The following is a 56,105-nucleotide window of genomic DNA, read 5'->3' on the forward strand; positions in this document are numbered from 1 at the left end:
CGGATCGGGCAAATCCAGCCTGATCCAGGGGTGCCTGCCCAAGGCCTATCCCGAAACCATCATTATCGACCAGAACCTGGCGCGCGGCTCGCGCCGGTCCAACACCGCCACCTATACCGGCATTCTCGATGGCGTGCGCAAGGCCTTCGCCAAGGAGAATGGGGTGGAGGCCGCGCTGTTTTCCGCCAATTCCAAGGGCGCCTGTCCGGACTGCAACGGCCTCGGCGTCATCTATACCGATCTCGCCCATCTCGATCCGATGGTGACCACCTGCGAAACCTGCGAAGGCAAGCGCTTCCTGCCCGAAGTGCTGGAACATAAGCTGCGCGGCAAGTCGATCAGCGATGTCTACGAGATGAGCATCGAGGAGGCCGCCACCTATTTCACCGAGGCGCCGCTCAAGAAGATCGTCCAGGGCCTGGTCGATGTCGGCCTCGGCTATCTCACCCTCGGTCAGCCGCTCTCGACCCTCTCGGGTGGTGAAAGGCAGCGCCTGAAACTCGCGGCGGAGCTGGGCAGACAGGGCAATATCTACGTGCTCGACGAACCGACAACGGGCCTGCACATGAATGACGTGGATACGCTGATCGGCCTTTTCGACCGGCTGGTGGACGCCGGCTCGACCGTCATCGTCATCGAGCACAATCTCGATGTCATTTCGCGGGCGGATTGGGTGATCGATATGGGACCGGGCGCCGGACACGACGGCGGCACGGTGCAGTTCGAAGGCGTGCCCGGGGAGTTGGTCAAAGCCAAAGGGTCGTTGACAGGGCAGTATTTGGCGCGACGCACCTGAACCCTGCACCCCTGTTCATCGTCACCACCGAGCTTGTCCCGCTGGTCCATCTTCTGTCGCCGCATGGATTGCCCGGTCAAGCCGGGCAATGACGAAGTGTGGGAGGGGCGGAGAGGAATTACGGCCTCCCAACCCACCGCACCGCCCTCGGGCTTGACCCGAGGGCCGCTCGTCACACCCGCAAGGTTCCTGTTCTGAGTGGTCCTCGGGTCAAGCCCGAGGACGGCACGGTGGATGGGAATGTCGCGGCGCACCTGAACCGTGCAACCCTTGTTCATCGTCACCACCGGGCTTGTCCCGGTGGTCCATCTTGCTTTGCGGCATGGATTGCCCGGTCAAGCCGGGCAATGACGAAGGATGGGAGGGGCCGGTGTGAATGAAGCCCTTCCAAACTCACCGTCCCGCCCTCGGGCTCGACCCGAGTACAGCACGGTGGATGGGCTTATTTTGGAGAATTGGCTCCTTCCCACCCTCCGCCTTGAGGGGAGGGTAGCGGCGCTAGACCGGTACGGTCGTAGCAAAGCTGGGGAGGGGGTGTCGAAGCCTGGACGGCTCGCAGCCTCTCGGATGAACTCACCACCCCACCCTAGTTGCGCTAGGCTGCTCCGCAGCCAGCTTCACTACCCTCCTCTCAAGGGGGAGGGTGGATGGAGCCGCGATAGCAATATCAACCTAGGGCCAGGCCGCATACGATCCCCCATCCCGCACCTGGTTGATCGCCGCATCGAGCCGGTACTGTCGCGGCGATTTTCCGCTGAGGCGCTTGAAAAAACGGGAAAAATAGGCGGGGTCGTCGAAGCCGAGATGGGCCGAGACTTCCGAAATCTGCAGGCCGGAATTTTCCATCATCTGCCGCGCTTCGGCAAAGAGGCGGGCATGGATCAGCGCCAGGGGCGTCTGCCCGGTGGCGCGCTGCACGGCGCTGGTCAGCCGGTCGACACTGACGCCCAGATAGCGCGCATAGCTGGCCACCGTCCAATGGCTGCGCATCTGCAGGTCGACGGTGGACAGGAAGTTGCTGACAATAGTCCGCGGCGCGGGGCGGGCCTGTGCCGGCGCCAGGTCGGAACTGCGCCAGAGGAGGATTGCGACGATGGCGAGCTGGTGCCGCACCATGTCCTCCGAGCCCGAGGCGCTGGCACGCAATTCCTCGGTCATGAGGGCAAAGAGCGTGGCGAGGCGCGCCGCCACGTCGCGCTCGATGCGGGTGCCCAGTTGCGGGCGAAGCGCGAAGCGGCGCATGTCTTCGGCCATGTGGCCGGGAAGGGCAATCTGCCCGAGGGCCGCGTCCGATATGGTGAGCCAGGCGCCGCGCGACCCGGCCAGCAGCATCAGCTCGGCCCGCTGCCCGGCGGGAATCCAGATGAGGTTGGGAGCCTGCAACGGCGTCGCCTCCGCGCCGGTCATCACTGTGCCCGAGCCGGCAATAAGCACAAAGACGCAGTTCTGGCCGCCCGGCAGGGTCCAGCGGGCGGTATCGAGCGTAGTGGAAATGACCTGCCCATCAAGCTCGCGCGCCAGCTCCACGATCGGCCGAAGGCTGCTGTTATTCATTTAGCGCATTTCCCTCCATCACTGCGGTAAAAGTACAAGTTTCTCCGCAAAAAGTCTATTCGTGATTGGCCGTTTCCGCATGTAGCGTTGGTCCAGTAGCCGGAGAACAGTCGAAGACGTCCCGGCTTGGCTGGCCCGCTTGGAGGGCCCAGAGGAGGAACCCAATGACTGTGTTTTCCCGCAGGTCCGTCCTGCGCGCCATCGGCCTTGCCGCGACCCTGCTGGCCGGCGTCGGCACTGCCGCCGTTTCCGCTCAGGACCGCACCTCGGTCAAGATCGGCTATGCCATTTCCAAGACCGGTGCCAATGCCGGCGGCGCCGGCATCACCACGCTGCCCAATTATCAGCTCTGGGTGCACGAGGTGAACGAAGCCGGCGGCCTCGAAATGCCCGATGGCAGCCGCCTCCCCATCGAAGTGCTCGAATATGACGACCGCTCTTCCTCCGAGGAAGTGGTGCGCGCCGTCGAGCGCCTCGCAACCCAGGACCAGGTCGATTTCATCCTCGTGCCCTGGGGCACGGGCTTCAACCTGGCGGTGGCACCGCTGTTCGATCGCTTCGGCTATCCCCAGCTCGCGGTGTCGGCCGTGACCGACAAGGCCCCCGAATTCGTCCAGCGCTGGAAGAAGAGTTTCTGGCTGCTCGGCGGCGGCCATGACTATACCGAGGCGCTCTCGAAAATCCTGCTCGACCAGCAGGCCGCCGGCACCATCAACGGCGATGTCGCGGTGATCTCGGTGGCCGACGGTTTTGGTATCGACCTCATCACCGCGGCCCGCCAGTCCTTTGCCGATGCCGGGCTCAATATGGTCTACGATGTGACCTATCCGGTCGGCACCACCGACTTCACGCCCATGCTCAACGAAGCCGCCGCTTCGGGCGCCGACACCTTCGTCGCCTTCTCCTATCCGCCCGACACTTTCGCCCTGACCCAGCAGGCCCAGGTCGCGGCCTTCAATCCCAAGGTGCTCTACCTCGGCGTCGGCACCGGCTTCCCGGTCTACCAAGCCAATAATGGCGACAAGATCGAAGGCATCATGAGCCTCGGCGGCATCGACGTGAACAATGAAGCGGTTATGGACTACCGCGCCCGCCACGAGGAATTCATCGGCCAGGCGCCGGACTGGTGGGGTTCGGTGATCACCTATGCGAGCCTGCAGATGCTCGAAGAGGCGATCAAGCGCCATGGTCTCGACCGCGAGGCAGTCTCCGCGGAATTGTCCACCGGCACGTTCGACACGGTGCTGGGCGAAACCAAGCTCGAGGACAACCAGCTCCGCCAGCTCTGGTTCGGCGGCCAGTGGCAGAACGGCAATTTCGTCGCCGTGGCCCCGTCCGACCGCGAAGGCGCCTCGGCCCCGATCCTGCCCAAGGCCCCCTGGCCGGCGCAGTAATATACCTTATACCCCCACCCCACCCCTCCCCCTGATAGGGGGAGGGAGCCAAGCCGGTGCATCTCTTCTCCTCATCCACCTTCTTCAGGGGGAGGTCGGGTGGGGGTGATCCTGGCCGACGGCAGCGGAGAAGGACAAAATGCTCTCGACACTGATAACCGGGCTGGTGCTGGGCGGCACCTATGCGCTGGTTGCCATGGGGCTGACGCTTCAATACGGCATCTCGCGCATCATGAACCTCGCCTATGGCGAGACGCTGATTTTCGCCGCCTTTGCCGCCTTCCTGCTGTTCACCACCTTCGGCATCAACCCGATCCTCGGGCTGGTCATCATTCTGCCCGTGGCCTTTGCAGTGGGCTATGTGATCTACGGCGTGATGATGCAGCCGCTGGTCACCCGCTCGAAAAAGAGCGGCACGCTGGAAGTGGATTCGATCCTCGCCACCTTTGGCCTCTTATTCGTCATCCAGGGCGTCATGCTGGTCGCCTTCGGCTCGAACTATACGAGTTACAATTATCTCAATGTCGGCATCAACGTGCTGGGAGCCAATATCGCCGCCAACAGGCTCCTGGCCTTTGCCCTTGCCGTTATCATCGGCGCGACCCTGTTCTATGTGCTGACCCGCACCCGCTGGGGCACGACGATCCGCGCCATTGCGGTCAATCCCAATGCCGCGCCGCTGGTGGGCATCGACGTCAACCGGACGGCCCGCTTCGCCTTCGCTTTGGGCACCATGCTGGCCGCCTCGGGCGGCGTGATGATCTCGATGTACCAGACCTTCAACGCCTCGATGGGCGTGGTCTTCACCATGAAGGCGCTGGTCATCGTCATCATGGGGGGCCTCGGCAACCTCATGGGCGCGCTGGTGGCGGGGCTGCTGCTGGGCGTCGTCGAAACACTGGTGGCCACCTATGTCGATCCGGGCCTGACGCTCGCCGCCACCTATCTCATCTTCCTCGCCGTGCTCCTCTGGAAGCCTGCGGGTCTCTTCGGAAAGGCTGCCGGACGATGACCCGCACCATTCTTGGTTTCGCTCTGGTGGCCCTCGGCCTTGCCGCTCTCGCCTGGCTGCCGACCCAGGTCGGCGCCTATGGCGTGGGGCTGCTGCTCGGCATGACCGGCTATGTCGTCCTCGCCAGCGCATGGGCGCTGTTCTCCGGTCCCACGCGCTATGTGTCGCTGGCGACGGTCGCCTTCTTCGGCATCGGCGCCTATACGGTCGCGGTATTGAGCGAGACGCTGCCCTATTGGGCGGTGCTGCTGGTGGCCGCCGGCATCGGCCTCGCCGTGGCGCTGGTCGTCGGGCTCGCGACGCTTCGTCTCGCCGGGGTCTATTTCGTGATCTTCACCTTCGGCTTGGCTGAACTCATCCGCCAGCTCGTCACCTGGTACGAGGTCAATGTCACCGGCACGCTGGGCCGCTACATTTTTCTGCCCATCAGCCCCGAACAGATCTACTGGCAATTGCTGGCACTGGCCGCCCTGACCATCGGCATCGGCTGGCTGATTGCCCGATCGCGGCTCGGGCTGGCGCTCAAGGTCATCGGCGATGACGAAACTGTCGCCGCCCATACCGGCATCGATATATCAGGCGTAAAACTGGCGCTTTTCGCGGTCAGCGCCACCATCATCACCCTGGTGGGCGCCATCCAGGCGCCACGTTGGACCTATGTCGAGCCGTCCATCGTCTTCAACCCGACGATCTCCTTCCTGACGCTGATCATGGCCCTCCTGGGCGGCGCCAACCGGCTCTGGGGTCCGGCGCTCGGGGCGATCCCGCTGTTCCTCCTGTTCGAATGGCTCAGCGCCAATTTCCCCTCCCACTATTCGATCATCCTGGGGCTCATGTTCATCGCCATCGTCTTCGTGGTACCGCGCGGCGTCCTGGCCGGGGTCGAGGACCTCTGGAAACGCCTCAGGCGCAAGGGGGAGGCCGCCTGATGACCACGCTTCTCAAAATCCAGAACCTCAAAAAGCAGTTCGGTGGTTTGACCGCCGTCAACGATGTCAGCTTTTCGGTGGCCGAAGGCGAAACGGTTGCCCTCCTGGGCCCCAATGGCTCGGGCAAGACCACCGTCATCAACATGATCTCGGGTGCCTTTGCGCCGACCTCGGGGCGCATCGTGCTGGCGGGCGAGAACATTGCCGGGCTCGCACCCAATCGCATTGCCCACAAGGGCATCGCCCGGACCTTCCAGCTGGTTCGCATCCTGCCTTCGCTTTCGGTGGCCGAGAACGTCATGGCGGCTTTGGCATTCCGGCCGAACCATCTGTGGGGCACCGAGGCCCGCGACCGGGCGGAACACCTGCTGCTCGAGGTTGGGCTGGGCGGTCGTGGCCACGAACATGCCAACGACCTCACCTATATCGACCAGAAGCGCATGGAGCTGGCCCGGGCGCTGGCCGCCGAGCCGCGGCTCTTGCTTCTCGACGAGTGGCTCTCCGGCCTCAACCCGACCGAGCTGGGGGTCGGCATCGACCTCATCACCTCGCTGGGGCAACGTGGCATGACCATCCTCCTGGTCGAGCACATCATGGAAGCGGTGCGCGCGCTCTGCAGCCGCGCCGTGGTCATGAATGTCGGCACCAAGATCGCCGATGGGCCGACGGCGGATGTGCTGGCCGACCCGGCCGTGATCGTCGCTTACCTGGGAGACGGCCATGCTTGAAATCGGCAACCTCTCGCTGCGCTATGGACGGCACCTGGCACTCAACCAGGTCTCGCTGCGCATCGCCGAAGGCGAAACCGTGGTCATCCTCGGGGCCAATGGCGCCGGAAAATCCTCGCTGCTCAAGGCCATTGCCGGCCTTGCGCGGACGGAAGCGGGGTCTGTCGTGACCCTGGACGGACAATCGATCCTGGGCACCAAGGCTCATCTCATCCCCGAGGCCGGCATTGCGCTGGTGCCGGAGGGACGAGGCGTCTTTGGTGACCTGACAGTCGAGGAAAACCTCACCCTTGGCGCCAATCCCAAGCGGGCCCGTGCCGGCGAGAGCAGCCGTCACGCCCTGATCTACGATCTGTTCCCCCGGCTCGCCGAACGCAAGAGCCAGCTCGTGCGCACCATGTCGGGCGGCGAGCAGCAGATGGTGGCCATCGGGCGGGCGCTGATGAGCAATCCGCGCTTCCTGATGCTGGACGAGCCCAGCCTCGGGCTGGCGCCAATCGTCGTCACCGAATTGTTCGGCGCCTTGCGGCGCGTCAAGCAAACCGGCGTCGGCCTCTTGCTTGTCGAACAGAATGTGTCGATCTCCCTCTCGATTTCCGATCGCGGCTACCTCATGGAGGCCGGGCGCATCACCGGCGAGAATTCGGCCGAGGCGCTCCGCACCGACAAGGCCGTGCAACAGGCATTTCTGGGCGGCTCAGCCGCCTGATCAAGGACAATAAAGGAGAAGAGCCATGGACCAGTTGGGCCTGCTCATTGCCAACCAAGACCAGAAGGCAACCGGCGGCGGGGTGTTCGAGCGCCTCAACCCGATCTCGGGCGAAGTGGCCACGCGCGCCGCTGCGGCCACGGTGGACGATGCACAACGCGCGGCTGACGCCGCAGCGGCCGCCTTCCCTGCCTGGTCGAAGACCACGCCCAAGGAGCGCCGCAAAATCCTGCTCAAGGCGGCCGACCTGCTGGAGGAAAAGGGGCCACTCTTCGTGGCTGCCATGGGTGCCGAAATCGGTGCCACGGCCGGCTGGGCCATGTTCAACGTGATGCTGGCCGCCGACATGCTGCGCGAGGCGGCCAGCCTCGTCACCCAGATCAAGGGCGAGATCGTGCCCTCCAACCGCCCCGGCTCCACCGCCATGGCCGTGCGCCAGCCGGCCGGCGTGGTGCTGGCCATGGCGCCCTGGAATGCCCCCGTCATTCTCGGCGTGCGCTCGCTGGCGACGCCCCTGGCATGCGGCAATACGGTGGTGATGAAGACGTCCGAGCTTTGCCCGCGCACCCATCGGCTGATTGTCGAAACATTGCTCGAAGCGGGCCTGCCCACCGGCGCGCTGAATGCCGTTTCCAATGCCCCGCAGGACGCCAGCGAAATCGTCGAGGCACTGATCGCCCATCCGGCGGTGCGCCGCGTCAACTTCACCGGCTCCACCCGCGTCGGCCGCATCATCGCCGAAAAGGCCGGGCGGCATCTCAAACCCGCTTTGCTCGAACTCGGCGGCAAGGCCCCCTTCATCGTGCTGGATGACGCCGACCTCGACGAGGCCGTCGCGGCGGCGGCTTTCGGCGCCTACATGAACCAGGGCCAGATCTGCATGTCGACCGAGCGCATCGTCGTCGACAATACGGTTGCCGATGCCTTTGTCGAAAAGCTCGCCGCCAAAGCCGCGACACTGGTCGCCGGCGACCCGGTGAAGGGCCAGACCCCGCTTGGTTCGGTGGTGGACCAGACGGCCGCCACTCGCCTCGAACAACTGGTCAAGGATGCCGTCGCCAAGGGCGCGGTCCTGGCCGCCGGCGGCAAGATCGAGGGCACGCTGGTCGACGCCACCCTGCTCGACAAGGTGGCCCCCTCGATGCGCATCTATGCCGAGGAATCCTTCGGCCCCGTGGTGACCGTGGTCCGCGTCGGCTCGGTGGACGAGGCGGTGCGGGTGGCCAATGACACCGAATATGGCCTCTCCTCGGCCGTCTTCGGCAAGGACGTCAACCGTGCACTGGCCGTGGCCCGCCGCATCGAAAGCGGCATCTGCCACGTCAACGGCCCCACCGTCCATGACGAGGCGCAGATGCCGTTCGGCGGCGTCAAAGCCTCGGGCTATGGACGCTTTGGCGGCAATTGGGGCATTGCCGAATTCACCGAACTGCGCTGGGTCACGGTGCAGGACGGCCACATCCACTATCCGATCTGACCATGGGTCTGCTCGACGGAAAGGTCTGCGTCGTCACTGGCGGCGCAGGCTCGATTGGCAGCGCTGCGGCAAAACTGATGCTGGCGGAGGGGGCGAAACTCGTCCTTTCCGATCTCGATCTGGTGGCGCTGGAAAAGGCGCGGGATAGTCTGCCCGACGGAGCAGTTGAACTGGTCGCTGCTGATGTCTCGCGTCCCGAGGATGTCGCGGCTTTGGCGGCCCGCACCCTCGAGCGCTTCGGCGCCGTCGACGTGGTGTTTTCCAATGCCGGCAATTTCGGCACCGTCGCGCCCATTGCCGACTATCCGCTCGACACATTCGAGGCGGTCCATGCCGTGCATGTGCGCGGGGCTTTTCTCATGGCGCAGTCGTTTACCCCACACATGCGCGCGGGCGGCAGCTTCGTCATCACCTCGAGCGTCGCCGCGACGCGTGGCGATCCGGGCGTCTATGCCTATATATCAGCCAAGCACGCCCAGGTGGGGCTGATGCGGTGCCTCGCCAAGGAACTGGCGCCGCGCAATATCCGCGTCAACACCGTCCATCCCGGCCCCATCGACAATGATTTCCAGTTGCGGGTCGAGCAGGGTCTCGGCGCCGAGATCGGCCGCGACGGGACCGAATTTTTCAATGACATGATCCCCATGGGCCGGCATGGCAGCGCCGAGGAGGTGGCCAAGGCCGTGCTGTTCCTCGCCTCGGACATGTCGAGTTTTACGACCGGGTCGATGCTCATGGCCGATGGCGGCATGAGCGCCTGAAACTCCGCCGACAAGAGCGTATACGAGAGGCCCTGCAGGCGTCCACCTGTGCGGCCTTTTTCTTAGAAAAGAACCCCCACCCTTGATCCTTCTCACCTCAAGGCTCTCCACCGGAGAGCCTTGCCCTGTGGGACGGATCGAAGCCCACAAGGGGGAGGGAGACGATGAACACAGGCGCTGCGGCCCTGCGCCTCCCTCCCCTTGATGGGGAGGGAATGAGGGTGGGGTGACAGCACCCCCACCTAACCTCCCCCTGAAACAGGGGGAGGGACCGATCGTGCATGGAGACCCCTTTCTGCTCCTCCCCTGAAACAGGGGGAGGCCGGGTGGGGGTGCTGTATGCCTACCGGAACAGCGAATTCACATAGTCCGCCCCAATCCCCACCTTGTCATAGTGTTCGCGGCACATGGCGATGTAGTTATGGACGTCGAAAAAGCCGTTGGGTTCGCCGTTCTCGTCGAGCCAGATCAAGGGGCCGGTGACGGTGAAGAACACACGCATCGGCTCCTCGTGCTCATAGGCCACCAGCGTATGACCTTCGCCCGGCGTCTCGTAGACGAAGTCGCCTTTGGTGGCGGTCCAGTCGTGTTCCAGATAGCCCCACTTGCCTGAAAGCGTCAGTGCAAAGACTTCGTGCGGATGGTAGTGGCGGTTCACCAGCCCCGCCTTCTTGGCCATGAGGATATCGCACCACTTGTTCTGCGTCGGTGAAATCCACAAGGGTCGCGACGAGACGGTCTCGGTGAAGGGCACGTAATAGCGCTCGTCCTCGGTAGGCGCATTGGCGAGATACACTTCGGGCAAGGCGTCGGGCTGGAACACCTTGGTGATGGGCTTCAGATCCTTCCAGAATTCATTTGTCGCAATTTCGGGCATGGGGCCTCCTCTTATAAAAATCTGCGCTTCAGTTGCGCATGGTGACGTCAAGCAGCGCGAGCGTGCGCTTCTCGGCGATATGGGCGAGGGCTGCGGGCAGCGCCTTGGCGAGTTCGATTGCTGTCTCGACCTTGCGCGCAAAGGCGCGGCTGGCGCGGGCCACCTGCACGAAGTCCGGGCCGGGACTGAGGGCCGTCAGCGGCATCTGGTTGGCCTTGGCGGCATAACCATCGGGATAGATGTCGGTCACTGAATGGCGCACGGCAGCCCATTCATTGTTGTTCATGACGATCAGCAGCAGGGGCAGTTCCAGCGCCTCTGATATCTGGTGGCAGGCGACCGGATTGGCGAACATGTAGGAGCCGTCGCCCATGGTGGCGACGACCAGGCGGTCGCGGTCGGCCAGTTGCATGCCGAGCGCCGCCGGAAACGACCAGCCGAGGCCCCCGGCATGCGGCTCCTGATACCAGGCCTGATGATGGGTGAGGGTCATGGCGCCCATCGGGCAGCCGCGCTCGGAGAGCAGAATGGCATCCCGCCCGGCAATCGCTTCGGATACCGCCTTGGCCACATAGTCGGCGCTCATCACCCCGTCGCGGCCGGTTTCGGCGCGGGCCAGGGCCGCCTGACGCATCTGCGCATTACGCGCGGTGATGTCGCCGCGCCGTGCCTCGATGGCTGGGCCGGGCTGCAGCCTGGCAAGCGCCTCGCTGAGCGCCAGAATGGCTTCAGGCAGTTCGCTGGCGATGGAGAGGTCCGAACGAAAGTTGCGGATCGGCGTCCGGGCCTTCAGCGGATCGGGGCCTATATGGATGATCATGGCGTCGTCGCGCGCCGCATGCGCCTGCTGCGACCAGGGCGCCAGGCTATCGAGCACGATGACCAGATCGGCTCGCTCCAATAGGTCCTTGGGATTGGCCCCGGCATGCATGGCGTGGTCGGTGGGCAGAGCGAGTTGCACGGCCCAATATTGGCAGACCGGAATGGCCCAGCTTGTGACGAGGTCGGACAGCGCCGCAAAGGCTTCCGCCGACCCGGCGCCGTGCTGGGCGAAGATCACGGGGAATTGGGCGGCGGCGATGCGCTGGGCCAGGGACTCGATCTGCGCCGCCGAGGCGGAAATCCCGGCCGGCTGCATGGCGAGCGGCCGGCCGATATCGGCCCCATCATAGGGCTCGCACAAGACCTCGCGCGGCAGGCTGACATAGACCGGGCCCTTGGGCGTCGAATTGGCGATCGCAAAGGCGCGGTCGGCAAGCTCCCCCACCTGTTCGGGAAAACGCAATTCGTAATCCCATTTGCTGGCCTCGCGCACCAGGGCGGTCTGGTCGCGCATTTCCTGGCCCCAGCCGATGGGCACGGTGCGGGCGCCGAAGCGGCCGGCCTCGGTGACCGGCGTGCGGCCGGAAAACAGCAGCACAGGCACATTCTCGACCGCCGCATTGATGGCGCCGATAGCACAATTGGCGAGGCCGACATTGGTATGGGCCATCACCACCTGCGCCCGGCCGGTAGCGAGATAATAGCCGTGTGCCATGCCCATGGCCGCACCCTCATGCGGCATGACCAGGGCCTGCGGCAGCGGCACGCTTTTCGCGGCGGCCTCGGCAAGACCCTCGATGATCGGCGGAAAATCGGTGCCGGAATTGGCGAAGATATAATCGATGCCGATGGTCTTGAGCCGGGCCAGCAATGCGCCGCCGGCCGTGAGGGTTGGGCTGTCGTGCTTCATTTTATCTATTATAGTTCAATAAATTCCGCTAAAAGCGTGTATGCGGTGACCGCGCCTGTCAAGCGAGGGTGGAAAGCCCGGTTTTTCGCGGATTTCGCGATGCCCGATCCAGAGGGGCGGCGACGAAGCAGGATGTGTGGCTGAGGGCGCCTATCTATATTTGAGAAGTGGAGGGCGCGTTGGCGCAGCAGCTCAACAATTCGGTGGCGCGGGCTTTTGATATTCTCCGCCTGCTCGGGCGCGGGCGGCCGCGCATCGGGGTGGCCGATGTGACGCGGGAACTAGGGCTCAATGCCATCACCGCCCACCGGTTTTTGAAGACGCTGGAGGCAGAGGGGGCGCTGGTGCAGGTCGCCAAGGGCAGCTATCGGCTCGGCTATGCGCTGGTTGATCTGGGCGATCGGGCGCGCGACGAGGACCGGCTGGGCCAGTGGTTGCAGCCGATGCTCGACGACCTGACGGCCGATCTCGGCGAAGCCAGCATGGCCACGATTTATCAGGCGGGCATGGTGGTCTGCATCGCCCGTGCCATGCCGCCGCGCAGCCTGTCGGTGGATATCCGCGTGGGCGATCGGCTGGAGGCCTATTGCACGGCGCATGGCAAGCTCTGGCTGGCCCATGTCAGCCCCAGCGAACGCAGCCGCTATCTCAAATCCACGCCGCTCGATGCCCTGACCGGGCGCACCATTACCCACCGTGCCCAGCTTGAGGACGAGATCGCGGCGATAGGCGCGCGGGGCCATTCCTATAATCTGGGCGAGCGCGAGGACGGCATCACGGCGGTGGCCGTGCCGGTGAAAACCGATGGCGGGCGCATGGTCGCGGGCCTTTCCATGTTCGGACCCTCGTCGCGCATCGACCGCGCGGCGCTGGACCGGGCCTTGGTGCGGCTTGACGCTGCGGCGCGGGAGGCTGCGCTGCTGCTCTATGGGCGGCGGCTGGTCTGACCCCGCTTGCTCTCGATATAGTTATAGCGCATAACTAAGTTCGTGAGGGAGGAAACTCATGAATATGACGCCACCGATCCGTCCGGTGCGGCTGGGCAGCATGGCGGCCAAAGCCGAACATCGCGGCGACGGCACGACCATCATCCGGCCCGAGGAAGCGCTGGGCGTCTATCCGCGCTCCATCGTCGATGGGCTGGAGGCCTGGGCCGAAAAGACGCCGGATGCGCTGCTGATCGCCGATCGCGATGGCGAGGAGTGGCGCAGGCTGAGCTATGCCGACGTCCTGGCGCGGATCCCGCCGCTCGCGCAGGCCCTGCTCGATGCCGGTCTCAGCCCGGAGCGGCCGCTGCTGATCCTGTCGGGCAACGAGATCGAGCATTTCCTGCTCGGCATGGCCGCCATCTGGGTCGGTATTCCCTACGCGCCGGTTTCGCCAAGCTATTCGCTGCTGTCGAGCGATTTCGGCAAGCTCCGGCACATTGCCGGGCTGCTCACACCGGGCATGATCTATGCCAGCGATGGCGAAAAGTTCGCGCCGGCGATCGATGCCGTCTTTGGCGACGACGTTCCGCTCATCGTGCGGGCGAGGCCGATCGCGGGCAGGGCGGTCAGCCTATTCGATGACCTGCTCGCGACGCCGGTCACCGCTGATGTGGCCAGGGCGCATCAAGCGATCACGCCGGATACGGTTGCAAAAGTGCTGTTCACCTCGGGCTCCACGGGCCTGCCCAAGGGCGTCATCACCACCAACCGCATGATGGCCTGCAACCAGCAGATGATCCGCCAGGCGCTGGCATTCCTCGAAGACGAGCCGCCGGTGCTGCTCGACTGGATGCCGTGGAACCACGTGGCCGGCGGCAGCCACAATATCGGCATCGCCCTCTATAATGGCGGCAGCTTCTATATCGACGATGGCGTGCCGACGCCCGCGGGCATCGGCCGGACCCTGCGCAACCTGCGTGACGTGCAGCCGACCATTTCCACCAATGTGCCCAAGGCCTACGAGTTTCTGGTTGCCGCCTTCGACACCGACCCCGAAGTGCGGCGCAACTTCTTCGCCAGGCTCAAAATCCTGCAATATGCCGGCGCCAGCCTCTCCCAGCATGTGTTCGACGGGCTCGACCGGTCTGCCCGGGCGGAGCTGGGGCAAAGGGTGATGATCATCACCGGCTATGGCTCGACCGAAACCGCGCCCTTTGCCTTCACCACCACCTGGCCGGTGACCGAGGCGGGGCATATCGGCCTGCCGGCAGCGGGCATGGAAGTCAAACTCGTGCCCAATGGCGAAAAGACCGAGATCCGTTTGAAGGGGCCCAATGTCACGCCGGGCTACTGGCGCGACGCCGAAAAGACTGCCGAAGCTTTCGACGAAGACGGGTTTTATCGGATCGGTGATGCAGTGCGCCGAGCCGACCCGGATGATCTGGGCAAGGGCCTGGTATTCGATGGCCGGGTGGCCGAGGATTTCAAGCTTTCGACCGGCACCTGGGTCAATTTCGCCGCGGTGCGCGCGTCGGTGATCCGGATCTGCGCTCCGCTGATCCGCGATGTGGTGCTGACCGGTGCCGACGACAATTTCATCGGCGTGCTGATTTTTCCCGATCTTGGCGCCTGCGCCCGCCATGCCGGGCTATCGGCGGAGACGGGCAGCGAAACCGTTCTGGCGCATCCCGCCGTGCGCGAGAAGTTCGCCGCGAGCCTCGATGCACTGGCAGCCCAATCGACCGGCAGCTCGACCCATGTAGCACGGGCGCTGGTCATGGCCGACCTGCCCGATATCGACAAGGGCGAGGTCACGGACAAGGGTTCGATCAACCAGCGCGCAGTGCGCACGCATCGCGCGCATCTGGTGGCGCGGCTCCATGCCGAAACGCCCGATGCCGACATTCTCATTCTCTCCCGGAAAGGCGGCTGACATGAGCCAGGGCCTGCGCCTCACCTTCGACGACGCCTACCTGCTCGGCGGGGCGCGTACCCCATTCGTGGATTATCGCGGTGCCTTTGCCGAGATTTCGCCCATCGATCTCGGTATTGCAGCGGCGCGCGCTGCCATCGCCAGGACTGACGTTAAAGCCGCCGATATCGGCCACACCATTGCCGGGTCGATGGCGCAGGCCTCGTTCGACGCCTTCATGACGCCGCGCCATATCGGGCTTTATGCCGGCGCGCCCACCGAGGCGCCGGCGCATCTGGTGCAGCGCATCTGCGGCACCGGGCTCGAGGTCATCGCCCAGGCGGCGGATTCGGTGGCGCTCGGCCGTGTCGAACTGGCGCTGGCCGTCGGCACCGAGTCGATGAGCCGCAATCCCATCGCCGCCTATACCCACCGCAATGGCTTTGCCATGGGCAAGGTCGAGTTCAAGGACTTCCTCTGGGAGGCGCTCTACGATCCGGCCGGCTGCGTCACTATGGGCGATACGGCGGAGAACTTGGCGAAGAAGTACGGTATTTCGCGCGAGCGGGTGGACCGCTATGCCGAGCGCAGTTTTGCGCGCGCCATCGCCGCGCGCGATGCCGGGTTTCTCGCTGAAGAGATCGTGCCGGTGACCAGCGAAGTCTTCGAAATGGACGGCATCGACAAGCGCGGCATTCGCCTGCCGCGCGGCGTGGACAGTGTCGAGGCCGACAGCCATATCCGCCCTTCGCCCTATGAGGTGCTGGCCAAGCTGCGCCCCGCTTTTGGCGGGGTGCAGACCGGGGGCAATTCCTCGGCCATCGTCGATGGTGCCGGGGCGGTGCTTGTCGCATCGTCGGCCTATGCCAGGGGCAATGGGCACAAGCCACTCGCCCGCATTCTTGCGTCCGCCGCCGTGGGCGTTCCGCCGCAGATCATGGGCATCGGTCCGGCGCCGGCCATCCGCGCGGTGCTGGAGACGGCAGGCATGACGCTGCACCAGATCGACCGCGTGGAAATCAACGAGGCCTTCGGCGCGCAGGTGCTTGCTTGCGTCGAGGAACTGGGGCTCGACGAGACAAAACTCAACGTCAATGGCGGAGCCATCGCGATAGGCCACCCGTTGGGCGCGACGGGCATTCGCCTCGGCCTCACCCTGGCCCTGGAACTCAAGCGCTCCGGCACCCGCTACGGCATTGCCTCGGCCTGTATCGGCGGGGGCCAGGGCATTGCCCTTCTCATCGAAAATCCGGAGGCGGCGTGATGGAGATCGCGGGGAAAACGGCCTTCATCACCGGCGGTGCATCCGGCCTCGGTGCGGCAACCGCGCGTACCCTCGCGGAGTCAGGCGCCAGGGTCGGCATCTTTGACCGCGACGCTGCCAGAGGGGAGGCCATCGCCGCCGAACTCGGCGGCAAGTTCTTTGCCGTCGATGTCTCCGACGCCATCAGCGCCGAGGCGGCAGTCGCAACAGCCATCGACGCGCTGGGGCCACCCTCGGTTCTCGTCTGCTGCGCCGGCATCGGCACGGCTGGACGCATTGTCGGGCGCGACGGGCCGATGGACCTTGCGGCCTTCCAAAAGGTCATCAACGTCAACCTGGTCGGCAGCTTTAACATGATGCGGCTCTGCGCCCATGCCATGTCGCTGGCCGAACCCGATGCAGCCGGCCAGCGCGGCGTCATTATCTCCACCGCCTCGGTCGCCGCCTATGAAGGCCAGATCGGGCAGGCGGCCTATGCCGCTTCCAAAGGTGGGATCGTGTCGCTGACCTTGCCGGCGGCGCGCGAATTTTCCCGCCTCGGCATTCGCGTCCTCGCCATTGCGCCTGGCCTCTTCCTGACGCCTCTGCTCGAAGGCCTGCCCGAGGAAGCCAGGGAGGGCCTTGCCGCCGCCATTCCCAATCCGCCGCGGCTCGGCCGGCCGGACGAGTTCGCGGCTTTGGTCAAGGCCATGGTCGAGAACGATTACCTCAATGGCGAAGTGGTGCGGCTCGACGGCGCCCTGCGCATGCAGCCCAGATAGGAGACGCCATGTATTCGCGCACGACCGCGGTAGAGATCCAGTTCGGCGACTGCGACCCGGCAGGCATCGTCTATTACCCTAATTATTTCCGCTTCTTCGACAATGCCACGGCCGGCCTGCTCTCGGCGGTCTTTGCCATGCACAAGCGCAACTGGCTCGAGCATTACGGGATCCTGGGCATCCCCATGGTCGATACCGGCGCCCGCTTCATCCGTCCGTCCAGCTTTGGCGACGTGGTGGAGATCAGGAGCGAGATTGCCGAGCTCGGCCGCTCGAGCTTCGGGGTGAAACACAGCCTGTTGCGCGACGGCGAGCTGGCCATAGAGGCGCATGAAAAGCGCGTCTGGGTGGTCAAGGGCGAGGATGGCGGCATTCGTTCGGCGCCGCTGCCGGACGAGGTGAGACGACTTCTGGGACAGGACGCATGATGGACAAGGACAATGTGCTGCTGGTCGAGCAGAAGGGGGCAATCACCCACCTCACGCTCAACCGCCCGGACAAGCGCAACGCGCTCAATGACGATCTCGTCGCGGCGCTCGACCGGTTCTTCGCCAATGTGCCGTCGGCGACGCGGGCCATCGTTATCTCGGGCGCGGGTGGACACTTTTCGTCCGGGCTCGATCTCTCCCAGCATGTGGCGCGCGAGCCGCTGGAAGTCATGGCCCATTCGCGCAACTGGCACCGGGCGGTGGCGCAGATTGCCCATTCGCCGGTCCCGGTCATCGCTGCAATGAGCGGCGCGGTGATGGGTGGAGGCCTTGAAGTCGCCGCCACCTGCCATGTGCGCGTGGCTGAGGAGAGCGTGCGCTTCCAGATGCCCGAGGGCCTGCGCGGCATCTTTGTCGGTGGCGGCGGTTCGGTGCGGATTTCCCGCCTGATCGGACCGGACCGGCTGACCGAAATGATGCTGACCGGGCGCACCTATTCGGGCGCGGAAGGCGAGCGGCTGGGCCTTGCCCATCACGTCGTGTCCGAAGGACAGGCACTGGCAAGAGCCTTCGAACTGGCGGAGCGCATCGCCAGGAACTCGCCCACCATCAACGGTTTCATCATCCAGGCGATCGCCCAGATCGGCACCATGTCGCCCGAAGCCGGACTTTATGCCGAAAGCCTCACGGCGGCACTGAGCCAGACCGGTCCCGATGCCGAGGAGGGGCTGCGGGCGTTCCTCGAAAAGCGGCCGCCCAACTTCGGGTAGGGCGCCATTTCCCCACGCCCGCTGTTCCGTCCTCGGGCTTGACCCTCAGATCAACTGGTCCAGCAGGGCCAGCAGCTGGTCGCGGGCCGCCGGGCCGCCCAGCCGGGCAGCGATCTCGTCTTCGAGCTCGGCGTGACGGGACTGGGCCGTGCCGAGAAATGCCGTGCCGGCCGGCGTCAGGTGCAGGGCATTGGCTCTTCTGTCATGGTCCGAGGGGACCCGCTCGACGAGGCCCCGCTGTTCCAGCCCATGCACCAGGGTGACGAAATTGGCGCGCTTGATGCCCAGCACCTGCGCGATTTCGGTCTGTTTGCGGCCGGGATTGTCGGAGATGAGCACGAGCACCGAAAATTCCGCCGGCCGGAGCTTGAACTCGTCGAAAAAGGCGAGGAATTTCTGGAAGACGCTGAGCTGGGCGCGCCGCAGCCGATAACCCACGGCACCCGTCGTCGTTTCGGTGCGCAGGCCGGCTTCGGATTCCGGCAATGTGTCGGCGGGACGTGTCATGATGGCGAACCTAACGGGGCCGGTGCGGAAGGCAAGGGCAACGGACCGATGGGATAGCCCGTATCGCGTCCGTCGGACAGGTTTTATTCGTTACGGTTATAGGATTGGCGCCAAGTGGCGGTAAATTGAGCCTGGCGGCGGCCGGTAACATGTCGTCCAGGTTATATCACGGCGTCCAATTGTCATTTTACATGGCTCAGGGCAGCGCCTTTAATCGGTGCCCAAGTGGGGGAGGACCTACGTGTTCAGAGATGAGTCCCGGTTGGGGCGCTTCGTCGTGGGACTGGCCATGTGGCTGGCCATTGCGGGCGGCCTCGTGCTCATGGCCATGGTCGCCATGATCTGCATATCCATCGTCGGCCGGGCCTTGCTGGCCTTCGGCCTCAAGCCGATCACGGGCGATTATGAACTCGTGTCGATCGGCATGGGTTTTGCCGTCTTTGCCTTCATGCCCTGGGCGCACCTGACCCGCGCCCATGCTCTGGTGTCGCTGATCACCGACAGTTTCGGCCCGGCTATCAACAACTGGATCCTCGTCGTCACCGATCTGATGATGCTGGCGACCTCGGCCTTCATCGCCTGGCGGCTCTATTTCGGCATGATGGACAAGTTCGCCTACAAGGAAACAACCCTGCTGCTCCGCTTTCCGCTGAGCTGGGCTTATGCGATGGGCTTTGTCGGCGCTGTCATCTGGGTGATCGTGTCGCTCTACGTTCTGGGCCGGTCGATCGGCTATGCGACGCGCGGCGAAAGCGAACCCAAGCGCATGGGAGCCGAAGTATGACCCCCCTGATGCTGGGCTTTCTCGGCCTGCCGACCGTCTTGATCCTGATCTTCCTGCGCGTGCCGATCGGCATTGCCATGTTCGCCGTGGGCATTTTTGGCACCTGGATGATCACGGGCAATTTCAACCCGGTCGCCGCGCAGTTCAAGAACCTCACCTATTCGACCTTTGCCTCCTATTCGCTCTCGGTGGTGCCGCTGTTCCTGCTGATGGGCCAGTTCGCCACGGTGAGCGGCCTCTCGGCGAGCCTCTTCAACGCGGCCGCGGCCTGGCTGGGGCATAGAAAGGGCGGCGTGGCCATGGCAGCCATCGGCGCCAGCGCCGGGTTTGGCGCCATCTGCGGCTCCTCGCTGGCAACGGCGGCGACCATGGGCCAGGTGGCGCTGCCCGAACTCAAGAAATACGGCTATTCCGGCGCGCTCTCGACCGCCACCGTTGCTGCGGGCGGCACGCTGGGCATTCTCATTCCGCCTTCGATCATCCTCGTCATCTTCGCCGTGCTGACCGAGCAGAACATCGCCAAGCTGTTCATGGCCGCCTTCATTCCCGGCATCCTCGCGGCCATCGGCTATCTCATCGTCATTGCCATCTATGTGCGCATGGTGCCGGGCTCGGGCGGCACGCGCGAGCGCATGCCCTATGGCGAGCGGTTCAAGGCGCTGGGCCAGACCTGGCCGGTCATGCTGGTTTTTCTTGCCGTCATCGGCGGCATCTATGGCGGCATCTTCACGCCCACCGAGGCAGCGGCCGTGGGTGCCGCCGGCACCTTCCTCATCGCGCTGGCCGCCCGCCGGCTCAATCGCAAGGAAATCGTCGAGGCCTGCCTCTCGACCGCCAGTTCCACCGCCATGATCTTCCTGATCGTCTTCGGCGCTGCCGCCCTCAATGGCTTCCTCGCGCTTTCGCAGGTGCCGCAGACTTTGGCCATGTGGGTCGGCGAGCAGGGCTTCAATCCCTGGATGGTGATGATCCTCGTGCTGATCTTCTATCTGATCCTGGGCTGTTTCATGGACTCGCTCTCCATGATCCTGCTGACGGTGCCGATCATCTATCCGATGATGTCGGTCCTCGATTTCGGCCTGACGCCGGACGAGTTCGGCATCTGGTTCGGTATCATCGTGCTGATCGTGGTGGAGGTGGGTCTCATTACCCCGCCGGTGGGCATGAACCTCTTCATCATCAATTCCATGTCGCCGCAGACGCGGCTGTCGGAGACCTATCGCGGCGTCGTGCCCTTTGTGGCCAGCGACATCATCCGCACCGCCATTCTTGTCGCATTCCCGCCGATCACGCTGTTTCTGGTGTGGATGCTCTACTAGGCAAATCGCCCGCGCCCGGTTGCCGGACGCAGGCAAAGAACCGGCCCAAAGGGCCAACACGGGAGGAGTACCAAATGAAGACCAAGTCCTTGCTGCTGGGCGCGCTGGCCGCGCTGGCCCTGTCCACCAGTGCCTTTGCCCAGGAAGTTACCCTGCGCATCCACCAGTTCCTGCCCGCCCAGGCCACCATGCCGGCCGGCGCCATCGAGCCCTGGGCCAACAAGGTTTCCGAGGAATCCGAGGGCCGCATCAAGTTCGAACTCTACCCGGCCATGCAGCTCGGCGGCGCCCCGGCCGAGCTTTATGACCAGGCCAAGGACGGCGTCGTCGATATCGTCTGGACCGTGCTCGGCTATACGCCCGGCCGCTTCCCCAAGTCCGAAGTGTTCGAACTGCCCTTCATGTCGCCCAATGGCGAAATCGGCTCGGCCGCCTTCTACAACTACGTGATGGCCAATTCCGCCGACGAGTTCGCCGGCGTCCACGTCATCGCGCTCCACACCCACGGCCCCGGCCTCTTCCACTCCAAGGACCCGATCAATACGCTCGAAGACATCAAGGGCATGAAGGTGCGCGGCGGCTCGCGCATCATTTCCGACATGCTTGCCAATCTCGGCGCCGAACCGATCGGCATGCCGGTGCCGCAGACCACCGAGGCGCTCTCCAAGGGGGTCATCGACGGCACCACCGTGCCGTGGGAAGTGACGCCCTCGATCCGCGTCGCGGAACTGGTCACCAACCATACCGGTTTCACCAGCCAGTACGGCCTCTATACCCAGACCTTCGGCTTCATCATGAACCAGGACAGCTACAACAACCTGCCCGATGACCTGAAGGCGATCATCGACGCCAATTCCGGCCTCGAAGTGTCGCGCCAGTTCGGCATGGTGATGGATGAAGGCGACGCCCGCGGCCTCAAGATCGCGGTGGATGCGGGCAACAATATCGTCCAGCTCGACGAAGCCCAGACCCAGCTCTGGATCGACGCCGCCCAGCCTACCATCGACAAGTGGTTTGCCGACATGGAAGGCCAGGGCATTGACGGCAAGGCCCTCTACGACGCCGCCCGCGCCGCCGTCGCCGCCGAAATGTAAGTTGGATTTTTCGAACATTTTGGACCCGGCCGGGAAACTGGCCGGGTCTTTTGTTTTTGGGGTCGGTGGTCGCGGCGATGCTGCGAGGGGTCGGGTGAACGCGTTCCTCGCCCAAACACAGTGCCGCCCTCGGGCTTACCCGAGGGCCTGCCTCAACAGATGCGATGTGGAGAGTGGTCCTCGGGTCAAGCCCGAGGACGGCGCGGTGTAACTTTGGGTTGTGTGCACACCCACGGTGTCATTCCCGCGAAAGCGGGAACCCCGTTTGTGGTCACCAGCGCGCTGTGAGATCCAGAACAGAGGTTCCCGCTTTCGCGGGAATGACCTTGTGAAAGGGATAACCAGTCCTACCCTCACCCGCCGCTGTCATCCCGGCGAAAGCCGGGATCCATCTTTAGATCTCAGGATGGGCCCCGGCTTTCGCCGGGGTGACAGCCGGCGAGAACCTACCCCGGCAGTCCCGTATAATTCTCCGCCAGAGCCTGCTGCGCTATGCGAGACCCTGCCAGGTAGTCGAACTCGGCGCGCTGGATGCGGCGGCCGAAGGCACCGTTTTCCGGGAAAGTGTGCATGAGGCTGGTCATCCACCAGGAAAACCGCTCGGCCTTCCAGATGCGCGACAGCGCTTGGGCCGAATAGAAATCGATGCCGACCGGTGAGTGCTCGCCATAGTATTCGATAAAGGCGTCGGCCAGCATGGCGACATCGCTCATGGCGAGGTTGAGCCCCTTGGCGCCGGTGGGCGGCACGATATGGGCCGCGTCACCGGCCAGGAACAGCTTGCCGAAGCGCAATGGTTCGGCCACGAAACTCCTGAGCGGCGCGATGGATTTTTCAATCGAGGGCCCCGTCTGCAGCGCCTCGGCGGTTTCAGGGTTGAGGCGCGCGCGCAGCTCGTCCCAGAAGCGGGTGTCGCTCCAGGCCTCGACCTTTTCCTCGGCGCCAACCTGCACATAGTAGCGGCTGCGGGTCGGCGAGCGCTGTGAGCAGAGCGCAAAGCCGCGCTGGTGATGGGCATAGATCAGCTCATGGGCGACGGGCGGCTTGTCGACCAGAATGCCGAGCCAGCCGAAGGGATAGACGCGCTCGAAAGTGGCGAGGGACGCCTCCGGCACGCTGGCGCGGCTGACGCCATGGAAACCGTCGCAGCCGGCGATGAAATCGCAATCGAGGCGATGCGTCGTGCCGTCCTTGGTCCAGGTGACGAAAGGTTTTCCGTCGAAATCGTGCAGCGACACATCCTCGGCCTCGTAGATGGTCTGGCCCTCGCGCGCCTCCATCAGGTCGCGGGTGACCTCGGTCTGGCCATAGACCACGACATGACGCCCCACGAGATCGGTGAAGTCGATATGGAGCCGGTCGCCGTCGAAACTGAGTTCGGTGCCGTGATGGACAAGGCCCTCGGCATGAAGCCGTCCCGAGACCTGCGCGCGATCCATGAGATCGACGGTGCCCTGTTCGAGCACGCCGGCGCGGATGCGGCCGAGCACATAGTCGGCGCTCTTGCGCTCGAGAATGACATTGTCGACGCCGGCGAGGTCGAGCAAGCGCCCGAGCATGAGCCCGGCCGGCCCGGCTCCGATAATGGCAACCTGTGTGCGCATTTTTCCTCCCTCGTCCTCGTGGCCACTATGGGTCGGTGGGGGCGGGGGGAGAATGGACAGGCCGGGCAATCTCTTGCACTATCCGAACATGAATTTTGTCCCGACCTATGCCCTTTACGGGGAAACGCAGAGCCCGCACCGGCAGGATTGGCTGCATTGGGAGACCATCCAGGCGCGCAGTCGCCTCCATGACTATCGCATCGCGCCGCACCGGCATGAGCAGTTCTTCCAGGTGCTGTATCTGACCGGCGGCAAGGCCGAGATGCTGCTTGATGGCGACCAGCACGTTCTGCTGCCCGACAGCGTCGCCGTGGTGCCGGCCGGGGTGGTGCACGGCTATGCCTTCAGTGCCGATGTGCGGGGCCTCGTTCTGACCCTGATGGAGCGCGATCTCGATGGCCTCGGTCTCGCCCGGCCCGGCGCAATTGTAATCCGCGGCCAGTGCGGCGAGATCGCCGTGGCGCTGGGGCGGCTGACGGCGGAGGCGGACCGGCCGGGCATAGGGCACGACATGGCGATGCGCGCCCATCTCACCCTGTTGCTGGTGGCGCTGACCCGGGCCCGTCCGGACGGGGCAGGGAGCGTGGAGACGGGACGGGCGGCGCAATTCGTGACGCAGTTCCGCGATCTCGTCGAACAGCGCTTTCGCCAGACGCGTCGGGTGGCCGACTATGCCGGGGCGGTCGGGGTCAGTCAGACCCATCTCAATCGCCTCTGCCGGCAGGTGCTGGGGCGCTCGGCGCTTGCCGTGATCGAAGATCGTGTGGCGCTCGAAGCGCGGCGGCAATTGCTGTTCTCGACCCTGCCGGTCAAGCAGATCGGGGCCGAACTGGGCTATGAGGACCCCGGCTATTTTTCCCGCTTCGTCTCGCGGAAACTGGGCATGGCCCCTGCCGCCCTGCGGTCGCAGATGCGGGGACGGTAGTGCGCCGCCCGCCGTACCCCCACCCTTGGTCCCTCCCCACAAGGGGGAGGGAGACGATGAACATTGACGTCGCGGCCCTGCGCCTCCCTCCCCTTGATGGGGAGGGAATGAGGGTGGGGTGAACCACGCGCGCAGGCTCTCGCGCTAACCCCCCGCCCGTCGCAATTTCTCCGCCACGTCACGCACTGCCTGCATCAGGCTGGTGGCCGCCAGGGTTGCCGGCGTATCGGTGCGGGTGGTGAAACCGACGGGCCCCAGGGTCTCGCTGGTATCGACGGGGAGAATGGCCAACTGCCCCTCGGCGACGTCGTCGGCGACGACGCCTTCGGAAATGATCCAGATGGCGTCGGTTTGCCGGACATAGGAGCGGCCGAAGGCGTTGGAAACGGTCTCGATCTCGTCGCGGAGATGGGTGACGCCATGGGCAAGGAGAATGCGCTCGACCACCGGGCGGATGACCGAATCCGGCGTGGGCATGAGCGTCTGAAAACCCTCGATGAGCCGCAGGTTGAAATCGGGCGCATCGAGCACCGGATGGCCTGGGCGCACGGCAAGCACGACGCGCTCGGAATATAGGTGCTCGAAGCTGAGGCCCACCATGGCATTGGGCTCGGCCATGCGGCCGATGACGATATCGACATCGCCGGTGCGCAGCAGCGAGAGCAGATAGCCATTGGGGCCGGTGATGATGCGGGTGGTGACCCCGGCATTGTCCTGGGTGAAGGCGCGCACTGCATGGGGCAGGATACGGGCTGAGACGGTGGGCAGGGCGCCGACGCGGACCATGGCCGCATCATGGGTGCCGCGGGCGGCATCGATGCCCTGCCGCAGCGCGGCGAGGCTGGTCGAGGCATAGCGGAAGAACACTTCGCCAAAGGCGGTCAGCGCCAGCCGGCGGCGGCTGCGGTCGAACAATTGCCCGCCCAGCAGCGCCTCGAGTTCCTGCACCGTCTTGGTGGCGGCGGGCTGGCTGATATTGAGCGCATCGGCGGCGCCGGCCATGGACCTGAGGCGCGCCACTTCCAGGAAGCAGGCAATGTGCCGCAAGCGGATGCGGGGATCGATGATACGTTGCGCCATGCATTCACCGGTTATCGCATAGGGCCGATTCTCGCCAAAAACGGCCCAATGTGGGGAATGACGATAATCTGACGGTTATGATATGGCCAAGACATATCATTTTACACCAACCCTGCCAGTCCCTTAAATCGAGGCCGAGGGGAAGCCATGTCTTTTGTCCGCATCAACGGCACATTGCTGCACTATCGCCTGGTTGGGCCCGAGGGCGCGCCGGCGCTGGTCTTCGTCAATTCGCTGGGCACCGATGCGCGCATCTGGGATGAGGTCATCGCGGCGCTGAGCGAAACCCATAGCTGCCTCAGCTACGACAAGCGGGGCCATGGCCTTTCCGATGCGCCCGATGGCGACTACGCGCTCGACGACCATCTCGACGATCTCGCCGGTGTGCTGGACCATGCCGGCATCGAACGCGCCGTACTGGTCGGCGTCTCGGTCGGGGGCCTCATTTCTGAGGGCTTCGCTCTGCGCCACCCCGAGCGTGTGGCAGGGCTGGTGCTGTGCTGCACGGCGCCGCGCATGGGCGACACGGCCATGTGGACAGCGCGTATCGAAACCGCGCGGAGCAGGGGGCTGGAGCCGATGGTCGACGCGGTCATGGAGCGCTGGTTCAGCCCCGGTTTTCGTGCCAAGCGGCCCGTCGAGCTCGCCGGCTGGCGCAATCTGTTCCTCCGCACCGACCCACAAGGCTATGCCAATACCTGCGCCACGCTGCGCGACACCGATCTCACCACTGCCATTGCCGGTATCACCGCTCCGGCGCTGATCGTGGCGGGCAGTGCCGATCTGGCCGCGCCGGTGGACCTGGTGCGCAGCGGCCTCGCCATTCCGGGCGCGCGTCTCGAAGTCATCGAGGGCGTCGGCCACATTCCCAGTATCGAGCAGCCCGGCATTCTCGTCGGCCTCATCCAGAATTTTCTCAAGGAGGTCGGCCATGGCTGACTCGGACCTGTTCAACCAGGGCATGGCCACGCGCCGCGCCGTATTGGGCGATGCGCATGTGGACAGTGCCACGGCGCGCAAGACCGGCTTTGACGAGGCCTTCCAAACCTTCATCACCGAAGGTGCCTGGGGCTCGGTGTGGTCGCGGCCGGGGCTGACCAGGCGCGAGCGCTCGATCATCACCCTGGCGCTGCTGGCGGGCCTGGGGCACGAGGAAGAATTCGCCATGCATGTGCGCGCCACGGTCAATACCGGCGCGACGGAGGAAGACATCAAGGAATTGCTGCTGCATGTCGCCGTCTATGCGGGCGTGCCGGCGGCCAACAGTGCCTACAGGATCGCCAAGCAGGAATTGGCCAAGCGGCAGGAGGCAGCGCAATGAGCGGCATCATTCTTCCCGGCGCCGATGGCATGCTGTTCCAGCGCGACCGCGATTGGCACCCCAAGGCCGATACGCCGGGCTACAAATCGACCACTTTTCGCGCGCCAAAGCACAGCCTGCTTGCCCTCGGCCCGACGAAATCCGAGATGACCGGCCCCACCTTTGGCCACGAAAAGCTCGGGCCGCTGGACAACGACCTCATCCGCAATTTCAGCCAGGACGGCACCGACGCCATCGGCCAGCGGATGATCGTTTATGGTCAGGTGCTGGACGAGAATGCGCGGCCAGTGCCGCATACGCTGGTGGAATACTGGCAGGCCAATGCCGGCGGCCGCTACCGTCACAAGAAGGAAGGGTATCTCGCCGCGCTCGACCCCAATTTCGGCGGGTTCGGTCGCTCCATCACCGACGAGAACGGCTTTTATCACTTCCGCACCGTCAAGCCCGGCGCCTATCCCTGGCCCAATACCGGCAATGACTGGCGCCCGGCCCATATCCATTTCTCGGTTTTCGGCCATGCCTTTGCGCAGAGGCTGATCACCCAGATGTATTTCGAGGGCGACCCGATGATCTGGCAGTGCCCGATCGTCGCTACCATCAACGACAAGGCGGCGATCGATCAGTTGACGGCCAAGCTCGACCGGCTGAACACCACACCCATGGATGCGCTGGCCTATCGTTTCGACATCGTGCTGCGCGGCCGCCGCTCGACCATGTTCGAAAACAAGCTGGAGGGGAACTGATGCTGCACCCTGTTCCGACGCTGAAGGAAACCCCCTCCCAGACTGCCGGTCCCTATGTGCATATCGGCATGACGCCGAATTTTTGCGACATCACCGGGGTGATCGCCGAAGACCTTGGCAAGACCATGATCCATGGCGAGGTCGCGGGCGAGCGCATCGATATCGTCATCCGCATGTTTGACGGCGCCGGCACGCCGGTCTTCGATGGCGTGGTGGAAATCTGGCAGGCCGATGCATCGGGCAATTTCGTCGGTCCGACGGCACCCAATTCCAATGCCGTGCCCACCTTTACCGGCTGGGGCCGCCAGCCGGCCAATGAGCAGGGCGAAGTCCGCTTCGAGACGGTCAAGCCCGGCCGCGTCGTGGGGCCCGACGGCAAGCTGCAGGCGCCCCACGTCTCGCTCTGGATCGTGGCGCGCGGCATCAATATCGGCCTTCAGACCCGCCTCTATTTTGACGACGAAGCCGAGGCCAATGGAGGTGATTTCGTGCTCAACAAGATCATGGACAAACGCCGCCGCGAAACGCTGATCGCCAAACGGGATGGCTCGACCTACCGGCTCGACATCCACCTGCAAGGTGAGAAGGAAACGGTGTTTTTCGATATCTGAGGAGGGTGGGTACTCCACCACAGGATGTCATCCCGGCGAAAGCCGGGACCCATCCTGAGATCTCAAGCTGGGCCCCGGCTTTCGCCGGGGTGACAGTCGAGGTTATGAATAGTCTTCAGGGCCGATCGGCTCAAAACCGTCGGAATATCATGACCCTTCTCTCTGCCCTTGCCGGTGACGCCGAAATCGAAGCGCTGCTGTCGGACGCAGCCCAGCTCGACGCCATGCTGGCTTTCGAGCGGGCCTTGGCCGAGGCCAGCGCCGAGGCGGGGTGGATCGCAGACGATGCGGCGGCCGCAATCAATAAAGCCATCGACAGCTATTCCCCGGACTGGTCTGGGCTCGAAGCAGGCATGGCGCAGGACGGTGTCGTCGTGCCGGCACTGGTCAAGCAGCTCAAGGCAAAGGTCGCCGACCCGCATGGCGCCGCCCTGCATCGGGGCGCCACCAGCCAGGATGTGATCGACACGGCGCTGATGCTGCAACTGGCCAAAGTGTTCGACGTCTATGAAGCGCGGCTTTCGGGGCTCCTGGAAAAGCTCGACGCACTCGCAGTCGCGCATGGCGCCAAGCCGCTGATGGCCCATACACGGATGCAGGTGGCCCTGCCCACGACCTGGCGCGCCAAGCTCGGCAGTTGGTCGGAACCGCTGAAGCGCCAATTGCGCGCGCTGGTGGCGATGCGGCGGAGCCTCCTCGTCATCCAGCTCGGCGGGCCGGTGGGCGACCGCGGCAGCTTCGAAACCCATGGCGACGCCATCGCGGCCGGCATGGCGCGGCGCCTTGATCTCGGCCTGGCGACGCCCTGGCAGGCGACGCGCGATCCGATTGCGGCGCTCGGGGGCCTCCTGGCGCAGATTTCCGGGTCGCTCGGAAAACTCGGCATGGACGTGACGCTGCTGGCGCAGAACGAGGTAGCCGCGATCACGCTCGCCGGCGGCGGCGGATCCTCGGCCATGGCGCACAAGTCCAATCCGGTGAATGCCGAGGTGCTGGTGGCGCTGGCGCGGCACAATGCCGGGCTCTCGGGCACGCTCAACCAGGCGCTGGTGCATGAAAACGAACGCTCCGGCGCGGCCTGGACGCTCGAATGGCTGACCCTTCCGTCCATGCTGGTGTCGACGGGCGCGAGCCTGCGGCTGGCGCAGAAGCTGGTCGACCAGATCAGGATCGGGTGAGCCGCGCATCCACCGACTGTCATCCCGGCGCAGGCCGGGATCCATCTCGAAATCTCGGGATGGGCCCCGGCTTCCGCCGGGGTGACAGACATGGTTTTGGTTATTGACCTGCAGGCCTTTCCGTCAAGTTTCTGACGGCGCGGCCAATCTCGATAACCCCTGGCTTATCAGATCGCCCCGCCATTTCATTTCCATTCGCCGCCTTAGGGTGGCATGACTGCCCGCGAATAGGCGGGAAAGGATGTGCCGATGGACAAGACAGTCCCCGACCTCGCGGCGGCCGTATCAGGCATCGAGGATGGCATGGTGCTGATGGTGGGCGGCTTTGGCGGCTCGGGCGCGCCGATCGAACTCATCCATGCGCTGATCGACTGCTTCAAGGCGACCGGGAGCCCGAAAAACCTCACAGTGGTCAACAACAATGCCGGCAATGGCCGCATCGGCATCGCCGCCATGATCGATGCGGGCATGGTCGCGAAAATGATCTGCTCGTTTCCGCGCTCGGCCGATCCACGCGCCTTCACCGAAAAATACCTGGCTGGTGACATCGGCCTTGAACTCGTCCCGCAGGGCACCTTGGCTGAGCGCATCCGCGCCGGTGGCGCCGGGATTCCTGCCTTTTATACGCCCGCCAGCTACGGCACCGATGTCGCCAAAGGCAAGCCGGTGGCCGAATTCGACGGCAAGCATTACGTGCAGGAGCGCTGGCTCAAGGCCGATGCGGCGCTGATCAAGGCCGAACTGGCCGATACTCTGGGCAACCTCACCTATCGCAAGGCGGCGCGCAATTTCTCGCCGCTGATGGCGGCGGCGGCAAAGCTGACCATCGTGCAGGCGACACGCATCGTGACGCCCGGCGACATCGACCCCGAACAGGTCGTGACCCCCGGCATTTTCGTCAATCGGATCGTCGAAGTGGCAGAGCCCAGGCAGGAAGAAGCCCTGATGCGCGAAGGAGTGGCCTACGTATGAGCGCAAAACTTTCCAACGCCCAGATCGCCTGGCGCGCGGCACAGGACATCGAGGACGGCGCCTATGTGAACCTCGGCATCGGCTTCCCCGAAATGGTGGCAAAGTTCCAGCCACCGGGGAAGCAGGCCATCTTTCACACCGAGAATGGCGTGCTGAACTTCGGCGAAGCGCCGGCCGAGGGCGAGGAGGACTGGGACCTCATCAATGCCGGCAAGAAGGCCATCACGCTCCGCCCCGGCGCCGCTTTTTTCCACCATGCCGACAGTTTTGGCATGGTGCGCGGCGGCCATCTCGATGTGGCGATCCTCGGGACCTATGAAGTGGCCGAAAATGGCGATCTCGCCAATTGGTCGACCGGGCCCAAGGGCGTGCCGGCGGTGGGCGGGGCCATGGATCTGGTGCATGGCGCCAAGCGCGTTGCCGTCATCACCGACCACGTCACCAAGGACGGCAAGCCGAAACTGGTGAAGAAGTGCACCCTGCCACTGACCGGCGTCGGCTGCGTCACGCGCGTCTATACCAGCCTTGCCGTGCTCGATATCGAAGGCGGCCGCTTCGTGCTGCGCGAAAAGCTGCCCACGATGAGCGTCGCGGACCTGCAGGCGGTGACCGGCGCCGAAATGGTGCTGCCCGACCAGATCGGCGACCTCGTCGCCCCGGAGCTCTGAGATGACCGAAGCCTTTATCTGCGCCTATAGGCGCACGCCCATCGGCCGCTTTGGCGGCGTGCTGTCATCCGTTCGCCCTGACGACCTCGGCGCCATTCCATTGAAGGCGCTGATGGCGGAGCATGCCGGTGTCGACTGGGAGGCGGTCGACGACGTCATCTTCGGCAATGCCAACCAGGCAGGCGAAGACAACCGCAACGTCGCCCGCATGAGCCTCCTTCTCGCCGGCCTGCCGGTTGGTGTCACCGGCACGACCATGAACCGGCTCTGCGGCTCGGGCATGGATGCTGTCATCACCGCCGCCCGGGCCATCAAGTCGGGCGAGGCCGAGCTGGTGATATCAGGCGGCACCGAGAGCATGTCCCGCGCGCCCTTCGTGCTGCCCAAGGCGGAGACCGCCTTTTCGCGCAATGCGGAGATTTATGACACGACCATCGGCTGGCGCTTCATCAATCCGCTGATGCAGTCGCTCCACGGCACCGATTCCATGCCCGAGACCGGTGAGAACGTGGCGCAGGAATTTGGCGTCAGTCGTGCCGCGCAGGACGCTTTTGCCGTGCGCAGTCAGGAGCGCGCCGTGGCGGCGCAGCAGGATGGACGGCTGGCGCGGGAAATCGTGCCGGTGACCATTGCGCAGAAAAAGGGCGACCCCGTCGTCGTCGACACTGACGAGCATCCGCGCGCCGGGACCACGGTGGAAACCCTCGCCAAGCTCAGGCCGCTCTTCCCCAACGGCACTGTCACTGCCGGCAATGCCTCGGGCGTCAATGACGGCGCCGCGGCGCTGATCATTGCCTCGGAAGCCGCGGCGAAGAAGCATGGCCTGACGCCGATCGCCCGCATTCTCGGTGGCGCCACGGCTGGCGTGCCGCCCCGCATCATGGGCATGGGGCCCGCGCCGGCGAGCCAAAAACTGTTCGCGCGGCTGGGTCTTTCCGAGGCCGATTTCGACGTCATCGAACTCAATGAGGCCTTTGCGAGCCAAGGCATCGCCGTGCTGCGCGAACTCGGCATCGCCGAGGACGATCCGCGCGCCAACCCCAATGGTGGCGCCATTGCGCTGGGCCACCCGCTGGGCATGAGCGGCGCCCGCATCACGGGGTCGGCGGCGCTGGAACTGGCGCTGACAGGCAAAAACCGGGCGCTGGCCACCATGTGCATCGGCGTCGGCCAGGGCATCGCCATTGCTCTGGAACGGGTGTGATCCCTAAAGCGGCACAGTCAGCGTATAACGGCCGGATCCGAGGGTGAACTGCGCACCCGGCACGGCGGTAGCCTTGTCGCCGGCGGTCAGTGAAGCCGGTGCCTTCACCAACGCGATGGCTGCCTCGCAATTGGGCGGCACCGCAATGGTCCAGGTGACCAAGTCCCCCTCGATCCGCCATTGGCTTTCCACCCGGCCAGTCGGCGCGTCGTAATGCGCATCGACCCAGCCCAGGCGCCGGTCGAACAGCGGGCGCATGCGGATCGTGGAATAGCCCGGAGCAGCCTCGTCCCAGTCGATGCCGGCGGCGCGGGCATAGAGCCATTCGCCCACAGCGCCATAGGCATAGTGGTTGAACGAGTTCATGTTGACGCTCTGGAAGCCCTTTTCCTCGGTCCAGCCGTCCCAGCGCTCCCAGATGGTGGTGGCGCCCTGCCGGATCGAAAAGCCCCAGCTCGGATAGGTCTCGTTGAAGAGGAGATCATAGGCGCGGTCCGGCGCGCCGATGTCGCTCAGCACCGGGCAGAGATGTTTCACGCCGAGAAACCCGGTCTGCAGATGGCCATCGGCCTCGTCCAGCTTGCGCAGGAGATGTGCAGCAGCCTTCGCGTGCAGGTCGGGCGGCAGGATGGAAAAGTCGAGGGCGAGGAGATAGGCGGTCTGCGTGTCGCCCTTGATGATGCCGTCGTCGCCGACAAAGGCGGCGAGGAAGGCCGTGCGCACGGCGGTGGCCTGCGCCTCGTAGTGGGCGACCATGTCGGTACGATCGACCACGGCGGAGAGCTTTGCCATCAGGTCTGCCACAAGGACCCAATAGGCGGTCGCCACCATGGTGCGGTCCGAGGCCGGGCCGATGCTCAACCAGTCGCCGTAATTGTTGTAGACGGCGTTGACGCGCAGGTGGTCGGGATTGGCATCGGCAATGTGCTTGAGCCAGGCGACCAGCCGGTCGAAGTGTTTTTCGACCAGCGCCTTGTCGCCATAGCGCAGCCAATGCTGCCAGGCCATGATAACCGGGGCGTCGCCCCAGCCGGGGGCGCCGGGCTGGGCGGTGAGGCGATAGGGGTTGAGCGGCTTTGATGGCGCAACATCGGTAAAGGCGCCATCGGGGAGTTGTGCCTCGGCAATGTCCTCGAACCACTTTTCGAGGAAGGCCGACACGTCCATGACATAGCCTGATGTCTTCCAGAACACCTGCGCATCGGCAGCCCAGCCATAGCGCTCGTCGCGCTGCGGGCAATCGGTGGGGACCGAGAGGAAATTGTCGCGCTGGCTCCATTCGATATTGGAGAGGAGCTGATTGACCATGTCAGAGCCGGTGCGCATGGCGCCGGTCACAGGAAGGTCGTTGTGGATGGCGATGCCTGTCAGCGTCACATCAGCAGGGGAGACACCCGCGGGCAGGGTCAGCTCGACATAGCGGAAACCATGAAAGGTGAAGCGCGGCTTGAATTTTTCGCGGCCCTCACCCTTGGCGATGTAGTGGTCGGTGGCCACGGCATGGCGGAGATTGGCGACATAAAGCTCGCCCTCGCCATCGAGGATTTCGCCATGGCGCAGGGTGAAGCGGTCGCCGGACTGGCCTGAAAGCTCCAGTTCGCAATAGCCGGCAATGTTCTGGCCGAGGTCGTAGATATGGCCGCCGGTTTTTGCCTTGTGGAGGTATTTGCCCGGAAAGCGAACGGTTTCGCGCACCTGTGGCGCCCGCGAGGCTTCGAGATGCGGGGCGCGCGGATCGGGGGTGAACACTTCGACCGGCTGCCAGCGGCTGGTGTCGTAGCCGGGCTCGGCCCAGCCTGGCATTTCCAGGCGCGCGTCATATTGCTCGCCCATGAGGAAATCGCTGTAGCAGACGGGGCCCTGCACGGTCTTCCAATGTTCGTCCGTGACCACACGCTCTACGCGCCCATCGGCATATTCAAGATGCAACTGGCAGAGGAGGGCGGGGCGGCCGCCATAGTGATTGCCGGCGCGCCGCTGGTTGTGGCCGACGCGGCCCGAATACCAGCCTTCGCCCAGCATGGCGCCAATGGTGTTCTCGCCCGAGTCGACAAGATCGGTCACGTCATAGGACTGGTATTCGACGCGCTGGTGATAGTCGGTCCAGCCGGGCGCCATGACCGCATCGCCGACGCGTGCGCCATTGATGTAGAGCTCATAAAGGCCGAGCGCCGTGACATAGGCCGAGGCGCGGACCGGCTTTTCCGAGGCGGAAAAATCGCGGCGCAGGTGGTCGGCGGGTCGGGCCTGCCACTTGTTGTCATAGGGATTGTCGCTCGGCGCCTCGCGGCCGGCGGGCAGCACGAAATAGCGGGCGATCCACTGTGCCTGCCAGTCGTCCTGGCTCATGAGGCCGGTACGGAAGGGCGCGGCATCGACCGGATCGGAGGGCTGGTCGTTTTCGTCCCAGACCGTCAGCGACCAGCCGAGCGTCAGGTCCGAAGCCAGTGCTATGCCGGCATATTGTATCTGGTGGGTCTCGGCGGACGGGACCTTGCCGCTGTCCCAGAGCACCTTGCCGCCATTGCGGACCACGATCTGCCAGGCGCTCTGGCGCCGGTCAAGGCCATCGCCTTCGAGCGCCCAGTCGAAGCGCGGTGCCGAGCGGTTGAGGCCCATGGGGGCAAGGTGATGCTCGCAGCGGAGCGCGACAGGACGCAGTTTGGACATGGTTGGGCTCTCGGCCGGACCCGGCCGTCTACAGTTCGAGGGCGCGCTCGCGGGCGTTCATCATGTGCCGGTCCATGGCATCCATGGCGGCATGGGCATCGCGCGAGCGGATGGCGGAAATGATGGCCAGGTGATCGGCGAAGGCCGAGGGCAGCACGCCGGCCGACAGGGTCACCCGGTCGAGCTTGATGAGACGGATGCGGATGGCATTGACCGCATAGGCCTGGGCCAGCAGCTCGTTCTGGGTGGTGGCGACAAGGAGGGCATGAAAGCCGTCGTCGATTCCCTGGCCGCGCTCGAAGAGTTCGGCGCTGGGATTGACCTTGACCTCTTCAACGATGGCGCGATGCAGCTTTTCCTGCTCGTCGAGCGCGGCGTCTCCAAGCTTGCGCACGGCCGTCATGACGGCCTCGCGCTCGAGGGCCATGCGCATCTGGAAGGCCTGGCGGATCATCGCCAGGTCGATCTGGGTGATCTGGATGCCGCGCTGCGGCATGACCTGCAGCAGGCCTTCGAACTGCAGCCGGGGCAGCAGTTCACGCAAGGCGCCGATGGAAAGGCCGAGCAGGGCCACCAGTTCGCGCTGCGACACGAACTGGCCGGGACGCAGGCGCCCATCGAACAGCGCCTGCCGGAACCGCTCATAGGCCGCGCCCTTGACGGAGCTGCGTTCCCCCGCAGTTTCGGCGATGGCACTTTCGATGACCGGCATTCTCGTCTCCTCCCAGAGCCAGACGACGTTCAGGTGCGGCGATCAGGCCGCGGCACTGAACCCGCTCTGGGCAAAGCTGGCAAGCAGATCGGCAAGTCCCTGGCCTTCGAGGCTCTTGAGCGGCGGCAGCACGCGGGCAAGATTATCGTCGCCCGAATAGTGCGCCAAGGCGGCCTTGAGGGCCACCAGCGAACCGCCTTTGTCCACTGCCAGGATGCGGGTGGTCTGCTTGGCGAGGAGGTCGGCATTCTGCGGATTGTTGTAGAGCGCCACGAGATCGCGGGTGAACACATTGGGCATGCCGCCGATCATGCCGGCACCGCCATTGGCGAGCAGTGTCGGCAGGACACGGTCGTCGCCGGTAAACACAGACAGTTCCGGGAAGGTCCGGGCCAGCATGACGCCGTTGTCGACATCGCCGGTGGAATCCTTGATCCCGACAATGCGCGAACCGTGCTGGGCCAGGATCGACTTGACGAGGTCGGCGGTGAAGCGGATGCGGCTCAACTGTGGAATGTTGTAGAGCAGGATGTCGATATCGGTGGCGGATCGGGTGCGCTCGATCAGCGCGTCATACCAGCCGGCGATGCCCGCTTCGCTGGTGCCGTAGTAATAGGGCGGCAGGACCAGGGCCGCGCGGCAGCCGGTCTCGGCAATGCCCACGAGCATTTCGGCGGCGTCGTCCAGCGTCGGGGTCATGACGCCGGGGATTTGCCTGGACATGTCGGCGCCAGCGGCCTTGAGGGCCTTCAAGGCGGCAAGCTTTTCGCGGGTCGAGAGCGAGGCGCCTTCACCCGTCGTGCCAAAGGTCGAGACGAAGCTGCCGCCGGCCTCGAGCAGTTTGGCGCTATGGGCGGCCAGGCGCGCAATATCCACGCTGAAGTCGGGGGCGAAGGGGGTGATCGAAGCGGTGATCACGCCTTTAAGGTCTGCGGCAGCCACGAAAGTCTCCTCATCAAGCAACTGATACAATCAGTTCGTGCATCAGTCGATAAATCACTGTTTACATGAGTGAGAACTTATTGCAAGGTGCCGCCGTCTAAGCGCCACTGTCTGGGGAGGCAGGCGCCAACGGTTCACATAATGCCCTTGGAGGAAGGGACCCATGACCCGCTTTACCTCGCTTGCCCTCGTGGCGGTTTCCACCCTTGCGCTGACCGGCGCCGCTTTTGCCCAGGACAAGCTGGAGCTGAAGTACACCGTTCCCAGCGTTCCTACCGACCTGCATACCCAGGCCATGAAGGTCTTTGCCGACAAGCTCGAAGAGCTGTCGCCCGGCCGCTACGACATCCAGCTCTACGATTCGGGCTCGCTGTTCGCCCAGGGCGCCGATCTCGACGCCCTGCAGCGCGGCAATGCTGAAATGACCTATGTGTCCTATCAGCTCATCGCCGACGCCATTCCCGAATACGGCCTGCTCACCGCCGGCTACCTGTTCCAGAGCCCCGAGCACTACCGCGCCTTCCTCGCCAGCGACATCGGCGCCGAATTCAAGCAGCGCGTCAGCGACGAAATGGGCATCCAACTGCTCGACGCCTGCTATCTCGGCACCCGCCAGGTGAACCTGCGCACCGCCCGCGACGTGCAGACCCCCGAAGATCTGGCCGGCGTCAAGCTGCGCATGCCTTCGTCCGACGCGTGGTTGTTCCTCGGTCAGGCCCTGGGCGCTAACCCGACCCCGCTGCCGTTCGGCGAAGTCTATCTCGGCCTCCAGGCCGGCACGATCGATGGCCAGGACAACCCGCTGCCGTCTGTCGAGGCTGCCAAATTCTACGAAGTCACTGAGCAGATCGTTCTCACCAGCCACCTGGTCGACGCCATCAACGTGGCCGTTAACAACCAGACCTGGGAACAGCTCAACGACGAGGAAAAGGCTGCCATGACCGAGGCTGCCGTGGCCTCGTGCGACTGGAACAACACCGAGCGCACCGCCGACGAAGAGCGCCTCGTGTCCTTCTTCGAGGAGCAGGGCCTGCAGGTCACGACGCCCGACGTTGACGCCTTCCGCAGCCACGTGCAGGACTTCTACCTCAATTCCGATCGCGCTGCCGCCTGGCCGGAAGGCTGGATCGACCAGATCAACGCCCTCGCTACCGAGTAAAATATGACCGACTATTCCGCATCCGTGAGGCGGATGCCGACATGGCTGCGGGTACTCAAGGAGGGCGCCGATCTTGTCGGCGTCCTTCTCTTCACCACCGCCTTCCTCGGCTTCATCGTCCAGATATTCTTCCGCTACGTCGTCAACCGCCCGATCCTGTGGACCGAGGAGGTCACCATGATCGCCTTCGTCTGGACGGTGTTTTGGGCGGCCGCCTTCATGGTCAATATCCGCGAACATGTGACCTTCGACGTCGTCTATGAAGTCATGTCGCCGAAGATGAAGCGCATTTCCGCGATCTTCTCGATGATCGTGCTGATCGGCTGCTTCCTGCTGCTGATCCCGGCCACCTGGGATTATCTCGAATTCCTGCTGCGCAAGCGCAGCCCGGTCCTGCGCATCTCCATGACCTGGATCTACGGCTGCTACCTGCTCTTTGTTGTCAATTTCACCATTCAAGCCGCGGTGCGTCTCTGGCGCCTGTTCACGCCCGAATGGGGCAAGCAGATTTAAGGCGCCCAGACTATGCAAATCCTGGCTGAATACGCCCTCCCCATCATGCTCGTGGTCCTCGTCGTGACCACGATCGCCGGCCTGCCCATGGGCATCGCCATGATCGCCTCGAGCGTTCTCTATCTTTTCATTTCCGGCCGCGACGTAGGCCTCGGCGCCGAAATGGTGCTCAACGGCATTTTCGGCAATTTCGCCGCCGTGGCCGTGCCGCTCTTCATCTTTGCCGCCAACATCATGGATGCCGGCAAGATATCGGATCGATTGCTCAAATTCTGCCTTGCCCTGGTCGGACGCAGCCCCGGCGGCATGGCGCAGGTGAACATTCTCACCAGCCTCATCTTCTCGGGCATGAGCGGCTCGGCAATTTCCGATGCCGCCGGCGTCGGCAAGGTCGTCAACGACATGATGATGCGCGAAGGTCGCTATCCGCCCGGCTATGCTGGCGCGCTGACCGCGGCCACCGCCGTGGTGGGGCCGATCTTCCCACCCTCCATCCCCATGGTCTACTACGCCCTGGTGTCGTCCGCCTCGATCGGCGCGCTGTTCCTCGGTGGCGTGGTGCCGGCGCTGATCATCGTCGCCTTCCAGATGGTGGCCGCCTATTTCACCGCGAAGCGTCGCGGCTTCCCGGTGGAAGAGGCCATCCCGTTCCGCCAGTTCCCGCTGATCTTCCTCCGCGCCTTCCCGGCGCTGATGATGCCGGTCATTCTCCTGGGCGGTATCTATACCGGCGTCTTCACGCCCACCGAAGCGGCGGCCGTCTCGGCCTTCTATGCGCTGCTGCTGGCTTTGTTTGCCTATCGCACGCTGGGACCGCGGAGCTTCGTCGGCGTGGTCTACGCGACGGTCAAGACCACGGCCGTGGTGTCGATCGTGCTCTGCGGCGCCTTCGTCTTCAACTACGTGATCGCCGTCGAGCGCATCCCGCAGATGGTTTACGAGTTCTTCGCCTACTACCAGATGGAAGCCTGGCTGTTCCTGCTCTTGCTGAACATCCTCTTCCTGATCCTGGGCTGTTTCCTCGACGTCTCGACCATCCAGCTCGTCATCGTGCCGCTGTTCATCCCGACCGCCCTGGCGCTCGGCATCGACCTCGTGCATCTCGGCGTCGTCTTGGTACTCAACATGATGATCGGCCTCATCACGCCGCCCATGGGCATGCTGCTCTTCGTCATCAAGGCGGTGAACGACATCCCCATATCGGCGATGATCAAGGAGCTCTGGCCTCATCTCCTGCTGCTGATCGTAGTGCTGTTCATGATCACCTACATTCCCGACCTCGTACTGTGGTTGCCCAGGCAAGCCGGGGCGATGCAGTAACAACCGGACGGCGCCGGTGCTCCCCACCGGCGCCGTTTGCTTTTGCGCCGAGGGCTGCGTTAGATGCCCCTCCATGATCACCTGTTTCGATATCGGCGGCACTACCATCAAGGCCGCCACCGCCACCGGCCCGACGGCACTGAAGCCGGTCGGCCGGATGCCGACGCCGCGCGACGATTTTCAATCCTTCGTGGAGACGATATCGGCGCTGGTCGATCAAGGCGGCGCCCCGGCGGGCAGCGCCATTTCCATCTCGGTGACGGGCGTAGTCGACCCCGATAGCGGCGTCACCACGGTTGCCAACATTCCCTGCATCGACGGGCGTCATCTGGGCGCTGAACTGGGCGAAAAGCTCGGTCGCCCGGTCTTCGTGGCCAATGATGCCGATTGCTTTGCCCTGGCCGAGGCTCATGCCGGGGCCGGGCGCGGCCATCGCGTCGTCTTCGGCGCCATTCTGGGCACCGGCGTCGGTGGCGGCATTGTCGCCGACGGAAAGCTCTTTCGCGGTGGCGGCGGCCTTTCGGGCGAATGGGGGCATGGCACGGCGGTGGCCACCAAGGTCAGCGTGCCGCCCCATGAGATCGAGCACTTCCGCTGCGGCTGCGGCCAGGCCGGCTGCGTCGACACGATCGGCGGGGCGCGCGGCATCGAGAAGCTGCACAAGCTGCTGCACGGTACGGACCTGCCGAGCACCGAGATCATCGCTGCCTGGCAGGCAGGGGATGCCGGTGCCGCACAGACGGTGGACCTCCATGTGGAACTGGTGAGCGTGCCGCTGGCCCTGACGGTCAATATCGTCGGGCCGGACATCATCCCGGTCGGGGGAGGCTTGGGCAATGCCCGTGCGCTCGTCGCGCGACTGGACGAGGCAGTGCGCGCCTGTATCCTCCGACGGATCGATCGGCCGCTGGTCGTGCCGGCGCAACTGACCGTCGATGCTGGGCTCATCGGCGCCGCGAGCCTCGCTTTCTCGGAGGGCGCGGCATGACCCTGCTCGAAATCTGCGTCGACGATGCCGCCGGGCTCGCCGCAGCCCTCGCCGGGGGTGCCGACCGCATCGAACTCTGTTCGGTGCTGGAATTGGGTGGCTTGACCCCGCAGCCGGGCCTGATGGCGCTGGCCGCGAAAGCCTCGGTACCGGTGCGGGCCATGATCCGGCCGCGCGGCGGGGATTTCGTGTTTTCCGCTGCCGACCGCGATGCCATGCTCTTCGATATCGAAGCCGTGCGTCAGGCCGGCCTCGCGGGCGTGGTGCTGGGCGCCAGCCTGCCTGACGGGCGGCTCGATATCGCGCTGCTCGAGCGGCTGGTGGATACGACCGGCGAAATGCCGAGAACCCTGCATCGCGCCTTCGATCTCGTCCCGGACATTGGTGAAGCGGTGGAGCAGGCAGTGGCGCTGGGTTTTGACACCATCCTCACCTCCGGAAGGGCGCGGACGGCTCGCGAAGGCATTGAGGATCTGGCGCTGGCCCATCAATTGGCCGACGGGCGCCTGACCATCATGGCCGGATCTGGCGTGACGGCCGAAACCGCCCCCGCCATCCTCCAGCGCGTTCCGCTCTCGGCCGTGCACGGCGCCTGCGGCGAACCTGCTTCACCCGACAGCGCCCCGGCCCAGCGTCTCGACTTTGTCAGCCCCACGCGCAAGACCACCAGCCGGGACAAGGTCAAGGCGCTGAAGGCGGTGCTGTCGCGTTGAAACAGCCTCCCGGCTGTCACCCCGGCGAAAGCCGGGGCCCATCCTGAGATGTCGAGATGGGCCCCGGGTCAGGCCCGGGGTGACAGCCGCTGGGTGATAAAACTACTCCCACGCTTCCAGCATCGCATCAGCAACAAACTCCAGGTGCTGCGCCATAGCCTTGCGCGCCGCTTCGGCATTGCCGCTGACCACGGCGGCGATGATTGCCTCATGATCGCCAAGGATGTGCGAGCGCACTTCACCGATATCGGCCAGGTGCTGGTGGAAACGCGTGTCGACTTCCCCGCGCCGGGAATTCCAGAGCCCGTCGAGCATTTCGCGCAACACGGCATTGCCCGAAGCGTCGGCCAGGGTCATGTGAAGGATACGGTCGCTTTCCGATGACCATTGTCCCCGCGTCGTTTCCGCGCGCATCTTGCGGATGGTTTCGGCCAGGCGCGCCGTGCCCTCGGGAGAAATGTGCTGGCTGGCCAGGGCCGCGGCCTCGGGTTCGAGGAGGCGCCGCACAGCCATGATTTCGAGCGGCGAGGCGCTCTGTTCGGGCAGCGTCTCGTCTGCCGTGTCGCGCTTGCGCACGAAGGCGCCGACGCCCACCCGCACTTCCACCAGCCCCGCCACTTCGAGCGCGATCAGCGCCTCGCGCACCGTGGGACGCGAGACGCCCAGACTCAGCGCCAGGTCGCGTTCCGAGGGCAATTGTCCGCCCGGCTCCACCGCGCCCTTGTGGATCTGGTCGCGGATCTGGTCGGCGATCTGGATATAGAGTTTGCGGTTGGATACGGCCTGAAGCTTCATACTGCCCTCGTTGCCCTGTCATAGCCCCGGTCACGTCGGCTGTCCACTGGTCTGACCACTTGACAGCCTGACTGACTTGCCATTAGCTCCACGACGGTTCGACGACCCGGCAAAGAACGGGCGGCGACGCAGAGGGAGGACGGGAGCATGGTGGGAGGGTCATCCGAGCGCGCGACGACGCCTGCGCCTGCCGTGCCGCTGGTCGAGATGACCGGCGTGGACAAGAGCTTTCCCGGCGTGCGCGCGCTGATCGGCGCCCAATTCGATCTCAGGCCCGGCGAGGTCCATGCCCTGATGGGCGAGAATGGCGCCGGCAAGTCGACCCTGATGAAAGTGCTCTCAGGCGTCTATTCGCGCGATGCGGGGGTGGTGAAGCTCGATGGCGTGCCGGTGGAGATCACCTCGCCGCGCCAGGCGCAGGACGCCGGCATTTCCATCATCCACCAGGAACTGGCCCTGATGCGCGACCTCACCGCCGCGCAGAACATCTTCATCGGCCGCGAGCCGCGCCGCTTCGGCATCCTCGACGAGGGCCAGCTCAATCGCGACGCGGCTGCCATCTTCGCCTCGATGAATCTGAAGCTCGAGCCGACGGTAAAGGTGGATACGCTGACCATTGCCAAGCAGCAGATGGTCGAGATCGCCAAGGCACTGTCCTATCGCTCCCGCGTGCTGATCATGGACGAGCCGACGGCGGCGCTGAACGATGCCGAGATTGCCGAGCTCTTCGCCATCATCGTCAGGCTCAAGGCCGAGGGTGTCGGCGTCGTCTACATTTCGCACAAGATGGACGAGATCAAGCGCATCTCCGACCGCGTCACCGTGATGCGCGACGGCGAATATGTCGGGACGGTCCCGGCGGCCGATACGTCCATCGAGACCATCATTTCCATGATGGTGGGCCGCACCCTCAGCAACGAGACGCTGGCCATTCCCAATACAGCCAATGCGCCGGTGGCGCTGGAGGTGAAGAACCTCAGGCGTGGTCGCGAAATACGCGATGTCAGTTTCTCGGTACGGCAGGGCGAAATCCTCGGCTTTGCCGGGCTGATGGGCGCCGGGCGCACCGAGGTGGCCCGCGCCATCTTCGGCGCCGACCGCAAGGAGGGTGGCGAGATCTGGGTCCATGGCAAGCGCGTCGGCATTTCCACGCCGCGCGACGCCGTGGAAAAGGGCATCGGCTACCTGTCGGAGGATAGGAAACTCTTCGGTCTCGCGACCGGGCTCGACGTGCGCAACAATATCGCGCTGGCCAGCCTAGATCGCTTCACCGGTCCCGGCGGTGTGCTCGACGAGGCAGGCATGGAACAGGCGGCCAAGGAAGCCATCCGCCAGCTCGCCATCAAGACGCCCAGCGACACCCAGGAAGCGCGGCTGCTCTCGGGCGGCAACCAGCAGAAAGTGGTCATCGCCAAATGGCTGCTGCGGGACTGCGACATCCTGATTTTCGACGAACCGACCCGCGGCATCGATGTCGGTGCCAAGTCGGAAATCTATAAGCTCCTCAACAACCTCGCCGCCCAGGGCAAGGCGATCATCGTCATCTCCTCGGAGTTGCCGGAAATCCTGAGGCTCAGTCACCGCATCGCCGTCATGTGCGAGGGCCGGCTGACCGGCGTCCTGCCCGGCGGATCGAGCCAGGAAGATATCATGCGGCTCGCGACGATGCGCGAGACCGCCATGGAGCTGCGGCATGCGGGTTAGCATCAAACCCGTATCCAGTGTTCTGCCCACCCGCCCCCTTGAGGGGAGGGTAGCGCCGCTCGGTCCGAAGGGCCGTAGCAGAGCTGGGGAGGGGGTGGTTCTGTGGACTGCCAATGGACCCCCACCCCCGACCCCTCCCCTCAAGGGGGACGGGAGCCAGACCTCGCACACCGGAGCCACAGCATGACCGACACCACCGCCCCGGGCCAGAAAACCGGCATCCGCATATCCGGCGCCTTCCACCGCCTGCTTGCCTTTTCCGGCCTTATCGCGCTGGTCGTGGTGTTTTCGCTGGCTTCGCCCAATTTCATGCAGACCCAGAATATCCTGGCCATCCTGCAGGCGACCTCGGTGAATGGCGTCCTTGCCATCGCCGCGACCCTGGTGATCATCACCGGCGGTATCGATCTCTCGGTCGGCACACTGATGACCTTCTGTGCGGTTATTGCCGGCGTGATCCTCACCTATTGGGGCCTGCCGCTCCCCTTGGGCGTCATCGGCGCCATCCTCGCCGGCACGGTGGTCGGCTTCACCTCGGGCACGATCATCGCCAAATTGAAGGTCCCGCCCTTCATCGCCACCCTGGGCATGATGCTGATCATGAAGGGTCTGTCGCTGGTGATCTCGGGCACCCGCCCGATCTATTTCAACGACACGCCTGGCTTTACCCAGATTTCGCTCGGTTCGATGGTTGGCTCGGTCATTCCGGGCCTCCCCATCCCCAATGGCGTGCTCATCCTTTTTGCGGTGGCTTTGCTTGCCGCCTTCATTCTCGGCAAGACCGCGCTCGGTCGCTACACCTTCGCCCTCGGCTCCAACGAGGAGGCCGTGCGCCTTTCCGGCGTCAATGTCGATCGCTGGAAGATCGCCGTCTATGCGCTGGCCGGCTCGATCTGTGGCGTTGCCGGTCTCCTCATCGCCAGCCGGCTCAATTCGGCCCAGCCGGCCTTGGGGCAGGGCTATGAACTCGATGCCATCGCGGCCGTGGTCATCGGCGGCACCTCGCTCTCGGGCGGGCGCGGCACCGTGCTCGGCACGCTGATCGGCGCACTGATCATTTCGGTCTTGGCCAATGGCCTCAGAATTCTATCGGTGGCGCAGGAATGGCAGACGGTGGTCACCGGCTGCATCATCATCCTCGCCGTCTATGCCGACATCCTGCGGCGCCGCAAACTTTAGGCGTCGAGAACTACCGCGCGTCCCGCGCCAAGACCAAGAAGAACACGACTCAACAGTTTCAAAGCAGCATCTGGGAGGAAAACCATGCTCAATCGCCGTAGCCTGATTGGCGCCATCAGCGCCATTGCCCTGCTGGCCGCATCCGGCCCCGCCGTCCTGGCACAGGACCAGGTCGATATCGCCCTCATCTCCAAAGGCTTCCAGCATCAGTTCTGGCAGGCCGTGAAGGCCGGTGCCGACAAGGCCGCCGCCGAATTCGGCGCCAATGTCACCTTCGAAGGTCCGGAAAGCGAGTCGCAGGTCGACCGGCAGATGGACATGCTGGCCGCAGCCCTGTCGCGCCAGCCCGACGCCATCGGCTTTGCCGCGCTCGACTCGCAGGCCGCCGTGCCGCTGCTGCAGCAGGCATCCGATGCCGGCATTCCCATCGTCGCCTTTGATAGTGGCGTCGACAGCGACATCCCGCTGACCACCGCCACCACCGACAACGTGGCGGCTGCCGCGCTCGCGGCCGACAAGATGGCCGAACTGATCGGCGGCGAAGGCAAGGTGGCCGTCGTGGCCCACGACCAGACCAGCCGCACCGGCATCGACCGCGTCGACGGCTTCGTCAACCGCATGAAGGAAGCCTATCCCAATATCGAGGTCGTGTCGGTCCAGTATGGCGGCGGCGACCAGTTGCAGTCGACCGAGATCACCAAGTCGATCCTCCTTGCCAACCCGGATCTCAAGGGCATCTTTGGCGCCAATGAGGGCTCGGCCATCGGCGTCGCCAACGGCAAGACCGAACTGGGCTCGGAAATCGTCGTCATCGGCTTCGACTCCGGTGCTGCCCAGAAGGGCATGGTCGAATCGGGCGTCATGGCCGGCGCCATCACCCAGAACCCCGTCGGCATCGGATACGAAACCGTCAAGGCCGCCATCGGCGCCCTCAACGGCGAGGAACTGCCGGAGGTCATCGACACCGGCTTCTACTATTATGATGCGACCAACATGACCGACCCCGAAATCGCAGCCGTGCTGTACGACTAAGACGACGAGCCTGTGCAGGCGGCTCCCCTCCCCCTTGAAGGGAGGGGATGGGGGTGGGGGTGGTTCAGTTGGCCACCGACGGCCCCCCACCCTCGGTCCCTCCCCTCAAGGGGGAGGGAGGCGATGGGGCCACTGCCAGCAGACTACAGGACCAAAGGACAAAACGTGGCCGACCTCACTGGAAAGATCGTTCTCATCACTGCTGCTGCCCAGGGCATCGGAAGGGCATCGGCCGAGGCTTTTGCAAGAGCCGGAGCAAAGGTGATCGCGACCGATATCAACGCGCCCCTCTTGGCCGAACTCGACGCAGTCCCCAATGTGACGACGCGCGTGCTCGATGTGCTCTCCACCGACGCCGTCAACCAGGCCGTCGCCGAGATCGGTCATATCGACGTGCTGTTCAACTGCGCCGGCGTGGTGCATGGCGGCACGGTGCTGGAAATGAGCGATGACGATCTCGATTTCGCGCTGGCGCTGAACGTCAAGGCGCAGATCCGGACGATCAAGGCGGTGCTACCGCAGATGCTGGAGCGCCAGGACGGCGCCATCATCAACATGGCGACGGTGGCCTCTTCGGTCAAAGGCGTGCCCAACCGGGCGGCCTATACGATTTCCAAGGCGGCCGTGGTGGGCCTCACCAAGTCCATCGCCGCCGACTATACGACCCAAGGCATCCGCGTGAACGCGATCTGCCCCGGCACGGTGGACTCGCCGAGCCTCCACCAGCGCTGGCACGCCACCGGCGATTTCGAGGCGGCCAGGAAGGCCTTTATCGCCCGCCAGCCGATCGGCCGCATTGCCCGCCCCGACGAAGTGGCGGACCTGGCAGTGTATCTGGCGGGAGCCACCTACACGACCGGGCAGGTGCATATCATCGACGGCGGCTGGACGGCTTGAGCCCAATGAAGATCACCACCCTCGCCACCCACGACCTCCGCTTCCCCACCTCGGCCTCGCTCGACGGCTCGGACGCGATGAATCCCGATCCGGACTATTCCGCCGCCTATGTGGTCCTCGGCACCGATGGTACCCTCGAAGGCCATGGCCTCACCTTCACCATCGGCCGCGGCAATGAAGTGGTGTGTGCGGCGATTGCGGCGCTGACCGATCGCGTCGTGGGGCTCGATCTCGACTGGGTCGAGGAAAATCCCGGCCGCTTCTGGCGGCATATGACAGGCGACAGCCAGCTCCGCTGGATCGGCCCCGACAAGGGCGCCATGCATCTGGCGACCGGCGCGGTAGTCAATGCCGTCTGGGACCTCCTCGCCAAGCGGGCGAAAAAGCCCGTCTGGCTCTATGTCAGCGAGATGAGCCCCGAACAGCTCGTCAGTATCATCGACTTCCGCTACCTCACCGACGCCATCACCCCCAAAGAAGCCCTGGCCATTTTCCGCGCCGCCGAGCCCGGCAAAGCCGAGCGCATTGCCCGCCTTCGGGCCGAAGGCTATGCCTGCTACACGACCTCGGCCGGGTGGCTTGGCTATTCTAACGAGAAGCTGACGCGGCTGGCCACCGAAGCGGTGGAAACGGGTTTCACCCATATCAAGATGAAGGTCGGGCGCGACCTTGCCGACGATATCAGGCGCCTCGAAATCGTCCGATCGATCATGGGGCCGGATCGCTATCTGATGATCGACGCCAACCAGGTCTGGGAGGTCGATCAGGCGATTGAGTGGGTCAACCAGCTCAAGCGCTTCAATCCCTATTTCATCGAGGAGCCGACCAGCCCCGATGACGTAGAAGGCCACCGGAAAATCCGCGAGGCCATCGCGCCAGTGAAGGTGGCGACCGGCGAAATGTGCCAGAACCGCATCCTCTTCAAGCAGTTCATCACCCGCGATGCCATCGACATCGTCCAGATCGATGCCTGCCGCATCGGTGGCCTCAATGAGGTGCTGTCGGTGCTGTTGATGGCGCAGAAATACGGCAAGGCGGTGTGGCCGCATGCCGGTGGCGTCGGCCTCTGCGAATATGTGCAGCACCTCTCGATGATCGATTACCTGGTCGTGTCAGGAACCAAGGAGGGCAGGGTGATCGAATATGTCGACCACCTGCACGAACACTTCCTCGACCCCTGCGTGATCAAGAACGCCGCCTACATGCCCCCGGAGCGTCCGGGGTTCTCGATCGAGATGAAGGCGGCGTCGATTGCGGAGAATACGTTCGGGGGTTAGCAGTCACCTCTTCACCTCTCCCTTTGGAGGAGAGGTCAGCGCAAAGCGCCGGGTGAGGGGGCCTTTTCATCGGACTGGCCGGAAGGCCCCCTCACCCCAACCCTCTCCGCCAAAGGGAGAGGGGGCGACGAACAGGGATTGGAAGATCAAACCCCGCAGCTCACCCGACCCCAATCGCCCAGCACGCCCTCGACCCTGGTCGCGCCGTCGAGTTTGAGCAGCGCCCTGGCGCCGGTGATGATCACCTGGCCGGCCTTGAGCGGCAGGCCGCGCGCCTCGGCATGGCCGGCAAGCCAGGCGATATCCTTCACAATGGCGTCCCAGCTTGCGCCCTTGTCGACGCTGTTGACCGCCTTGCCGTCGAGGCTCAGCGTGACATCGAGGGTGGCGAGCGAGGCGGTGATGCCGCGGTCGAGATCGCGGCCGACGACGACGGCGCCATTGGATTGCAGGTCCGCGAGCTGCACATTGCGCGGTTGGGGTCGCGGTCGGTGAAAGGATTGCCGATCAGCTCGATGGCCGGGTGGATGCTGGCAATCGCCCGCTCGACTTCGAACGTGTTTGCCCCGGCAACAATGTCCGCGCCCAGCCGCACCGCGACCTCGATCTCAGCAAGGAAGATCTTGTGCCGCGCGCCATCGATCCGGTCGCCATCGACGAAACAGCGATTGGCCGGAATGGGCGAGCAAAGCGGCGGATCGCCGAGCCCCGCTGCAACCTTCCAGGCGCCCACCGGGCCGATCTGGCTGATGATCTCGTCCTGCGTCGCATAGACGGCGTCGAGATCGGCAGGGACCAGGGCTTCGGGCACGGCGCCAACCTTGGCACCTCCGTCATGGGCGGCGACAAGGGCGCTGGCGAGTTCGGCAATGGTCTGCATGGCAAGATCCCGGAATGGTCAGGCGGCGCCTGTTTCGATCAATTGAATGCCCGCATCTGCGCAGACCTGGCGGATGGAATCCAGATGGCAAATGTCGGTAATAAAGCTCTGCGCCTGGGAAAGGTGGCCGATCCGCACCGGGGCGGTGCGGGTGAACTTGGTCTGGTCGGCGACGACGATGACATGGCGGGCATTGGCGATGATGGCCTGCGCCACTTTCACCTCGCGGAAATCGAAATCCAGCAGCGCCCCATCCGGGTCGATGGCGGAAACGCCGATCACGGCGAAATCCACCTTGAACTGCCGGATGAAATCGACCGCCGCTTCGCCCACGATGCCGCCATCGCTGGGCCGCACCACGCCCCCCGATATGACCACCTCGACCGTTGGCACGACGCGCAGGTGATTGGCGACATTGATATTGTTGGTGATGACCATGAGCCCGCGATGCGCGCTCAGCGCCTGGCTGACCGCCTCGGTCGTGGTGCCGATATTGATGAACAGCGACGCATGGTCGGGGATCAGCGCCGCAGCGGCGCGGCCGATGGCACGCTTTTCATTGGGAGCGATCTGCCGGCGCGCTTCATATTCGACATTTTCCACGCCCGAGGGGTGCATGGCCCCGCCATGGGTCCGCTTCAGCGCCCCGCGATCGCAGAGAATATTGAGATCCTTGCGGATGGTCTGCGGCGTCACCTCGAAAGCCGCGACCAGTTCCTCTACGCTGACTTCGCCCTTTCGGCGCGCCAGTTCGACGATCTTCGCCTGCCGCAAACTCGGTGTCATCGGGCGGCCCTCCCTTTCGTTTGGTGATTAAACGAAAGGGGGTGAAAGGGGAAGGGCGAGCGCCTGTCCGGCAGGCGGATGTAACATTTGTCGTCATTGCCGGGCTTGTCCCGGCAATCCATCTTGCGGGTGCATGGACCACCGGGACAAGCCCGGTGGTGACGATGGGGGCGGGTGCTGCTGTCGCCTATTTCACCCTCCCCCTTGAGGGAGGGTAGCGCAGCTGGCCGAAGGCCTAGCGAAGCTGGGGAGGGGGTAGTTCGGTGGGCCGCCGAGGCACCTCCACCCTCGATCCCCCTCTCAAGGGGGAGGGAGGCGCAGGAGCCATTCCTTCCAAAAAGGGTAGCAGTCAGCGGCCCGCCCGCTTCGACCACTTCACCTGCGGCGAATACCCGAAATCCCGGTCAAACGGATAGCTCGGGCGCGGGGTGTGCTTGCGCTCCGTGCGCTCGACGAACTGGTCCACCACGCCCGGCGACAGCGCCATGATGCCAGGATTGGCGATGGGCCCGAGTTCGGGGGAGAGATAGCCGGATTTCACCGCAATGATCTTTGCCGCATGCGGATCGAGGCCGAGCCGGGTGAAGTCGACGATATTGTGGAAGGGACGGCGGCGGGCCGTGAGGACAAGGTCCACGCCCCCGATGCGTACCACCGCCTCGCGGAGCCGTGGTTCGCTGACTTCGGCGAGGTAGATGACTTCGGCTTCGGTCTCCACCGGCCTGCTCGACGGGTCGAGGCTGGCGCCGATATGGAGGTTTACCCGCGCGCCCACGCCGGCCGCATAGGCCGCATCGGTTGCCGCCTTGTCGGTGATACCGGCAAAGATGACGCCATCGGCGCCCTGATTGAGCAGCTCGGCCAGCACTTCTGCCCTGTCACCCACGCCACCGCCGGTCGGATTGTCACCCGATTCGGCGAGCACGACAGGGTGAGACGGGCTGGCAATGGCACGGTCCACGCATTCGGCGATAGAACCGGTCTCCATGCCGAACACAAAGCCATCGCGGATATCCCAATAATCCTGGGCGAGGTGAGCCGCCGCCTTTTCCATGGCGGCGCGGTCCGTCCCGGTCACCACGGCGCAGGCGGTCGCGCGGGGTTCGTCGGCCCAGACATAGCCCACCTGGAACGAGGCATCCCAGATGCCCGTCGGTTCCTCGACCTCGTGGATCTGCGTGTAAAAAGTCCGCGCCGGTTCATCCTGCGTGGACGTGCGCTCGCCCGGCAACAGCACTGGTACCGGCGCCCAGGCGAGCAGCGGTTTCACGCCGGTCTTGAGGGCGCGCACCAGCATGGTCACGGAGCGGCGCATCGTGTCCTGCACGTCGATATGGGGCGCCGTGCGATAGGTCGAGAACATGTCGAGCGCGTCGATGATCTTCTGGCTGACATTGCCATGGAGATCATAGCTGGCCGAAATCAGCACATCCGGCCCGACCGTCTCGCGCACCGCGGCGATGAAATCGCCCTCGGCGTCGAACAGGCCTTCCACAAACATGGCGCCATGCATGGGGAGGTAGACGCCGTCAAACGGCATGGCGGCCCGCAAACCGTCGAGGATTTCCGCCTTCCAGGTCTCATAGGTGTCGCGCGCCACCGGCCCGCCGGCAATGGCGCGGGCGTGGAAAATGGTGATGAACTCGGCCGGAAAATGCGTCACGAAATCAAAATACTGATCCTTCAGCATGGCGGGCCCGCGCAGCACGCGAAAATCGGCCTCGCGATTGAGCACGGGATTATAGGTGCTGCATTCGATATGCAGCCCGGCAACGGCTATCTTCATCACAAAACTCCCGGCACTTCGGATTCTGGATTATGGGCTGTCCGCGCCGGCCTTGGCTTCAGTCGACCGGTGAGAAAGAGGCTCACTAGCAGCACCGGGATGACGCAGGCCACGCCGACGCGGATGCCCCAGTGCTCGGCGACGAAGCCGATCAGCGGCGGCCCGATCAGGAAGCCGGTCAGCGCCACGAAGGAGAGGACGGCCACATTGGCCGAGGCGGCGCGGTCGCCGATGCCGGCGGCAGCGGTCACGGCCAGCGGAAAGCCGACCGAGACGCCGACGCCGATGATCCCGAAGCCCACCAGCGCCAAAGGCACGCTGGGCGCGAAATACAGCAGCACGGCACCTGCTACTGCCAGTGTGCCGCAGATCTGCGCGGTGCCGACGCCACCAAAACGACGCTTCAGCGTATCCCCGCCAAAGCGGCCTGCGGCGACCATGAAGGCAAAAACCGAATAGCCGAGGCCGACAAGGCCGCCCTCGGCCGAGAGCGCATCGCGCAGGAAAATGGCCGACCAGTCTGCCATGGCGCCCTCGGTCATGGTGATGCCGAACACGAAGAGGCAAATGCCGATCAGCGCTGGGCTGGGCAGGGCCCAGGCCGAGCGCTGGGTCTCTCCCGCGGGCGCCGCGTCGTGGAGCACCGGCAGGGCTTTGGCCGCGAAGAGCGCGATCGGCAGCACCAGGGCGGCCAGCAGCGGCACGGCAAACCCGGGCGCCAGGCCGATTGCGGCAAAGCCCGAACCGATGAGGCTGCCCGCCATGATGCCCAGCGACCAGCATCCATGCGAAGTGTTCATGATCAGCTTGCCGCTGGTCTTCTCGACGAGATCGGCCTGGACGTTGAGGCCCAGTTCGACAAAGGAAATGGCCGAGCCGGCCAGGGCAAGGGCGATGAACAAGAGGATCGGATCGGGCGCCAGCACCGGCAGGCTGGCGGCGATGGAATAGAAGATGAAGCCGACAAAGATCGCGGTCCGCGCCCCGATCCGGCCCACCAGCGGCCCGGCAAATGGCAGGGTGAGAAGCGTGCCGCAGGGCATGCCGAGCAGCGCCAGTGCCAGCGCCGCCGGCCCCAGGCCCATGGCCGCCTGCACCTCCGGAATGCGCGGCAGCCAGGACCCGAAGGCGACGGGCTGGAGGAAGAACACCAGCATGACAAGGCGTTGGGGGGTGAAGAAGGACATGGCTAGCTTTTTGCTCCACCCACCGGGTCATTCCCGCGAAAGCGGGAACCTCCGTTGGGCCAGTGAAACAGGAGTTCCCGCTTTCGCGGGAATGACGCCGTCGGTTGAATTCCCACGGCGCCGTCCTCGGGCTTGACCCGAGGACCAGTTCAAACATCCACCGCGATGTCGGTGGCCCTCCGATCAAGCCCGAGGGCGGCGCGGAGCATTTGAAGAATGCTCAGCTCTGCTTCGGCATCGGATAGGGCAGATACCCAACAAACCCCGTCAGCTTCCATTCGCCGCTCACCTTGCGCAGGAAATAGAGCGTCTGCCAGTTGAGGCGGTCGACCCCACCATTACTGAGCTTGATTTCGCCGTTGAACTTCTTGTGGGCGATGGCCCGCTCGCCGGTGATTTCGATTTCGGTGAGGCTGGTGGCGCGGTGGATGCCGGCCTCAACATCTTCGGCATAGCTCTGTGCCTGGCCCTCATGCGCCTGGCGCAGCCATTCGTCGCGATAGTCGGCCAGCGTGGGGAAGCTGATGGTCCATCCGTCCGGGTTGTCGACGCGGTTGCCGTTGATTCCCATGAAATCGTCGGCGACGAAATCGCCTTCCACCATCGACCAGTCGGCGTTGACATAGGCCTTGATGTCGCGTGGCACGAGCATGGTCCAGATGGCCGAGCGGTCGGCGTCCTGAGGGAAGGGATTTGCGGATAGGCTCATTTTCGTCTCTTGCCTGGAAGGAGCACGGCTTCGAGGCACGTGCGCCATTTCTGTTTCAAATTTTCACAGTCGACACGCAGATGGGGTCATGTGAAAGAGGCCACATGGATACCAATTCGGACATGCTGCCGCTTATCGAGGGTTTTGTCCACTCCTCTAATACCACTGCAATACCAATAAACGCCTAGAAATACGGCAAAACGCCGCCCGTTTGAGCAGAGTTTCAGGGTGGCTTAAATTGGTATTGTGCGGGATCGGAATGTGTGTTGACATTGTTGTCGGAAGGCGCCTAGTCTTGAAAATCGTTTACACAAACGACACCGATCCGCAAAGAGATCGGCGGGTTAATAAACAGGGAACGGCAAGGTTATGCGGGTAGGCATCGTCGGCCTCGGATATCGTCTGGGCTATCTGGCGCGCATCTTTTCAGCGGCGCGCGACGACTTCGAGATTGTTGGCTATGTGGATCCGGCGCCCGCCGGTCTGTCCTATGCGACCGAGCATGGTGTTTCCGTCGGCAAGTCTTTCGACAGCCTCGAGCAGATGATCGACGAGGGCAGTCTCGACCTCCTCATGGTCGGCTCGCCCAATCACCTCCATCTCGAGCACATTCGCACCGGCCTCGAGCGCGGCATGAAGATCTTTGCCGAAAAGCCCGTGGTGACCACGGTGGAAGACACCATGGCGCTGGCCGAACTGATCGGCAAATACGGCTCCGACAATGTCATGGTGGGCCTGGTGCTGCGCTATGCGCCGCTCTATGTCGATCTGCGCAAAGCCCAGGCCGAAGGCAAGCTGGGCGAGGTGGTGTCGATCGAAGCCTCCGAGCACATCCCGCCCTATCATGGCGCTTTTTTCATGCGCGACTGGCGCCGCTACGGCAAATATGCCGGCGGTTTCATGCTCGAAAAATGCTGCCACGACCTCGATCTCTATAATGGCGTCATGGGCTCGCGCCCGCGCCTCGTCGCCAGCTTCGGCGGCCGCAAGAGCTTCATTCCCGAAAACGCCCCGGCCACGGCGGGCGTCAACGACATGGAAGTCTACCATCGCAAACCCTCGGGCTGGGAAGGTTCGGACAAGGTCTTCGACAGCGACGGCGACATCATCGATTTCCAGACCGCCATCGTGCAGTACGAAAGCGGCGCAGCGCTGACCTTCCACACCAATATGAACGTGCCCGACGACTTCCGCCGCTTTGCGGTCATGGGAGCCAAGGGCATGGCGGAAGGCGATTTCATCCGCAACTACTTCCGCGTCACCGACAGCCGCACTTCCGAGCGCCTGACCGACACGACCTACAAGACATCGGAACTCAGCCAGCACTATGGCGCCGACGAGCAGATGGCCGAGGACATCCTCAAGCATTGCCTCGAAGGCGCGCCGCTTCCCGTCTCAGTGACGGATGCCCTGGAGGCGGGGCTCCTCGCCATTTCCATGGACGAGTCGATGCGCACCAGGTCGATCATCGACATGACCCCGATCTGGCAGCGCTTCGACGCTGCCCTGGGCCGAGCGAACTGAGGGACAAGCCAATGACCAGCACCAGAAGCGCCACCCTCTTCGCCTTTGCCCTGCTGGCCCCGGCACTGATCTACATCCTGACCATCGTGGCCTACCCGCTGGTGGACACGATCGTGCTGAGCTTCACCAATGCCTCGCTGCGGCAGGACTATGATTTCGTCGGCTGGGCCAATTACCAGCGCATCTTCGGCGCCGGCAATTTCACCGAAGTCATCATCCGCACCTTCATCTGGACCTTCTTCTCGGTCTCGACCAAGATGGTGATCGGCATGCTGGGCGCGGTGCTGCTCAATGCCGCCATTCCCGGCCAGGCGTTGTTCCGCATCCTCACCATGCCGCCCTGGATCGTGCCCATGGCCATCGGCATCTACATGTGGGCCTGGATGTATAACGGCCAGTTCGGGATGATCTCGGGCCTGCTCGAAAACTTCGGCATCACCAACGGCCCCATTGCCTGGCTGGCCTATGGCAACACCGCCTTCTGGGCCACCATCGTCACCGACGTGTGGATCGGCGTGCCCATGGTGACCATCTATTTCCTGGCCGCCATGCAGTCGATCCCGCGGGACCTGCACGAAGCCGCCTGGACCGATGGCGCCGGCCGCTTCTACCGCTTCCGCCGCATCACCGTGCCGCTGATGGTGCCGGCCATCATCACCATGAGCCTGCTCTCGCTCATCGCCACCTTCAATTCCTTCGACATCATCTGGATCCTCACCCAGGGCGGCCCCTCGGGCTCCACCACCACGATGATCATCGACACCTACAAGACCGCCATCGGCAGCCGCAAATACGGTGAAGGCGCCGCCCGCGCCGTGGTCATCTCGCTCTTCGTGACCGCCTTCTGCATCGTCTACTTCCGAGCCGTCCGCAAGCTCCAGCAGGGAGAAGCCAAATGAGCGACGTCGCCCGCACCACCGAAGTGGCCGCCGCCGACAGCCCGGCCAGCGTCAAGCCGGCCGCCCCGCGCGCCCGCCGGGGCCTCTGGTCCGCTTCCCGCCCGATGATCGACCGCTACAAGTGGTACGAGGTCGCCGCGCTTTATGTCGGGCTCTTCTTTTTTCTGTTCTTCGTGCTCTCGCCCTTCATCGAAGGCTTCCTGGTCTCGCTGAAGCCGCTCGCGCAGCTCTTTTCGCGGCCCTACAGCTTCATCCCCAAGACCTGGAGCTTCGACGCCTATTTCACCATGTGGCAGTCGGTGCCGGCTCTGGGCATGCACATCTTCAATTCCTTCTTCATCTCCACGGTCGTCACCCTGATCGTCGTGGTGATCGTGGTCCCGGCGGCCT

At 64.4% G+C, this 56,105-nt stretch carries 55 protein-coding genes (2 of these 55 running past the window's edge); 39 read left to right on the plus strand and 16 right to left on the minus strand.

What is annotated here, in order from left to right; translation table 11 throughout:
- Positions 1-796: the end of an ATP-binding cassette domain-containing protein gene (locus JEQ47_RS15255; protein ID WP_236020890.1), read on the plus strand. The gene continues 1,484 nt to the left of window position 1, outside the view; 796 of the gene's 2,280 nt are visible here — the last part of the coding sequence; its start codon lies off the left edge, out of view; it ends in the stop codon at positions 794-796.
- 672 nt (positions 797-1,468) lie between these two features.
- Here the strand turns inward: JEQ47_RS15255 and JEQ47_RS15260 are convergent.
- A complete protein-coding gene (locus JEQ47_RS15260) occupies positions 1,469-2,350 on the minus strand; it encodes a helix-turn-helix domain-containing protein (RefSeq protein WP_198877262.1) in 882 nt (293 codons plus the stop codon).
- A 164-nt stretch (positions 2,351-2,514) separates the two neighbouring features.
- On the opposite strand from JEQ47_RS15260, the gene JEQ47_RS15265 reads away from it, so the two are divergent.
- From JEQ47_RS15265 to JEQ47_RS15295, 7 genes are all read left to right on the plus strand, one after another.
- The gene (locus tag JEQ47_RS15265; RefSeq protein ID WP_198877263.1) at positions 2,515-3,744 is read left to right on the plus strand and encodes an amino acid ABC transporter substrate-binding protein; all 1,230 of its coding nucleotides are present in this window, start codon (positions 2,515-2,517) and stop codon (positions 3,742-3,744) included.
- Between the two features lie 139 nt (positions 3,745-3,883).
- Positions 3,884-4,756: a branched-chain amino acid ABC transporter permease gene (locus JEQ47_RS15270; protein ID WP_198877264.1), complete on the plus strand. Its 873-nt coding sequence runs from the start codon at positions 3,884-3,886 to the stop codon at positions 4,754-4,756.
- On the plus strand, positions 4,753-5,685 hold the full coding sequence (locus JEQ47_RS15275; RefSeq protein ID WP_198877265.1) for a branched-chain amino acid ABC transporter permease: 933 nt from the start codon (positions 4,753-4,755) through the stop codon (positions 5,683-5,685). The genes JEQ47_RS15270 and JEQ47_RS15275 overlap by 4 nt, the downstream gene beginning before the upstream one ends.
- A complete protein-coding gene (locus tag JEQ47_RS15280; protein WP_198877266.1) occupies positions 5,685-6,413 on the plus strand; it encodes an ABC transporter ATP-binding protein in 729 nt (242 codons plus the stop codon). The genes JEQ47_RS15275 and JEQ47_RS15280 overlap by 1 nt, the downstream gene beginning before the upstream one ends.
- Positions 6,406-7,122 carry an ABC transporter ATP-binding protein gene (locus tag JEQ47_RS15285; protein WP_198877267.1) on the plus strand — a complete coding sequence of 239 codons (717 nt, stop codon included), beginning with the start codon at positions 6,406-6,408 and terminating at the stop codon, positions 7,120-7,122. The genes JEQ47_RS15280 and JEQ47_RS15285 overlap by 8 nt, the downstream gene beginning before the upstream one ends.
- Positions 7,123-7,147: 25 nt before the next feature.
- On the plus strand, positions 7,148-8,599 hold the full coding sequence (locus JEQ47_RS15290) for an aldehyde dehydrogenase (protein WP_198877268.1): 1,452 nt from the start codon (positions 7,148-7,150) through the stop codon (positions 8,597-8,599).
- 2 nt (positions 8,600-8,601) lie between these two features.
- Positions 8,602-9,360, plus strand: a complete 759-nt coding sequence (locus tag JEQ47_RS15295) for an SDR family NAD(P)-dependent oxidoreductase (protein WP_198877269.1) — start codon at positions 8,602-8,604, stop codon at positions 9,358-9,360.
- A 343-nt stretch (positions 9,361-9,703) separates the two neighbouring features.
- On the opposite strand, the gene JEQ47_RS15300 is transcribed toward JEQ47_RS15295, so the two are convergent.
- On the minus strand, positions 9,704-10,237 hold the full coding sequence (locus JEQ47_RS15300) for a 2,4'-dihydroxyacetophenone dioxygenase family protein (RefSeq protein ID WP_198877270.1): 534 nt from the start codon (positions 10,235-10,237) through the stop codon (positions 9,704-9,706).
- A 28-nt stretch (positions 10,238-10,265) separates the two neighbouring features.
- Positions 10,266-11,969 (minus strand): thiamine pyrophosphate-requiring protein, encoded by a 1,704-nt coding sequence (locus JEQ47_RS15305; RefSeq protein WP_198877271.1) that lies wholly within the window; start codon positions 11,967-11,969, stop codon positions 10,266-10,268.
- A 179-nt stretch (positions 11,970-12,148) separates the two neighbouring features.
- Here JEQ47_RS15305 and JEQ47_RS15310 point away from each other — a divergent pair, with 179 nt between their 5' ends.
- From JEQ47_RS15310 to JEQ47_RS15335, 6 genes are read left to right on the plus strand one after another with little or no spacing between them, the layout of a single operon-like run.
- Positions 12,149-12,916, plus strand: coding sequence for an IclR family transcriptional regulator (locus JEQ47_RS15310; RefSeq protein ID WP_198877272.1), 768 nt, complete (start codon positions 12,149-12,151; stop codon positions 12,914-12,916).
- Positions 12,917-12,974: 58 nt separating this feature from the next.
- A complete protein-coding gene (locus JEQ47_RS15315; RefSeq protein WP_198877273.1) occupies positions 12,975-14,831 on the plus strand; it encodes a feruloyl-CoA synthase in 1,857 nt (618 codons plus the stop codon).
- A 1-nt stretch (position 14,832) separates the two neighbouring features.
- Positions 14,833-16,074, plus strand: a complete 1,242-nt coding sequence (locus JEQ47_RS15320; protein ID WP_198877274.1) for a thiolase family protein — start codon at positions 14,833-14,835, stop codon at positions 16,072-16,074.
- The gene (locus JEQ47_RS15325; protein WP_198877376.1) at positions 16,074-16,835 is read left to right on the plus strand and encodes an SDR family NAD(P)-dependent oxidoreductase; all 762 of its coding nucleotides are present in this window, start codon (positions 16,074-16,076) and stop codon (positions 16,833-16,835) included. The genes JEQ47_RS15320 and JEQ47_RS15325 overlap by 1 nt, the downstream gene beginning before the upstream one ends.
- A gap of 8 nt (positions 16,836-16,843) precedes the next feature.
- A complete protein-coding gene (locus JEQ47_RS15330; protein WP_198877275.1) occupies positions 16,844-17,263 on the plus strand; it encodes an acyl-CoA thioesterase in 420 nt (139 codons plus the stop codon).
- Positions 17,260-18,033 carry a crotonase/enoyl-CoA hydratase family protein gene (locus tag JEQ47_RS15335; RefSeq protein WP_198877276.1) on the plus strand — a complete coding sequence of 258 codons (774 nt, stop codon included), beginning with the start codon at positions 17,260-17,262 and terminating at the stop codon, positions 18,031-18,033. Before JEQ47_RS15330 ends, JEQ47_RS15335 begins: the two co-directional genes overlap by 4 nt.
- Before the next feature lie 45 nt (positions 18,034-18,078).
- Here JEQ47_RS15335 and JEQ47_RS15340 read toward each other — a convergent pair whose 3' ends face one another.
- Positions 18,079-18,540 (minus strand): MarR family winged helix-turn-helix transcriptional regulator, encoded by a 462-nt coding sequence (locus JEQ47_RS15340; protein ID WP_198877277.1) that lies wholly within the window; start codon positions 18,538-18,540, stop codon positions 18,079-18,081.
- Positions 18,541-18,781: 241 nt separating this feature from the next.
- Here JEQ47_RS15340 and JEQ47_RS15345 point away from each other — a divergent pair, with 241 nt between their 5' ends.
- The 3 genes from JEQ47_RS15345 (at position 18,782) to JEQ47_RS15355 (ending at position 21,737) form a co-directional block, all read left to right on the plus strand.
- The gene (locus tag JEQ47_RS15345) at positions 18,782-19,324 is read left to right on the plus strand and encodes a TRAP transporter small permease (protein WP_198877278.1); all 543 of its coding nucleotides are present in this window, start codon (positions 18,782-18,784) and stop codon (positions 19,322-19,324) included.
- Positions 19,321-20,643 (plus strand): TRAP transporter large permease, encoded by a 1,323-nt coding sequence (locus JEQ47_RS15350; RefSeq protein WP_198877279.1) that lies wholly within the window; start codon positions 19,321-19,323, stop codon positions 20,641-20,643. Before JEQ47_RS15345 ends, JEQ47_RS15350 begins: the two co-directional genes overlap by 4 nt.
- Before the next feature lie 74 nt (positions 20,644-20,717).
- Positions 20,718-21,737, plus strand: a complete 1,020-nt coding sequence (locus JEQ47_RS15355; protein ID WP_198877280.1) for a TRAP transporter substrate-binding protein — start codon at positions 20,718-20,720, stop codon at positions 21,735-21,737.
- A gap of 446 nt (positions 21,738-22,183) precedes the next feature.
- Here the strand turns inward: JEQ47_RS15355 and pobA are convergent, their stop codons facing one another.
- Complete coding sequence (gene pobA / locus JEQ47_RS15360) at positions 22,184-23,341, minus strand: 4-hydroxybenzoate 3-monooxygenase (RefSeq protein WP_198877281.1); 1,158 nt, start codon at positions 23,339-23,341, stop codon at positions 22,184-22,186.
- 52 nt (positions 23,342-23,393) lie between these two features.
- Between pobA and JEQ47_RS15365 the strand changes: the two genes are divergently transcribed.
- Entirely contained in the window at positions 23,394-24,266 is an 873-nt protein-coding gene (locus tag JEQ47_RS15365) for a helix-turn-helix domain-containing protein (protein WP_236020891.1), read from the plus strand.
- Positions 24,267-24,410: 144 nt separating this feature from the next.
- On the opposite strand, the gene pcaQ is transcribed toward JEQ47_RS15365, so the two are convergent.
- Positions 24,411-25,346: a pca operon transcription factor PcaQ gene (pcaQ, locus tag JEQ47_RS15370; protein ID WP_210338028.1), complete on the minus strand. Its 936-nt coding sequence runs from the start codon at positions 25,344-25,346 to the stop codon at positions 24,411-24,413.
- Positions 25,347-25,493: 147 nt separating this feature from the next.
- On the opposite strand from pcaQ, the gene pcaD reads away from it, so the two are divergent.
- The 8 genes from pcaD to pcaF all read left to right on the plus strand — a co-directional run bounded on the left by pcaD (position 25,494) and on the right by pcaF (position 32,043).
- Entirely contained in the window at positions 25,494-26,285 is a 792-nt protein-coding gene (gene pcaD / locus JEQ47_RS15375) for a 3-oxoadipate enol-lactonase (protein ID WP_198877282.1), read from the plus strand.
- Entirely contained in the window at positions 26,278-26,667 is a 390-nt protein-coding gene (gene pcaC, locus JEQ47_RS15380) for a 4-carboxymuconolactone decarboxylase (RefSeq protein WP_198877283.1), read from the plus strand. The genes pcaD and pcaC overlap by 8 nt, the downstream gene beginning before the upstream one ends.
- A complete protein-coding gene (gene pcaH / locus JEQ47_RS15385; protein WP_198877284.1) occupies positions 26,664-27,410 on the plus strand; it encodes a protocatechuate 3,4-dioxygenase subunit beta in 747 nt (248 codons plus the stop codon). Before pcaC ends, pcaH begins: the two co-directional genes overlap by 4 nt.
- Positions 27,410-28,021 (plus strand): protocatechuate 3,4-dioxygenase subunit alpha, encoded by a 612-nt coding sequence (gene pcaG / locus JEQ47_RS15390; RefSeq protein ID WP_198877285.1) that lies wholly within the window; start codon positions 27,410-27,412, stop codon positions 28,019-28,021. The genes pcaH and pcaG overlap by 1 nt, the downstream gene beginning before the upstream one ends.
- Before the next feature lie 149 nt (positions 28,022-28,170).
- Positions 28,171-29,199, plus strand: coding sequence for a 3-carboxy-cis,cis-muconate cycloisomerase (locus tag JEQ47_RS15395; RefSeq protein ID WP_198877286.1), 1,029 nt, complete (start codon positions 28,171-28,173; stop codon positions 29,197-29,199).
- Positions 29,200-29,448: 249 nt separating this feature from the next.
- A complete protein-coding gene (locus tag JEQ47_RS15400; RefSeq protein ID WP_198877287.1) occupies positions 29,449-30,171 on the plus strand; it encodes a 3-oxoacid CoA-transferase subunit A in 723 nt (240 codons plus the stop codon).
- Complete coding sequence (locus tag JEQ47_RS15405) at positions 30,168-30,839, plus strand: 3-oxoacid CoA-transferase subunit B (RefSeq protein ID WP_198877288.1); 672 nt, start codon at positions 30,168-30,170, stop codon at positions 30,837-30,839. Before JEQ47_RS15400 ends, JEQ47_RS15405 begins: the two co-directional genes overlap by 4 nt.
- Before the next feature lies 1 nt (position 30,840).
- Complete coding sequence (gene pcaF, locus JEQ47_RS15410; RefSeq protein ID WP_198877289.1) at positions 30,841-32,043, plus strand: 3-oxoadipyl-CoA thiolase; 1,203 nt, start codon at positions 30,841-30,843, stop codon at positions 32,041-32,043.
- Between the two features lie 3 nt (positions 32,044-32,046).
- On the opposite strand, the gene JEQ47_RS15415 is transcribed toward pcaF, so the two are convergent.
- From JEQ47_RS15415 to JEQ47_RS15425, 3 genes are read right to left on the minus strand one after another with little or no spacing between them, the layout of a single operon-like run.
- A complete protein-coding gene (locus tag JEQ47_RS15415) occupies positions 32,047-34,713 on the minus strand; it encodes a family 78 glycoside hydrolase catalytic domain (protein ID WP_198877290.1) in 2,667 nt (888 codons plus the stop codon).
- A gap of 28 nt (positions 34,714-34,741) precedes the next feature.
- Complete coding sequence (locus JEQ47_RS15420) at positions 34,742-35,425, minus strand: GntR family transcriptional regulator (RefSeq protein WP_198877291.1); 684 nt, start codon at positions 35,423-35,425, stop codon at positions 34,742-34,744.
- A gap of 42 nt (positions 35,426-35,467) precedes the next feature.
- Positions 35,468-36,367 carry a dihydrodipicolinate synthase family protein gene (locus tag JEQ47_RS15425; RefSeq protein WP_198877292.1) on the minus strand — a complete coding sequence of 300 codons (900 nt, stop codon included), beginning with the start codon at positions 36,365-36,367 and terminating at the stop codon, positions 35,468-35,470.
- A gap of 163 nt (positions 36,368-36,530) precedes the next feature.
- Between JEQ47_RS15425 and JEQ47_RS15430 the strand changes: the two genes are divergently transcribed.
- From JEQ47_RS15430 to JEQ47_RS15450, 5 genes are all read left to right on the plus strand, one after another.
- Positions 36,531-37,526: a sialic acid TRAP transporter substrate-binding protein SiaP gene (locus JEQ47_RS15430; protein ID WP_198877293.1), complete on the plus strand. Its 996-nt coding sequence runs from the start codon at positions 36,531-36,533 to the stop codon at positions 37,524-37,526.
- A 3-nt stretch (positions 37,527-37,529) separates the two neighbouring features.
- Complete coding sequence (locus tag JEQ47_RS15435) at positions 37,530-38,039, plus strand: TRAP transporter small permease (protein WP_198877294.1); 510 nt, start codon at positions 37,530-37,532, stop codon at positions 38,037-38,039.
- Positions 38,040-38,051: 12 nt separating this feature from the next.
- Positions 38,052-39,359, plus strand: a complete 1,308-nt coding sequence (locus JEQ47_RS15440; RefSeq protein ID WP_198877295.1) for a TRAP transporter large permease — start codon at positions 38,052-38,054, stop codon at positions 39,357-39,359.
- 73 nt (positions 39,360-39,432) lie between these two features.
- A complete protein-coding gene (locus JEQ47_RS15445; RefSeq protein WP_198877296.1) occupies positions 39,433-40,347 on the plus strand; it encodes an ROK family protein in 915 nt (304 codons plus the stop codon).
- The gene (locus JEQ47_RS15450; RefSeq protein ID WP_198877297.1) at positions 40,344-41,060 is read left to right on the plus strand and encodes a copper homeostasis protein CutC; all 717 of its coding nucleotides are present in this window, start codon (positions 40,344-40,346) and stop codon (positions 41,058-41,060) included. Before JEQ47_RS15445 ends, JEQ47_RS15450 begins: the two co-directional genes overlap by 4 nt.
- Before the next feature lie 102 nt (positions 41,061-41,162).
- Here JEQ47_RS15450 and JEQ47_RS15455 read toward each other — a convergent pair whose 3' ends face one another.
- The gene (locus JEQ47_RS15455; RefSeq protein WP_198877298.1) at positions 41,163-41,855 is read right to left on the minus strand and encodes a FadR/GntR family transcriptional regulator; all 693 of its coding nucleotides are present in this window, start codon (positions 41,853-41,855) and stop codon (positions 41,163-41,165) included.
- Positions 41,856-42,002: 147 nt separating this feature from the next.
- Here JEQ47_RS15455 and JEQ47_RS15460 point away from each other — a divergent pair, with 147 nt between their 5' ends.
- The 5 genes from JEQ47_RS15460 to JEQ47_RS15480 all read left to right on the plus strand — a co-directional run bounded on the left by JEQ47_RS15460 (position 42,003) and on the right by JEQ47_RS15480 (position 47,944).
- Complete coding sequence (locus JEQ47_RS15460) at positions 42,003-43,559, plus strand: sugar ABC transporter ATP-binding protein (protein WP_210338029.1); 1,557 nt, start codon at positions 42,003-42,005, stop codon at positions 43,557-43,559.
- A 183-nt stretch (positions 43,560-43,742) separates the two neighbouring features.
- The gene (locus JEQ47_RS15465; RefSeq protein ID WP_198877299.1) at positions 43,743-44,738 is read left to right on the plus strand and encodes an ABC transporter permease; all 996 of its coding nucleotides are present in this window, start codon (positions 43,743-43,745) and stop codon (positions 44,736-44,738) included.
- A gap of 84 nt (positions 44,739-44,822) precedes the next feature.
- Positions 44,823-45,770 (plus strand): ABC transporter substrate-binding protein, encoded by a 948-nt coding sequence (locus JEQ47_RS15470; RefSeq protein WP_198877300.1) that lies wholly within the window; start codon positions 44,823-44,825, stop codon positions 45,768-45,770.
- Between the two features lie 123 nt (positions 45,771-45,893).
- Positions 45,894-46,667: an SDR family oxidoreductase gene (locus tag JEQ47_RS15475; protein ID WP_198877301.1), complete on the plus strand. Its 774-nt coding sequence runs from the start codon at positions 45,894-45,896 to the stop codon at positions 46,665-46,667.
- A gap of 5 nt (positions 46,668-46,672) precedes the next feature.
- Positions 46,673-47,944: an L-fuconate dehydratase gene (locus tag JEQ47_RS15480; RefSeq protein ID WP_198877302.1), complete on the plus strand. Its 1,272-nt coding sequence runs from the start codon at positions 46,673-46,675 to the stop codon at positions 47,942-47,944.
- Between the two features lie 146 nt (positions 47,945-48,090).
- Here JEQ47_RS15480 and JEQ47_RS15485 read toward each other — a convergent pair whose 3' ends face one another.
- The 6 genes from JEQ47_RS15485 to JEQ47_RS15510 form a co-directional block, all read right to left on the minus strand.
- Complete coding sequence (locus JEQ47_RS15485; RefSeq protein ID WP_198877303.1) at positions 48,091-48,411, minus strand: hypothetical protein; 321 nt, start codon at positions 48,409-48,411, stop codon at positions 48,091-48,093.
- Positions 48,312-48,824 carry a hypothetical protein gene (locus JEQ47_RS15490; RefSeq protein WP_198877304.1) on the minus strand — a complete coding sequence of 171 codons (513 nt, stop codon included), beginning with the start codon at positions 48,822-48,824 and terminating at the stop codon, positions 48,312-48,314. Before JEQ47_RS15490 ends, JEQ47_RS15485 begins: the two co-directional genes overlap by 100 nt.
- An 18-nt stretch (positions 48,825-48,842) precedes the next feature.
- Positions 48,843-49,610 (minus strand): DeoR/GlpR family DNA-binding transcription regulator, encoded by a 768-nt coding sequence (locus tag JEQ47_RS15495; protein ID WP_198877305.1) that lies wholly within the window; start codon positions 49,608-49,610, stop codon positions 48,843-48,845.
- A 349-nt stretch (positions 49,611-49,959) separates the two neighbouring features.
- The gene (locus tag JEQ47_RS15500; RefSeq protein ID WP_198877306.1) at positions 49,960-51,396 is read right to left on the minus strand and encodes a M81 family metallopeptidase; all 1,437 of its coding nucleotides are present in this window, start codon (positions 51,394-51,396) and stop codon (positions 49,960-49,962) included.
- Positions 51,396-52,583, minus strand: a complete 1,188-nt coding sequence (locus JEQ47_RS15505; RefSeq protein WP_198877307.1) for an MFS transporter — start codon at positions 52,581-52,583, stop codon at positions 51,396-51,398. The genes JEQ47_RS15500 and JEQ47_RS15505 overlap by 1 nt, the downstream gene beginning before the upstream one ends.
- Before the next feature lie 220 nt (positions 52,584-52,803).
- Positions 52,804-53,292 (minus strand): hypothetical protein, encoded by a 489-nt coding sequence (locus JEQ47_RS15510; RefSeq protein ID WP_198877308.1) that lies wholly within the window; start codon positions 53,290-53,292, stop codon positions 52,804-52,806.
- A 369-nt stretch (positions 53,293-53,661) separates the two neighbouring features.
- On the opposite strand from JEQ47_RS15510, the gene JEQ47_RS15515 reads away from it, so the two are divergent.
- The 3 genes from JEQ47_RS15515 to JEQ47_RS15525 form a co-directional block, all read left to right on the plus strand.
- Complete coding sequence (locus JEQ47_RS15515; RefSeq protein WP_198877309.1) at positions 53,662-54,816, plus strand: Gfo/Idh/MocA family protein; 1,155 nt, start codon at positions 53,662-53,664, stop codon at positions 54,814-54,816.
- Positions 54,817-54,827: 11 nt separating this feature from the next.
- Positions 54,828-55,715 (plus strand): carbohydrate ABC transporter permease, encoded by an 888-nt coding sequence (locus JEQ47_RS15520; protein ID WP_198877310.1) that lies wholly within the window; start codon positions 54,828-54,830, stop codon positions 55,713-55,715.
- A 104-nt stretch (positions 55,716-55,819) separates the two neighbouring features.
- Positions 55,820-56,105, plus strand: the 5' portion of a protein-coding gene (locus tag JEQ47_RS15525) for a carbohydrate ABC transporter permease (protein ID WP_236020916.1). It continues 557 nt past the right edge of the window; 286 of the gene's 843 nt are visible here — the first part of the coding sequence; the start codon lies at positions 55,820-55,822; its stop codon lies off the right edge, out of view.

It is taken from the genome of Devosia sediminis, from assembly GCF_016411825.1.
Lineage (GTDB): Bacteria > Pseudomonadota > Alphaproteobacteria > Rhizobiales > Devosiaceae > Devosia > Devosia sediminis.

Coding starts and splice junctions, on each gene's coding strand:
- JEQ47_RS15260 (WP_198877262.1), bottom strand. CDS start 2,350: ATGAATAACAGCAGCCTTCGGCCGATCGTGGAGCTGGCGCGCGAGCTT.
- JEQ47_RS15265 (WP_198877263.1), top strand. CDS start 2,515: ATGACTGTGTTTTCCCGCAGGTCCGTCCTGCGCGCCATCGGCCTTGCC.
- JEQ47_RS15270 (WP_198877264.1), top strand. CDS start 3,884: ATGCTCTCGACACTGATAACCGGGCTGGTGCTGGGCGGCACCTATGCG.
- JEQ47_RS15275 (WP_198877265.1), top strand. CDS start 4,753: ATGACCCGCACCATTCTTGGTTTCGCTCTGGTGGCCCTCGGCCTTGCC.
- JEQ47_RS15280 (WP_198877266.1), top strand. CDS start 5,685: ATGACCACGCTTCTCAAAATCCAGAACCTCAAAAAGCAGTTCGGTGGT.
- JEQ47_RS15285 (WP_198877267.1), top strand. CDS start 6,406: ATGCTTGAAATCGGCAACCTCTCGCTGCGCTATGGACGGCACCTGGCA.
- JEQ47_RS15290 (WP_198877268.1), top strand. CDS start 7,148: ATGGACCAGTTGGGCCTGCTCATTGCCAACCAAGACCAGAAGGCAACC.
- JEQ47_RS15295 (WP_198877269.1), top strand. CDS start 8,602: ATGGGTCTGCTCGACGGAAAGGTCTGCGTCGTCACTGGCGGCGCAGGC.
- JEQ47_RS15300 (WP_198877270.1), bottom strand. CDS start 10,237: ATGCCCGAAATTGCGACAAATGAATTCTGGAAGGATCTGAAGCCCATC.
- JEQ47_RS15305 (WP_198877271.1), bottom strand. CDS start 11,969: ATGAAGCACGACAGCCCAACCCTCACGGCCGGCGGCGCATTGCTGGCC.
- JEQ47_RS15315 (WP_198877273.1), top strand. CDS start 12,975: ATGAATATGACGCCACCGATCCGTCCGGTGCGGCTGGGCAGCATGGCG.
- JEQ47_RS15320 (WP_198877274.1), top strand. CDS start 14,833: ATGAGCCAGGGCCTGCGCCTCACCTTCGACGACGCCTACCTGCTCGGC.
- JEQ47_RS15325 (WP_198877376.1), top strand. CDS start 16,074: ATGGAGATCGCGGGGAAAACGGCCTTCATCACCGGCGGTGCATCCGGC.
- JEQ47_RS15330 (WP_198877275.1), top strand. CDS start 16,844: ATGTATTCGCGCACGACCGCGGTAGAGATCCAGTTCGGCGACTGCGAC.
- JEQ47_RS15335 (WP_198877276.1), top strand. CDS start 17,260: ATGATGGACAAGGACAATGTGCTGCTGGTCGAGCAGAAGGGGGCAATC.
- JEQ47_RS15340 (WP_198877277.1), bottom strand. CDS start 18,540: ATGACACGTCCCGCCGACACATTGCCGGAATCCGAAGCCGGCCTGCGC.
- JEQ47_RS15350 (WP_198877279.1), top strand. CDS start 19,321: ATGACCCCCCTGATGCTGGGCTTTCTCGGCCTGCCGACCGTCTTGATC.
- JEQ47_RS15355 (WP_198877280.1), top strand. CDS start 20,718: ATGAAGACCAAGTCCTTGCTGCTGGGCGCGCTGGCCGCGCTGGCCCTG.
- pobA (WP_198877281.1), bottom strand. CDS start 23,341: ATGCGCACACAGGTTGCCATTATCGGAGCCGGGCCGGCCGGGCTCATG.
- JEQ47_RS15365 (WP_236020891.1), top strand. CDS start 23,394: ATGGACAGGCCGGGCAATCTCTTGCACTATCCGAACATGAATTTTGTC.
- pcaQ (WP_210338028.1), bottom strand. CDS start 25,346: ATGGCGCAACGTATCATCGATCCCCGCATCCGCTTGCGGCACATTGCC.
- pcaD (WP_198877282.1), top strand. CDS start 25,494: ATGTCTTTTGTCCGCATCAACGGCACATTGCTGCACTATCGCCTGGTT.
- pcaC (WP_198877283.1), top strand. CDS start 26,278: ATGGCTGACTCGGACCTGTTCAACCAGGGCATGGCCACGCGCCGCGCC.
- pcaH (WP_198877284.1), top strand. CDS start 26,664: ATGAGCGGCATCATTCTTCCCGGCGCCGATGGCATGCTGTTCCAGCGC.
- pcaG (WP_198877285.1), top strand. CDS start 27,410: ATGCTGCACCCTGTTCCGACGCTGAAGGAAACCCCCTCCCAGACTGCC.
- JEQ47_RS15395 (WP_198877286.1), top strand. CDS start 28,171: ATGACCCTTCTCTCTGCCCTTGCCGGTGACGCCGAAATCGAAGCGCTG.
- JEQ47_RS15400 (WP_198877287.1), top strand. CDS start 29,449: ATGGACAAGACAGTCCCCGACCTCGCGGCGGCCGTATCAGGCATCGAG.
- JEQ47_RS15405 (WP_198877288.1), top strand. CDS start 30,168: ATGAGCGCAAAACTTTCCAACGCCCAGATCGCCTGGCGCGCGGCACAG.
- pcaF (WP_198877289.1), top strand. CDS start 30,841: ATGACCGAAGCCTTTATCTGCGCCTATAGGCGCACGCCCATCGGCCGC.
- JEQ47_RS15415 (WP_198877290.1), bottom strand. CDS start 34,713: ATGTCCAAACTGCGTCCTGTCGCGCTCCGCTGCGAGCATCACCTTGCC.
- JEQ47_RS15420 (WP_198877291.1), bottom strand. CDS start 35,425: ATGCCGGTCATCGAAAGTGCCATCGCCGAAACTGCGGGGGAACGCAGC.
- JEQ47_RS15430 (WP_198877293.1), top strand. CDS start 36,531: ATGACCCGCTTTACCTCGCTTGCCCTCGTGGCGGTTTCCACCCTTGCG.
- JEQ47_RS15435 (WP_198877294.1), top strand. CDS start 37,530: ATGACCGACTATTCCGCATCCGTGAGGCGGATGCCGACATGGCTGCGG.
- JEQ47_RS15440 (WP_198877295.1), top strand. CDS start 38,052: ATGCAAATCCTGGCTGAATACGCCCTCCCCATCATGCTCGTGGTCCTC.
- JEQ47_RS15445 (WP_198877296.1), top strand. CDS start 39,433: ATGATCACCTGTTTCGATATCGGCGGCACTACCATCAAGGCCGCCACC.
- JEQ47_RS15450 (WP_198877297.1), top strand. CDS start 40,344: ATGACCCTGCTCGAAATCTGCGTCGACGATGCCGCCGGGCTCGCCGCA.
- JEQ47_RS15455 (WP_198877298.1), bottom strand. CDS start 41,855: ATGAAGCTTCAGGCCGTATCCAACCGCAAACTCTATATCCAGATCGCC.
- JEQ47_RS15460 (WP_210338029.1), top strand. CDS start 42,003: ATGGTGGGAGGGTCATCCGAGCGCGCGACGACGCCTGCGCCTGCCGTG.
- JEQ47_RS15465 (WP_198877299.1), top strand. CDS start 43,743: ATGACCGACACCACCGCCCCGGGCCAGAAAACCGGCATCCGCATATCC.
- JEQ47_RS15470 (WP_198877300.1), top strand. CDS start 44,823: ATGCTCAATCGCCGTAGCCTGATTGGCGCCATCAGCGCCATTGCCCTG.
- JEQ47_RS15475 (WP_198877301.1), top strand. CDS start 45,894: ATGGGGCCACTGCCAGCAGACTACAGGACCAAAGGACAAAACGTGGCC.
- JEQ47_RS15480 (WP_198877302.1), top strand. CDS start 46,673: ATGAAGATCACCACCCTCGCCACCCACGACCTCCGCTTCCCCACCTCG.
- JEQ47_RS15490 (WP_198877304.1), bottom strand. CDS start 48,824: ATGCAGACCATTGCCGAACTCGCCAGCGCCCTTGTCGCCGCCCATGAC.
- JEQ47_RS15495 (WP_198877305.1), bottom strand. CDS start 49,610: ATGACACCGAGTTTGCGGCAGGCGAAGATCGTCGAACTGGCGCGCCGA.
- JEQ47_RS15500 (WP_198877306.1), bottom strand. CDS start 51,396: ATGAAGATAGCCGTTGCCGGGCTGCATATCGAATGCAGCACCTATAAT.
- JEQ47_RS15505 (WP_198877307.1), bottom strand. CDS start 52,583: ATGTCCTTCTTCACCCCCCAACGCCTTGTCATGCTGGTGTTCTTCCTC.
- JEQ47_RS15510 (WP_198877308.1), bottom strand. CDS start 53,292: ATGAGCCTATCCGCAAATCCCTTCCCTCAGGACGCCGACCGCTCGGCC.
- JEQ47_RS15515 (WP_198877309.1), top strand. CDS start 53,662: ATGCGGGTAGGCATCGTCGGCCTCGGATATCGTCTGGGCTATCTGGCG.
- JEQ47_RS15520 (WP_198877310.1), top strand. CDS start 54,828: ATGACCAGCACCAGAAGCGCCACCCTCTTCGCCTTTGCCCTGCTGGCC.